At 72.5% G+C, this 54,736-nt stretch carries 54 protein-coding genes and 1 pseudogene (1 of these 55 cut by a window edge); 30 read left to right on the top strand and 25 right to left on the bottom strand.

Annotated features, from left to right (window positions below):
* Positions 1-138: 138 nt before the first annotated feature.
* Both htpG and ACZ4VL_RS22920 read right to left on the bottom strand, forming a co-directional pair.
* Positions 139-2,121 carry a molecular chaperone HtpG gene (gene htpG / locus ACZ4VL_RS22915; protein ID WP_468202859.1) on the bottom strand — a complete coding sequence of 661 codons (1,983 nt, stop codon included), beginning with the start codon at positions 2,119-2,121 and terminating at the stop codon, positions 139-141.
* A gap of 156 nt (positions 2,122-2,277) precedes the next feature.
* Positions 2,278-2,997, bottom strand: coding sequence for a hypothetical protein (locus ACZ4VL_RS22920; protein ID WP_468202862.1), 720 nt, complete (start codon positions 2,995-2,997; stop codon positions 2,278-2,280).
* A 582-nt stretch (positions 2,998-3,579) separates the two neighbouring features.
* Here ACZ4VL_RS22920 and ACZ4VL_RS22925 point away from each other — a divergent pair.
* From ACZ4VL_RS22925 to ACZ4VL_RS22945, 5 genes are all read left to right on the top strand, one after another.
* On the top strand, positions 3,580-4,317 hold the full coding sequence (locus ACZ4VL_RS22925) for an ATP-binding cassette domain-containing protein (RefSeq protein ID WP_468202867.1): 738 nt from the start codon (positions 3,580-3,582) through the stop codon (positions 4,315-4,317).
* 3 nt (positions 4,318-4,320) lie between these two features.
* Positions 4,321-5,583 (top strand): DUF7224 domain-containing protein, encoded by a 1,263-nt coding sequence (locus tag ACZ4VL_RS22930; RefSeq protein WP_468202871.1) that lies wholly within the window; start codon positions 4,321-4,323, stop codon positions 5,581-5,583.
* Positions 5,584-5,690: 107 nt separating this feature from the next.
* Positions 5,691-6,209: a hypothetical protein gene (locus ACZ4VL_RS22935; RefSeq protein WP_468202874.1), complete on the top strand. Its 519-nt coding sequence runs from the start codon at positions 5,691-5,693 to the stop codon at positions 6,207-6,209.
* Between the two features lie 34 nt (positions 6,210-6,243).
* Positions 6,244-6,840, top strand: coding sequence for a hypothetical protein (locus ACZ4VL_RS22940; protein WP_468202877.1), 597 nt, complete (start codon positions 6,244-6,246; stop codon positions 6,838-6,840).
* 274 nt (positions 6,841-7,114) lie between these two features.
* Positions 7,115-7,585 carry a hypothetical protein gene (locus ACZ4VL_RS22945; protein ID WP_468202880.1) on the top strand — a complete coding sequence of 157 codons (471 nt, stop codon included), beginning with the start codon at positions 7,115-7,117 and terminating at the stop codon, positions 7,583-7,585.
* Between the two features lie 14 nt (positions 7,586-7,599).
* On the opposite strand, the gene ACZ4VL_RS22950 is transcribed toward ACZ4VL_RS22945, so the two are convergent.
* On the bottom strand, positions 7,600-8,184 hold the full coding sequence (locus ACZ4VL_RS22950) for a maleylpyruvate isomerase N-terminal domain-containing protein (RefSeq protein WP_468202883.1): 585 nt from the start codon (positions 8,182-8,184) through the stop codon (positions 7,600-7,602).
* Between the two features lie 219 nt (positions 8,185-8,403).
* On the opposite strand from ACZ4VL_RS22950, the pseudogene ACZ4VL_RS22955 reads away from it, so the two are divergent.
* Positions 8,404-9,228 (top strand): annotated as a pseudogene (locus ACZ4VL_RS22955) (IS5 family transposase).
* A 123-nt stretch (positions 9,229-9,351) separates the two neighbouring features.
* On the top strand, positions 9,352-9,858 hold the full coding sequence (locus ACZ4VL_RS22960; RefSeq protein WP_468202886.1) for a DUF6624 domain-containing protein: 507 nt from the start codon (positions 9,352-9,354) through the stop codon (positions 9,856-9,858).
* A 92-nt stretch (positions 9,859-9,950) separates the two neighbouring features.
* Here ACZ4VL_RS22960 and ACZ4VL_RS22965 read toward each other — a convergent pair whose 3' ends face one another.
* Positions 9,951-10,571: a TetR/AcrR family transcriptional regulator gene (locus ACZ4VL_RS22965; protein WP_468202888.1), complete on the bottom strand. Its 621-nt coding sequence runs from the start codon at positions 10,569-10,571 to the stop codon at positions 9,951-9,953.
* Between the two features lie 63 nt (positions 10,572-10,634).
* Between ACZ4VL_RS22965 and ACZ4VL_RS22970 the strand changes: the two genes are divergently transcribed.
* The gene (locus tag ACZ4VL_RS22970) at positions 10,635-11,618 is read left to right on the top strand and encodes a hypothetical protein (protein WP_468202891.1); all 984 of its coding nucleotides are present in this window, start codon (positions 10,635-10,637) and stop codon (positions 11,616-11,618) included.
* Between the two features lie 42 nt (positions 11,619-11,660).
* Here ACZ4VL_RS22970 and ACZ4VL_RS22975 read toward each other — a convergent pair whose 3' ends face one another.
* The 5 genes from ACZ4VL_RS22975 to ACZ4VL_RS22995 all read right to left on the bottom strand — a co-directional run bounded on the left by ACZ4VL_RS22975 (position 11,661) and on the right by ACZ4VL_RS22995 (position 17,029).
* Positions 11,661-12,881 (bottom strand): esterase/lipase family protein, encoded by a 1,221-nt coding sequence (locus ACZ4VL_RS22975; protein WP_468202894.1) that lies wholly within the window; start codon positions 12,879-12,881, stop codon positions 11,661-11,663.
* A 145-nt stretch (positions 12,882-13,026) separates the two neighbouring features.
* Positions 13,027-14,451: an FAD-binding oxidoreductase gene (locus tag ACZ4VL_RS22980; protein ID WP_468202897.1), complete on the bottom strand. Its 1,425-nt coding sequence runs from the start codon at positions 14,449-14,451 to the stop codon at positions 13,027-13,029.
* Positions 14,452-14,600: 149 nt separating this feature from the next.
* Entirely contained in the window at positions 14,601-15,026 is a 426-nt protein-coding gene (locus ACZ4VL_RS22985) for a hypothetical protein (RefSeq protein ID WP_468202900.1), read from the bottom strand.
* A gap of 325 nt (positions 15,027-15,351) precedes the next feature.
* Positions 15,352-15,792, bottom strand: a complete 441-nt coding sequence (locus tag ACZ4VL_RS22990; RefSeq protein ID WP_468202902.1) for a hypothetical protein — start codon at positions 15,790-15,792, stop codon at positions 15,352-15,354.
* A 181-nt stretch (positions 15,793-15,973) separates the two neighbouring features.
* A complete protein-coding gene (locus ACZ4VL_RS22995) occupies positions 15,974-17,029 on the bottom strand; it encodes a PucR family transcriptional regulator (RefSeq protein ID WP_468202905.1) in 1,056 nt (351 codons plus the stop codon).
* 118 nt (positions 17,030-17,147) lie between these two features.
* Between ACZ4VL_RS22995 and ACZ4VL_RS23000 the strand changes: the two genes are divergently transcribed.
* Both ACZ4VL_RS23000 and ACZ4VL_RS23005 read left to right on the top strand, forming a co-directional pair.
* The gene (locus ACZ4VL_RS23000) at positions 17,148-18,089 is read left to right on the top strand and encodes an alpha/beta hydrolase (RefSeq protein WP_468202908.1); all 942 of its coding nucleotides are present in this window, start codon (positions 17,148-17,150) and stop codon (positions 18,087-18,089) included.
* Between the two features lie 86 nt (positions 18,090-18,175).
* A complete protein-coding gene (locus tag ACZ4VL_RS23005) occupies positions 18,176-19,432 on the top strand; it encodes a serine hydrolase domain-containing protein (protein ID WP_468202911.1) in 1,257 nt (418 codons plus the stop codon).
* Between the two features lie 186 nt (positions 19,433-19,618).
* Here ACZ4VL_RS23005 and ACZ4VL_RS23010 read toward each other — a convergent pair whose 3' ends face one another.
* Positions 19,619-20,359 (bottom strand): hypothetical protein, encoded by a 741-nt coding sequence (locus tag ACZ4VL_RS23010; RefSeq protein WP_468202914.1) that lies wholly within the window; start codon positions 20,357-20,359, stop codon positions 19,619-19,621.
* A gap of 1,193 nt (positions 20,360-21,552) precedes the next feature.
* Positions 21,553-21,906 (bottom strand): hypothetical protein, encoded by a 354-nt coding sequence (locus ACZ4VL_RS23015; RefSeq protein WP_468202916.1) that lies wholly within the window; start codon positions 21,904-21,906, stop codon positions 21,553-21,555.
* Between the two features lie 408 nt (positions 21,907-22,314).
* Here ACZ4VL_RS23015 and ACZ4VL_RS23020 point away from each other — a divergent pair, with 408 nt between their 5' ends.
* Together ACZ4VL_RS23020 and ACZ4VL_RS23025 are read left to right on the top strand one after the other, a co-directional pair.
* Positions 22,315-23,544, top strand: coding sequence for a pentapeptide repeat-containing protein (locus ACZ4VL_RS23020; protein ID WP_468202919.1), 1,230 nt, complete (start codon positions 22,315-22,317; stop codon positions 23,542-23,544).
* Positions 23,545-24,164: 620 nt separating this feature from the next.
* Complete coding sequence (locus ACZ4VL_RS23025; RefSeq protein ID WP_468202921.1) at positions 24,165-24,380, top strand: hypothetical protein; 216 nt, start codon at positions 24,165-24,167, stop codon at positions 24,378-24,380.
* A gap of 330 nt (positions 24,381-24,710) precedes the next feature.
* Here ACZ4VL_RS23025 and ACZ4VL_RS23030 read toward each other — a convergent pair whose 3' ends face one another.
* The 6 genes from ACZ4VL_RS23030 to ACZ4VL_RS23055 all read right to left on the bottom strand — a co-directional run bounded on the left by ACZ4VL_RS23030 (position 24,711) and on the right by ACZ4VL_RS23055 (position 30,077).
* A complete protein-coding gene (locus ACZ4VL_RS23030) occupies positions 24,711-25,340 on the bottom strand; it encodes a DUF6000 family protein (protein ID WP_468202924.1) in 630 nt (209 codons plus the stop codon).
* Between the two features lie 249 nt (positions 25,341-25,589).
* Positions 25,590-26,048: an NUDIX domain-containing protein gene (locus ACZ4VL_RS23035; RefSeq protein WP_468202927.1), complete on the bottom strand. Its 459-nt coding sequence runs from the start codon at positions 26,046-26,048 to the stop codon at positions 25,590-25,592.
* A 194-nt stretch (positions 26,049-26,242) separates the two neighbouring features.
* Positions 26,243-28,309 (bottom strand): ATP-binding cassette domain-containing protein, encoded by a 2,067-nt coding sequence (locus ACZ4VL_RS23040; RefSeq protein ID WP_468202929.1) that lies wholly within the window; start codon positions 28,307-28,309, stop codon positions 26,243-26,245.
* 405 nt (positions 28,310-28,714) lie between these two features.
* Complete coding sequence (locus ACZ4VL_RS23045; protein ID WP_468202932.1) at positions 28,715-29,056, bottom strand: avidin-fold protein; 342 nt, start codon at positions 29,054-29,056, stop codon at positions 28,715-28,717.
* 151 nt (positions 29,057-29,207) lie between these two features.
* Positions 29,208-29,549, bottom strand: a complete 342-nt coding sequence (locus ACZ4VL_RS23050) for a hypothetical protein (RefSeq protein ID WP_468202935.1) — start codon at positions 29,547-29,549, stop codon at positions 29,208-29,210.
* 123 nt (positions 29,550-29,672) lie between these two features.
* Complete coding sequence (locus ACZ4VL_RS23055; RefSeq protein ID WP_468202937.1) at positions 29,673-30,077, bottom strand: hypothetical protein; 405 nt, start codon at positions 30,075-30,077, stop codon at positions 29,673-29,675.
* 444 nt (positions 30,078-30,521) lie between these two features.
* Here ACZ4VL_RS23055 and ACZ4VL_RS23060 point away from each other — a divergent pair, with 444 nt between their 5' ends.
* Positions 30,522-31,799, top strand: coding sequence for an amidase family protein (locus tag ACZ4VL_RS23060; RefSeq protein ID WP_468202940.1), 1,278 nt, complete (start codon positions 30,522-30,524; stop codon positions 31,797-31,799).
* A gap of 5 nt (positions 31,800-31,804) precedes the next feature.
* On the opposite strand, the gene ACZ4VL_RS23065 is transcribed toward ACZ4VL_RS23060, so the two are convergent.
* Positions 31,805-32,734, bottom strand: a complete 930-nt coding sequence (locus ACZ4VL_RS23065) for a DUF2690 domain-containing protein (RefSeq protein ID WP_468202943.1) — start codon at positions 32,732-32,734, stop codon at positions 31,805-31,807.
* 241 nt (positions 32,735-32,975) lie between these two features.
* Here ACZ4VL_RS23065 and ACZ4VL_RS23070 point away from each other — a divergent pair, with 241 nt between their 5' ends.
* From ACZ4VL_RS23070 to ACZ4VL_RS23085, 4 genes are all read left to right on the top strand, one after another.
* Positions 32,976-33,665 (top strand): L,D-transpeptidase family protein, encoded by a 690-nt coding sequence (locus tag ACZ4VL_RS23070; protein WP_468202946.1) that lies wholly within the window; start codon positions 32,976-32,978, stop codon positions 33,663-33,665.
* A 98-nt stretch (positions 33,666-33,763) separates the two neighbouring features.
* A complete protein-coding gene (locus tag ACZ4VL_RS23075; RefSeq protein WP_468202949.1) occupies positions 33,764-34,900 on the top strand; it encodes a UDP-N-acetylglucosamine--N-acetylmuramyl-(pentapeptide) pyrophosphoryl-undecaprenol N-acetylglucosamine transferase in 1,137 nt (378 codons plus the stop codon).
* Between the two features lie 208 nt (positions 34,901-35,108).
* Positions 35,109-36,155: a sensor histidine kinase gene (locus tag ACZ4VL_RS23080; protein WP_468202952.1), complete on the top strand. Its 1,047-nt coding sequence runs from the start codon at positions 35,109-35,111 to the stop codon at positions 36,153-36,155.
* Between the two features lie 10 nt (positions 36,156-36,165).
* The gene (locus tag ACZ4VL_RS23085; protein WP_468202955.1) at positions 36,166-36,807 is read left to right on the top strand and encodes a response regulator; all 642 of its coding nucleotides are present in this window, start codon (positions 36,166-36,168) and stop codon (positions 36,805-36,807) included.
* 318 nt (positions 36,808-37,125) lie between these two features.
* On the opposite strand, the gene ACZ4VL_RS23090 is transcribed toward ACZ4VL_RS23085, so the two are convergent.
* The 3 genes from ACZ4VL_RS23090 to ACZ4VL_RS23100 form a co-directional block, all read right to left on the bottom strand.
* Positions 37,126-37,524: an NUDIX domain-containing protein gene (locus ACZ4VL_RS23090; RefSeq protein ID WP_468202958.1), complete on the bottom strand. Its 399-nt coding sequence runs from the start codon at positions 37,522-37,524 to the stop codon at positions 37,126-37,128.
* A 51-nt stretch (positions 37,525-37,575) separates the two neighbouring features.
* Positions 37,576-38,613 carry a D-alanine--D-alanine ligase family protein gene (locus ACZ4VL_RS23095; RefSeq protein WP_468202961.1) on the bottom strand — a complete coding sequence of 346 codons (1,038 nt, stop codon included), beginning with the start codon at positions 38,611-38,613 and terminating at the stop codon, positions 37,576-37,578.
* A 119-nt stretch (positions 38,614-38,732) separates the two neighbouring features.
* A complete protein-coding gene (locus ACZ4VL_RS23100) occupies positions 38,733-39,569 on the bottom strand; it encodes an SCO4651 family lipoprotein (RefSeq protein WP_468202964.1) in 837 nt (278 codons plus the stop codon).
* Positions 39,570-39,928: 359 nt separating this feature from the next.
* Between ACZ4VL_RS23100 and ACZ4VL_RS23105 the strand changes: the two genes are divergently transcribed.
* A complete protein-coding gene (locus ACZ4VL_RS23105) occupies positions 39,929-42,160 on the top strand; it encodes a PIG-L family deacetylase (protein ID WP_468202966.1) in 2,232 nt (743 codons plus the stop codon).
* A 229-nt stretch (positions 42,161-42,389) separates the two neighbouring features.
* Entirely contained in the window at positions 42,390-42,902 is a 513-nt protein-coding gene (locus ACZ4VL_RS23110; RefSeq protein ID WP_468202969.1) for a hypothetical protein, read from the top strand.
* Between the two features lie 104 nt (positions 42,903-43,006).
* On the opposite strand, the gene ACZ4VL_RS23115 is transcribed toward ACZ4VL_RS23110, so the two are convergent.
* Positions 43,007-44,503, bottom strand: coding sequence for a glycoside hydrolase family 15 protein (locus ACZ4VL_RS23115; protein WP_468202971.1), 1,497 nt, complete (start codon positions 44,501-44,503; stop codon positions 43,007-43,009).
* A gap of 249 nt (positions 44,504-44,752) precedes the next feature.
* On the opposite strand from ACZ4VL_RS23115, the gene ACZ4VL_RS23120 reads away from it, so the two are divergent.
* On the top strand, positions 44,753-46,399 hold the full coding sequence (locus tag ACZ4VL_RS23120) for a hypothetical protein (RefSeq protein ID WP_468202973.1): 1,647 nt from the start codon (positions 44,753-44,755) through the stop codon (positions 46,397-46,399).
* A 205-nt stretch (positions 46,400-46,604) separates the two neighbouring features.
* Positions 46,605-47,813: an acyltransferase family protein gene (locus tag ACZ4VL_RS23125; protein ID WP_468202975.1), complete on the top strand. Its 1,209-nt coding sequence runs from the start codon at positions 46,605-46,607 to the stop codon at positions 47,811-47,813.
* Between the two features lie 117 nt (positions 47,814-47,930).
* Here the strand turns inward: ACZ4VL_RS23125 and ACZ4VL_RS23130 are convergent, their stop codons facing one another.
* A complete protein-coding gene (locus ACZ4VL_RS23130; protein ID WP_404240146.1) occupies positions 47,931-48,167 on the bottom strand; it encodes a hypothetical protein in 237 nt (78 codons plus the stop codon).
* 268 nt (positions 48,168-48,435) lie between these two features.
* Here ACZ4VL_RS23130 and ACZ4VL_RS23135 point away from each other — a divergent pair, with 268 nt between their 5' ends.
* From ACZ4VL_RS23135 to ACZ4VL_RS23145, 3 genes are all read left to right on the top strand, one after another.
* Positions 48,436-48,909, top strand: coding sequence for a carboxymuconolactone decarboxylase family protein (locus ACZ4VL_RS23135; protein ID WP_468202980.1), 474 nt, complete (start codon positions 48,436-48,438; stop codon positions 48,907-48,909).
* Between the two features lie 21 nt (positions 48,910-48,930).
* A complete protein-coding gene (locus ACZ4VL_RS23140; protein WP_468202982.1) occupies positions 48,931-49,914 on the top strand; it encodes an RNA polymerase sigma-70 factor in 984 nt (327 codons plus the stop codon).
* A gap of 137 nt (positions 49,915-50,051) precedes the next feature.
* Positions 50,052-50,585 (top strand): pyridoxamine 5'-phosphate oxidase family protein, encoded by a 534-nt coding sequence (locus ACZ4VL_RS23145; protein WP_468202985.1) that lies wholly within the window; start codon positions 50,052-50,054, stop codon positions 50,583-50,585.
* An 85-nt stretch (positions 50,586-50,670) separates the two neighbouring features.
* Here the strand turns inward: ACZ4VL_RS23145 and ACZ4VL_RS23150 are convergent, their stop codons facing one another.
* Positions 50,671-51,060: a peptidase inhibitor family I36 protein gene (locus ACZ4VL_RS23150; protein WP_468202988.1), complete on the bottom strand. Its 390-nt coding sequence runs from the start codon at positions 51,058-51,060 to the stop codon at positions 50,671-50,673.
* A 351-nt stretch (positions 51,061-51,411) separates the two neighbouring features.
* Between ACZ4VL_RS23150 and ACZ4VL_RS23155 the strand changes: the two genes are divergently transcribed.
* From ACZ4VL_RS23155 to ACZ4VL_RS23175, 5 genes are all read left to right on the top strand, one after another.
* Complete coding sequence (locus ACZ4VL_RS23155; protein WP_468202991.1) at positions 51,412-52,038, top strand: hypothetical protein; 627 nt, start codon at positions 51,412-51,414, stop codon at positions 52,036-52,038.
* A 45-nt stretch (positions 52,039-52,083) separates the two neighbouring features.
* Positions 52,084-52,404: a hypothetical protein gene (locus ACZ4VL_RS23160; RefSeq protein ID WP_468202994.1), complete on the top strand. Its 321-nt coding sequence runs from the start codon at positions 52,084-52,086 to the stop codon at positions 52,402-52,404.
* A gap of 154 nt (positions 52,405-52,558) precedes the next feature.
* Positions 52,559-52,792 carry a hypothetical protein gene (locus ACZ4VL_RS23165; protein ID WP_468202997.1) on the top strand — a complete coding sequence of 78 codons (234 nt, stop codon included), beginning with the start codon at positions 52,559-52,561 and terminating at the stop codon, positions 52,790-52,792.
* On the top strand, positions 52,792-53,067 hold the full coding sequence (locus ACZ4VL_RS23170; protein WP_468203000.1) for a hypothetical protein: 276 nt from the start codon (positions 52,792-52,794) through the stop codon (positions 53,065-53,067). Before ACZ4VL_RS23165 ends, ACZ4VL_RS23170 begins: the two co-directional genes overlap by 1 nt.
* 437 nt (positions 53,068-53,504) lie before the next feature.
* Entirely contained in the window at positions 53,505-53,915 is a 411-nt protein-coding gene (locus tag ACZ4VL_RS23175; protein WP_468203002.1) for a hypothetical protein, read from the top strand.
* A gap of 124 nt (positions 53,916-54,039) precedes the next feature.
* Here the strand turns inward: ACZ4VL_RS23175 and ACZ4VL_RS23180 are convergent, their stop codons facing one another.
* Positions 54,040-54,600: a TetR/AcrR family transcriptional regulator gene (locus ACZ4VL_RS23180; protein ID WP_404240164.1), complete on the bottom strand. Its 561-nt coding sequence runs from the start codon at positions 54,598-54,600 to the stop codon at positions 54,040-54,042.
* A 96-nt stretch (positions 54,601-54,696) separates the two neighbouring features.
* On the opposite strand from ACZ4VL_RS23180, the gene ACZ4VL_RS23185 reads away from it, so the two are divergent.
* A protein-coding gene (locus ACZ4VL_RS23185) for a DUF2867 domain-containing protein (protein WP_468203007.1) crosses the window boundary here: on the top strand, positions 54,697-54,736 show its 5' portion. It continues 563 nt past the right edge of the window; the window shows 40 of its 603 coding nt (coding positions 1-40); its start codon is at positions 54,697-54,699; its stop codon lies beyond the right edge, outside the window.

Consider the following 54,736-nt stretch of genomic DNA (forward strand, 5'->3'; position numbering starts at 1 on the left):
TGTGTTTTTTTGTTTTTTTTCTCTTTTTCCTCTCTCCCTCCCCTCTTTCTCCTCCCCCCCCCCCCCCCCCCCCCCCCCCCCCCCCCCCCCCCCCCCGGCGGCCGAGCGGCCGACCAGCCGGCGCCCGGTGGCCGGCGTCTACAGCGTGTGCGTCAGGCGGCTCGTGAGCAGCCGCGTGAAGCGGGCCGGGTCGGGCAGGTCGCCGCCTTCGGCGAGCAGCGCGCTGCCGTACACGAGCTCGGTGATCTCCGTGAGGGCCGGGTCCTCCGCGTTGGCCTCGTGGGCCGTACGCAGGGCGGTGACCAGCGGGTGGGCGGGGTTGAGCTCCAGGATCCGCTTGACGGGCGGCATCTGCTGGCCCATGGCCCGGTACATCTTCTCCAGGGTCGGCGTCATGTCGTGGGCGTCGCCCACGATGCACGCCGCCGACGTCGTCAGCCGCGACGACAGCCGGACCTGCTTCACGTGCTCGGACAGTGTCGTCGTCATCCACGGCAACAGGGCGGCGAAGTCCTTCTCGCGCTTGGCCTTGGCGGAGGCGGCTTCCTGGCCGTCGCTGTCGCCGGCGCCGTCGGCGTCGGCATCGGCGTCCTCGTCCAGGTCGACCTGGCCCTTGGCGATCGACTGGAACCGGTGACCGTCGAAGCCCGGGACCTGCTCGACCCAGACCTCGTCGATCGGGTCGGTGAGGATCAGGACCTCGTACCCCTTGGCGGCGAAGGCCTCCATGTGCGGGGAGTTCTCCACCGTCGCGCGGGTCTCGCCGGTCAGGTAGTAGATCGCGTCCTGGCCGTCCTTCATGCGCTCGACGTACTCGCGCAGGCTGGTCGTCTTCTCCGCGTCGTGCGTCGACTCGGCCGACACCAGCGCCAACAGCGCCTCGGTGTTGTCGGCGTCCTCGAGGAGGCCTTCCTTGAGGACCCGGCCGAACTGCCCCCACAGCTTCGCGTAGCGCTCGGCGTCGTCGCCCGCCTGGACGCTCTTGAGCGCGCCGAGGACCTTCTTCACCAGGCGTCGGCGCACGCCCTGGATCTGCCGGTCGTGCTGGAGGATCTCGCGGGAGATGTTCAGGGACAGGTCGTGGGCGTCCACGACCCCCTTGACGAAGCGCAGGTAGTTCGGCATCAGCGCTTCGCAGTCGTCCATGATGAACACCCGCTTGACGTACAGCTGCACGCCGCGCTTGGTCTCGCGGGAGAACAGGTCGAACGGCGCCTGCGACGGGATGAACAGCAGCGCCTCGTACTCGAAGGTGCCCTCGGCGCGCATGTGGATGGTCTCGGCCGGGTCGAGCCAGTCGTGGCTGATCTGCTTGTAGAACTCGTTGTACTCGGACTCGGACACCTCGCTGCGCTGGCGGGCCCACAGCGCCTTCATGGAGTTGAGGGTGTCCATGTGGGGGGCGGTTTCGGCGTGGGTGTTGCCGTCGGTGTCGCCGGTTTCGGAGTCGGCGTCTGTGCTCGGCTCCGCGGCCATCTTGATCGGCCAGCGGATGAAGTCCGAGTACTGCTTGACGATCTGGCGGATCTTCCAGGCGGCCAGGTAGTCGGCCAGCCCGTCCTCGCTGTCGACGGGCTTGAGGTGGAGCGTGACCGAAGTGCCGACCGGCAGGTCGTCCACGGCCTGGATGGTGTACGTGCCCTCGCCGTCGGACTCCCACTGCGTGCCCTCGGCGGTGCCGGCCCGCCGGGTGCGCAGGGTGACCTTGTCGGCGACCATGAACGCCGAGTAGAACCCCACGCCGAACTGGCCGATCAGGCTCTGCGCCGCGGCGGCGTCCTTGGCGTCCTTGATCTTCTCCAGCAGGCGCGCGGTGCCGGACTTGGCGATCGTGCCGATCAGTTCCACGATCTCGTCCCGGCTCATGCCGATGCCGTTGTCGCGGACGGTGAGCGTACGGGCGTCCTTGTCGACGTCGAGGGTGATGTGCAGGTCGGCGGTGTCGACGTCGAGGGTGGAGTCGGTCAGCGACTCCAGGCGGAGCTTGTCCAGTGCATCGGAGGCGTTGGAGATCAGCTCGCGCAGGAAGATGTCCTTGTTCGAGTAGATCGAGTGGATCACCAGCTGCAGCAACTGACGGGTCTCGGCCTGGAACTCCAGCGTCTCGGTACTGCTACCCACGTGGGTCTCTCCTTCGAGAACGAAAAACGGTGATGGTGGTGATGTTGGTCGGGTGGGGCCACGTCGTGCGCCGCCGGCTGGGCGGGCGTACGTCTGGGCGTTCGGGTGTGGGCGTCCGGGCGCGCTGGCTGCTGAGCTACAAGCGCTGAGCTGCCGTCAGGGCGTGTGCCGGACGCCGAGCTGCCGGTCGGTGCGATGGTCCGCGCGCAGGCGGGCCGTGCGTGACGCGAGCCGGTCCAGGCGGTCGGCGATCGCCGGGTGGCCGGCCGCGAGGTGCGGGCGCGTCGCGGCGAGCGGGGCGAGGAGCCGGGCGGGGTCGCCGTCCCCGAGGGCGTCCAGAAGGCGGGCTATGGCGGGGGAAGCACCGGCGGCGAGGTCGTCCAGGGCGCCGATCTGCCCGGCCAGCCGGCGCAGGTCGGCCGCGTTGTCGCGGGCCCAGGCGGTGACGGCGCGGTCCGCGGCGCGCTGGTCGCGGGCAGCCCGGACGCGCTGCTCGCCGGTGCTGCCGGCGGTGGTCCCGGCGGCGGCGTCGGGCCGCAGGCGCAGGTACCGCCGCTCGGCGGCCTGACGGCTGGCCACCCCGAGGGGCCCGGCGAGATCCGCCCAGGTGGCGCCGGCGGTGCGGGCGGTCTCGATCAACCCGGTCTCCCAGCCGGCGAGTTCCTCGCGCACGCGACGCAGGAGCAGCAGCGCGGCCAGGGCTTGTTGCCGGTCGCCCCGGTCGCCCCGGTCGCCCCGGTCGCCCCGGTCGGCGCCGTCGGGCGGTGCGAGGCGGGCGGTACGGGCGGCGGAGTCCATCATGCCGAGGGCCGCGGCGGCGGCCAGGAACGAGGCCGGCCCCGCCCCCGAGTCCGGGGTGTCCTGCGCTTGGGGCATCGGCGTCACCTTTTTGTTGACGTCAGGAATGTCATCCAGAGGGTGACATGCTAGCGGCCGCGCCGAGCGCACCGCACCGGCGAATCTGCGACAAGTGTCCGGAACGGGACGGGTGTCGGGCGGGGTCGGGAGTGTGTTCGGGGGCTTCCCGGCAGCCCATTGTCCTTCCGGCGCGGGCCGGCCGGTCAAGGGCGCTCCTCCTTCGTCGTCGCGTCGCTGCGCGATGGCCTCCGGCCACCCTTGACTGCCCGGCCCGCCCCGGAATGCCAAAGAGCTGCCGGGAAGCCCCCGAAGGACGGCCAGGGGGTACGAGGGGCAGGAACGGCCCTCGCCAGAGCAGCAGGCCCGCGGCTGTGTGCGGTGGTTGTGGGCACGGCAGATTTCGGCCAAACCGGTTGCCATTGCGGTGGAGTGGGATCTTCCGGCGTTAGCGTTCGAAACGTTCTTGCGGCCTCTGGGGGGAGGGCCCGTGTGCCTCTGCCTCCGTGCGCCGCCTCGGGGGAAAGGGGACGGGATCGTGGACAGTGAGCGGCAGGGCCGTGGGCGGTGCCGAGTTGCAGGGCGGTGGTAGCGGGTAGCGCCATGGCTCTCGTTCTCGAAGGGGTCTCCTTCCGGTACGGCCGGCAGGTTGTGTTCTCCGACTTCGGGCTGGTTCTCGATGCTCCGGCCGCTGTTCTTCTCGGGCCCAACGGCGCCGGGAAGTCGACGCTCCTGGGGATCGCGGCCTCACAGCTCCGCCCCGGCTCCGGCACGGTCGGGCTCGGCCGGATCCGGGCCGAGCGCCGGTCGCTCGCCGCCTATCGGCGCAAGGTGGCGTGGATCCCGCAGCAGGTCACCCCCGTACCGGGGCTGACCGTGCGCGAACAGGTCGCGTACGCGGGCTGGCTCAAGGGCCTCAGGCGCTCCGAGGCGTGGGAGGCGTCCGCAGCCGCCGTCGACCGGGTCGGTCTGAGCGCGCTCGCCGACCGCAAGAGCCACCGGGTCAGCGGGGGCCAGCTGCGCCGCATCGGCATCGCCGGGGCGCTCGTCCACCGCAGCGAGCTGATCCTGATGGACGAGCCGACCGCCGGTCTCGACCCCACGCAGCGGCAGATGTTCCGCGAACTCGTGGCCGAGTTGTCCGCCACCGTGCAGATCGTGGTCTCCACCCACCAGACGGAGGACCTCGCCGATCTGTACCAGCAGGTCGTCGTCCTCGACAGGGGCACCGTCCGCTTCCGGGGGAGTCCGCAGGAGTTCCACGCCATCGCCCCCGGCTCTCCCTCCGGGGTCGCCCGGGCCGAGGCCGCGTACGCCCGGCTCGTCGAGCGGGAGGTGTGAGCAGTGCGCCTGCGTACCCTGCTGCGGACCTCGTCGGCCGTGGCGTTGCTGCCGTTCCTGCTCTTTCACGTCGTCGTGCTCCTCGGTGATGGAATGGCCGCTTCTGTTGTGGCGGGTTACGGGCCCTCGGTGGTCGGGCCCGCCTCGTACGCCCTGGCACCCGCAGCAGCGGCCTGCTCGGCGGCCGGCGCCTGGGAGGCCGCACGTCTGCTCCGCGGACGCGTCCTGGACCAGGCGCCCGTCCGCTCGCCGCTCGCGATCGCGCTCGGCGTGCTCCTGCCCGTGTGGGGCATGGGTGTGGTGGGACTCGCCGCCGCACTGATCGTCACCTCCCGGGCGGCCGGAGCGCTGCCCGCGCCCGCGCACGCGGGCATGGTGGGCGCGTACGCAGCCGTGCTGGCCGCGGCGAGCCTGCTCGGGTATCTGCTCGGGCGGGTCCTGCCGGGTCTGGCCGCCGCACCGGTCGCGATGGTCGTCGGGTTCTGCGCGGTTGCGTATCCCGGCTCTTTCGACCCGCCCTGGCCGCGCCACCTCGTCGCCCAGGCGTACGAATCCTGTTGTGACCCGGGCCAGGTGATCGATCCGGCGGCCGTATGGGCGCCGTTCGTCCTTGCCGGAGGACTGTGTGTGGCGGCAGGTTTGGTGGTGCACCCGTTTTTCAAGGCGGCGCGGGTACTTGCCGTTGCCGCTGCTGCGGTTGCTGCTGCGGTGGCCGTCTGGCTCGTGCACGACCTCGACTACAACCCCGTGCTGGCCCGCGACCCTTCGGACCTCGTCTGCGACACCGACGGGCGTCCCACCGTGTGCCTGTGGCCCGAGACCCCCGACCGCGGCGGGGTGGTGCGCCTCGTCCGCAGCCACACGGCCCGCCTCGCGGAGGCCGGGGTTCCGGTCGCCGACACGCTGAGCGCCGCACCCCGGGAGGGGCAGGCCGCGTTCGGCACGAACGGCGTCGTGAGGGGTACGGACACGGGGCACAGGCTGGCGGGCGTGCTGATGCCGCCCGTGCCCGACTGTGCGCGGACCACGCGCCAGTACCCCGCCATACGGGATCGGTCGACGCTCCAGGTGTGGCTCACCGCCAAGGCGACCGGCGTCCTGCCCGACGCGGAGCCCGACCGCTCCACCGCCGAGGACGTGGACCTCGTCCGGCAGGTCCTCGCCCAGCCGCACGCCGTGCAACTGGCCTGGTACGAGCAGTACCGGCAGGCCCTGTCCGGCTGTACAGGACGCCCGGACCGCAAGATCCCGGGAGCTGCCCGGTGATCTGGTGGCTCAAGTCCCGCAATGCTGGTGTGATCGTTTCGGCGACGGTCCTCAGTGCTCTTCTCGGGATCGCCCTTGGGCGTACCGCGCTGCCGCTTCCTGTTCTTGTGGGTATCGGCGGTCAATTCCTGCTCGGTGCGCTCGTGGCGGTGGTGCCCGCCGTGCTCTGGCTGAACGGCACCGGAAGGACTGACGTGGGAGTCGAGGCCGCCGCCCTCCGGCCCGTCCACCGCTGGGACACCGCCCTGGCCGCGGGCCTTGCCGGGACCGCCCTGGTGGTCAGCGGCAGCGCCTATCTGCTGGCCGATGACGACATCGCCCTCGTCGTCGGCCGGAACATCACCTTCTACCTCGCGGCGGCCGTGCTCCTGGGGGCGTGCGTCGGACCGCGCGTCGCCGGGCCCTGTATGAGCGGGATGCCGATCGTCGTGGGGGTCGCCGGCTGGAACGGGCGCTTTCCCGAACCGTGGGCCGTGATCCTGCACCCCGGGCGGTCCCGTGCTGCACTCGCGGCGATGTTCGTCCTGATGGCGGTCGCGTGCGTGGTGGGGGCGGTCGGCTCCCGGGGGTGGGTCCCCGCCGCCGCCCGACGGTGGGGGCGGTCCGTTGTCGGAGGGAGCCGTTAGGGTCGGCTGAACCGTCGATCAGTGAAGAGGGGACATGTTCGAAGAGCGGCTCGCAGAGTTCTCCCGCGAGCGTCTGGGGGGCCGTCCGATCCCCGACGACCTGCAGACCATGCTGGTGGCGCAGTGGGAGGACCGCGCCGACTTCCGCGAACTCCTCGACATCACCTTCCTCGAGGCGGGCCGGCTCCAGCCGCTCCTGGACACCGGCTACCTCAGCGAAGCCGAACTCGCCGACCCCGAGATGCAGGCCGTCAACGCCGCGCTCGTGGTGCTGGCCGAGTACGTGCAGATCGTCGCGGAGCGGGACGAGGGCTGGATCGGCTACTGGGTGCACCCCGACGAACCGGCGGACCGCCCTTTCGTCGTCGTCGGGCTCGACACCGAGTTCACGCTGTCGGGCATGGCCGGCAGCAGCCTGGCCGAGGCCTGTGCCGCCGACCAGGTCCGATATGCCGGCGAGCCCGACCCGCGCACCGGGTTCGCCTTGTTGGCCGGTCGGCTCGCCGAGTTGGGCGTGCGCCTCGGCGCGGACGACTACGACGACCTCTCGGAGCCCGAGTTCACCGTGGATCCGGAGGCGCTCACCGAGCAACTCATCGACGCCGAGCGCGCGCGGCGCGGTCTCGCCTGAGCGGGTGCGTTCGCCGCGGTCAGGCCGTCGGCTCGATGGCGAGTGGTGAGTACGGTCGTTCGGATGCCGTATGCTTGATCTTGAGCTCGCGGCCATGACAAGTGGCGGTGGGACTGGCGTTGGTGGTCCAAGGAAAGGCACCCCACTTCCTGTGGGGGGATGCAGGTGCAAGGCCTGCCCAGCGCTCGACTAAGGCCCCGTCCTCCTCAGGGAGGCCGGGGCCTGTTTGCTGTGCGGCTGCCTAGGATCGCCTCGAAGAGGGGGCGTGTTGAACGTGAAATTCTTTGACGAACGTCTGGTCGGGGCCTGGTTCGGGTCCGCGGTGGGTGTGATGGAGGCGAGCGGCGTCGTCTTCCTCGGGGACGGCCGCGGCTGGAGCCGGTTCGACAGCGTCAGCGGTGAGCTGGCCGTCGCCCGGTTCCGCTGGCACTGTCCGGAGGCCGGGGTGCTGAAGCTCCAGTACACCTGGCAGGTCGGCGGCGAGTGGGGCGGCGACGGCGACGGGTTCGCCGTCGTCCGCCACAGCAGGCCGTTCGACGAGGTCATCGAGACGGGATACCGGGTCGCTCAGCACCGGCCGCCGATGGGTGAGGCTGCCCGGACCGCCCTGTTGCTGGAGCGGGACGTCGAGTTCGAGAACGTCTTCTACCGGAGCGCGGCCACCGTCGGCTGCGCGGACGATCCGTCGGCCGTGATCGTGCCCTACCCGGAACCGCCCCTGCCCGGCGGGCCTACCCGGGGCTGACGGCAGGGCTGCCGTCAGCCGGGTACGGCCGCCCGCCAGCTCCACGAGGTGAGGCGGGGCCTGCCTTCGAGTTCGCCCCGCCCCGTGCACCACAGCAGGACCCGGGCCGGGTCGCCCGGCGGCGCGTCCGGGAAGAGGCGTTGCAGGACCGCGGTGCTCAGCCGGGCCGGCGGTAGCCACGAAATCCCCAGGCCCTGGGTGATGTCGTGGGTGTGCAGCAGGATCTCGGCGACGCCCATCGCGGCGAAGCCCGTCGTGTCGCACGGCCCCCAGTGCCAGGCCCGCATCCGCGGGTCGGCCGCCGCCAGGGCGGTGGCGAGCAGGCCGGCGCAGGCGCGGACCACGCCCAGCACCGCGCGCGGCTCCGCTTCCGCGTGGACGACCAGGTCGAAGGGGAGGTATGCGTCCGCGGGTCGGGCCGCCACCTGCCCCGCGTACGCCAGCAGATCGTGGGCCACGTGGGCGGCGGTCGCCCGGCAGTCCCACTCCAAGGGCCCCGCCCGCACCGACCAGTCCGCGTCGACGTGCGGGGCGAGCACCCCGCACATGACGGAGACCGCCCGTTCCAGGTCCCTGAAGTCCACGCTGCCCGTGCCCATGCCACGAGCATAGGAGTCCGCTGAAGATCTTGCTCTGACCGCCCGGCTCACCCTGGATTGCCAGCAAATGTCGATCGTCCTAAAGCGGCGCAAGTCGGGCGCGATTTCAAGATCTTCAGGACACTCCTAGGTCCTGTCCGGCGCATCATGTGACCGCTCCGGCTTCGGCTCGTTGGCATGGGCATGGGCATGGGCATGGGCATGGGCATGGGCATGGGCATGGGGCGGGGGGATCTGACATTCGGAATGGGCGCCGCTGTGCCCCTATCTGCCGATGTCCGGTCAGCGAGGCGGACGTTGGGTCAGTCATCGCAGGGTGATAAACGGGATACTTTTCCGGCAACGCACCGGGGGGCCGTGGCGGGATCTGCCTGCGCGTTTCGGCAAGTGGAAGACCGTGTACGAGAGGCATAGACGCTGGTCGGCGGATGGCACGTGGGACAAGGTCTTCGCGGCCGTCGTGGCCGACGCGGACGCGGAGGGCCGTAGCGGCCGGAGCGCGCAGGAGATCCTCGCGGGTGCCGGGAAAAGACAAACGCCCCGGCGGCACCGCCCCGACGAGGGGCTGGGAGGTTCCCGGGGCGGCCTGGCATGCAAGATCCACCTAGCGGGTGAAGACGGACGCCGGCCGCTGGCGCTGCTGATCACCCCGGGCCAGTGGGGCGATGCCCCGCAGCTCATCCCCGTCATGGAACGCATCCGGGTCGGCCGAATCGGCGGAGGACGCCCGCGCACCCGGCCGGACCATCTCGGCGGCGATAAGGCGTACTCCTCCCGCCGTAACCGCCGCTACCTGCGGCGACGGCAGAGCGAGCACACCATCCTCGAGCCGAAGAGTCAGCGGGCCAACCGCAAGCGCCGCGGGAGCCATGGCGGGCGACCCACCGGCTTCGACGGACGGTCTACAGGCGCAGGAACGAAGTGGAGCGGGCGATCAACGCCCTCAAGAACTTCCGGGCTGTGGCCACGAGATTCGACAAGCGTGCCTACGTCTTCCGGGGCACCGTGACCCTCGCAGCGATCCGGCTCTGGCTCCGGGCATAGATCCATTATCCGGGTGCGAAGAGGTTCCTGTCACCGTTCTCCGGAATGATCTTTACGCCCGATTTACGCCTTTAGGGTTGCCATCGACGAGCACAACGCACCGACGTAACCAGGGAGTCGAGAGTGGCGCACGACGTTACCGCGCTGGCGGTGGAACTCACCGACATGGCCGTGGCAGATCACCAGTCCGCAGTCCGCGCGAACAGCGAGGACCCGGCCGAGCAGTTGGCGTGGCGCTGGCTGACCGCACGGCACGGCGACCGACTCGGCGAAATCATGGATCAATACGGCTGGCCGACTGCAGAACTGGTCGGCGAGGAAGCCGCCCGCGCGGCGTGGCTGATCGCCCAGCACGCCGACCGGCAGCTCGACGTCCAGCGGCGCGCCCTCCAGATGATGGAGCAGGCAGTGTCGGCCGGCTCGGCCAGCCCACGCCAGCTGGCCTTTCTGCGCGACCGCACGCTGGTCAATGAGGGCCGCAAGCAGGTCTACGGCACTCAGATCGCCGGCGTGAAGGACGGGTCACCGGTTCCGTGGCCTTGCGAAGAGCCCGAGCGCATGAACGAACTCCGTGCGGAAGTCGGCATCGAGCCCTTCGACGAGTACGTTGCCAAGTTCACGATGACCTGACGACCAGTCGCCAGTTGTGTGCCGGCGGATCCTTGCCCAAGGCTCACCTACCGTGGGGCAATGATCCGCCGGACACCCCTGGTGCCGCGAGCCTAGCCCGCGTGCAGGCCGTGGCAGAGGGCGGTGAAGGCGCTGTGGGCCGCCGGGGTGATCGTGTCGCGTACGTGGGCCGGGGACTCACCGGACATGACGGCCCGTCGGATCTCGCGCAGGGCCGCCCGGTACGTGCCGGCGACGGCGCCCGCCAGGAGCGCTGCGGGGACCGGGGCGACGGCCGGGGGCGGCGGGTGTTCGGTCAGGGCCGTGGCCAGCGCCGCCTCGGCGTTCTCGCCGATCTCCCGTTCACGGGCGCGCAGCGCGGGGCTGTCCAGGACGACCCGCCAGAACCCGGCCGCGCCCGGTTGGAGTCCGAGCATCGGCTCGCTGTCCTCCAGGGCGGCCAGCAGGGCGTCGCGGACGGTCTCCACCGGGCAGGTGCCCGGGGCGCGGTCGCGTACCAGCGCGGCGAGATGGCCTTCGGCCTCGGCCTGGCGGTCGAAGAAGAGGTCTTCCTTGGCGGGGAAGTAGTTGAACACGGTGTTCGTGGACACCCCCGCGTGCCGTGCCACGTCGGCGACCGTGACCCGGTCGAAGCCGTGTTCCAGGAACAGTCCCAGTGCCGCATCGGCGATCGCCGTGCGGGTCTGCTGCTTCTTGATCTCTCTGAGGCCCACACCTGAATGATAGTGTCACCGCAAAGTTGGAGTGACACCAAGATTTTTGGAGGTGGGACGGCCATGGCTCTGGCCTTCGGCATCTACCCCGGCGCGGTCCTCGGCGACGACCAGGGCATCGTTCACCCGGTCCGCCCGGACGAGCCGCACCGCATCACCGACGCACTCGACGCGCTGCAGGGCGACGCGGCTGCGCTCACCGTCCGCGCCTACCACTCCTTCGCGGCCACCGTGGACCTGCCGGAGCCCGCGGCGCCCGTCGAACCGCAGCGCTACCTGCGGCGCGGGCGCAAGCTGGACCTCGTCCTGCAGTTCCGTGAGCCGACCGGGCGGCTGGACGAGTGGCTGGAGTTCGTCCGCGAGACCGTCCGGACGCGCGGACCGCAGCTGGCGTCCCTCCAGATATGCGAGGAGCCCAACGCCGACCTCCCGACCCTCGACGGCAGCACCCCGGGCGTCCTCGACGCGCTCGTCGAAGGGGTCGTCGCGGCCAAGGAGGAGGCCCGGGCCCTGGGGTACCCCGTGGCGGTCGGCTTCAACGCCGTACCGACCTTCGACCCCGGTAACACCTTCTGGTCCGAGCTGGGCGCCCGCGCCGACGCACGCTTCCTGGCCTGCCTGGACTACGTCGGCCTGGACTTCTTCCCCGACGTCTTCCGGCCCATCGCCGCCGACCAGCTGGCGGACGCGGTCGCCGGGGTCCTCACCGCCTTCCGGCGCACCCACCTGCCCGCGGCCGGCATCCCGGACACCGTCCCGATCCGCATCTGCGAGAACGGCTGGCCCACCGGCCCCGACCGGCCCGAACAGCGGCAGGCCGCCGTCCTGGAGACCGTCGTACGGACCGTCGCCGCCCTCGCCGACGCACTCACCGTCGACGGCTACGCGTTCTTCGCCCTGCGCGACGCCGACAGCAGCGGTGAGGGCCTCTTCCACCGCTTCGGACTCCTGCGCGACGACTACGGCCCCAAGCCGGCGTTCGAGACCTACCGCCGGCTCATCGCCGAACTGGCCGGGCCCGCCGCCGGCCCGGCCGGATCCGTGTGACGGACCCGGCCCGGCCTGCGGCGCTGCCGTACGTACGGTCGCTCAGTCGGGCAGCCGGTCGAGGACCCACTCGCCGAGCTCGGGCGTCATGAGGGCGTGCGGGTCGTTCGCCTCGGAGAGCATGAAGTCGTCCAGCTCGGACTCGTCCGGGGGCAGGTTGTCGATGTTCACGTACAGGTCGTCCTGCCGGTCCAGGTCGCGGACGGCGACGGCGCTGACGGACGGTACGAAGCACACGGACCGGTGGGCCATCTCGATGGACTCGCCGATCCCCTTGAGCGCGTCACCGACGATGCCGAACGACTCCAGCATCCCGCCCGGCGCCCCGTCCAGCTCGGGGAAGCCGTGCGTCGTGATCGTGTGCGGCCCGCCGAGGATGCCGTCCAGTACGGCCACCTCGGCCGGGTCGCCCTGCGACTGGGCCAGGAAGTACGTGCCGTCGAAGACCGGCCCGGAACAGCTCAGCGTCTTCTCCCCGGCCCGGACGCCGTTGCCCCGGCCGTCGCCGCGCCCGCTCGACACGCCGAGCAGGCGCGGGATGCGGGGCCACCCGCCGACCTTCTGGAGCTGCTCCTTGAACTCCTTGCGCAGCGGGCTCTCCTTCGGCGTGGCGTCCACACCGTCCATGGAGCGCCAGAGCATCTGCTGCGCGGCCGGGCTGCCGATCTGCCGCAGGTACGTGTCGTCGACCTGGGCGAGGTAGTGCGCGAACGCCTGGAGCCCGATCGGCACCCACGCCCCCCGGTGCGGGGTGTCGAACGACAGGTAGACGCCGACCCGGTGGTCCATGCGCTGCATTTCCATCTTCGCCAGCGCGTACCGCATGACCATGCCGCCCATGCTGAACCCGCCGGCGAGCAGCCGGGCGTCGCCCAGCTGCTCGGCGATCGTCCGCATGATCGCGGCGGTCGCCGTCTCGGCGTTGCGGAGGATCGACTCGCTGCGCTCGTCGAAGCCGACGAGGACCAGCGTGCGACCCCGGGCCCGGAGCTGGCTGATGAACGGGAACCGGCCGTTCTCCAGTTGGTCCCACAGCCAGTCGAAGTCGGTCGGCCCGAGGTTGAACCCGTCGGCCAGGACGACCGGCCGGACCACGCCCTGCTGGCCCTGCCCGTAGTACACGCGCGCGCTGCCGCCCGGCAGCTGCCACACCTCGTCGGCCGGGGGCGCCACCTCCGGGGCGGCGGCCGCCTTGCCGATCGGGGTCACGAGCCCCATCGACGCGGCGGCCTTCTTGGCCTTGTCGGCCTTGCTGTCGGCCATGAACGTCCCTTCCCATGCTGCTGACACCAACAACTCCAGGGACATGCTGGTGGGGCGAACCCTCACCTACCCACCCGATTCCGGGTGTTTCACCGCTTTGGCGCGATAGGTTCTGTTTTCACCTGAAACGAGAAGTCCTTCATCATCACGCCGGCGGCTGCCCGGTAGCCCGGCTGCTGGGCTGCCCGGTGGCCCGGCCGTCCGGCCGGCGTGCCGCCGATGGGATGCTCTGCTCGTACGTGAACACGTTGTGCGGGTCGTACCGCGCCTTGACCTCGCGCAGCCGGCCGACGTGGGGTCCCCAGTAGGCGGTTTCCCAGTTCTGCATGCCGATGTTCGGGACGTTGGCGTACGCGCCGCTCACGTACGGCCGCAGTGCCTGGCCGAACTCGGCGATCCACGCCTGGGCCCGCGCGGTGAGCGCATCGCCGCTGCCCGCCTGCCCGCGGGTTCCCCAGCCGGCGCCGGGCTCGGCGTAGAACAGCGCGTCACGGTGCGGGAAGGCCGAGCCGCCGCGGGGGACCCTCCGGACCGCGCCGCCGAAGGCCTGGGTGAAGAAGTTGCTGGTCTGCGTGGGCGCGCTCCGCATGAACGAGGCGATCAGGTCGAAGGCCTCCGCGGGGAACGGCTCGACGGCGAACTGCGAGACGAACTTCCAGTTCGCGGGATCGTCCTCGGTCGGGACCTGGAACCCGGCGTAGATGTCGCCCCAGTTGCCGACCTGCGCCGAGACCGCGGGCCGGCCGACCGACAGGACCGGGGCCAGCAACTCCCCTGCCTCCTGCGGAGTGCCCTCCACGAGCACGGCGAAGAGCAGGATCTCGTCCCGGTGGATCTCGATCTGCGTACCGAGGCGGTCGTCGGCGAACGGCGCCGTACGCTGCCACGTGTCGAAGACCCCGGGCAGGTCGTCGAGCCCCCGCCACCTGGCCTGTACGTGGGCGACGCCCGCCAGCGGGGCCACCGCGTAGGTCAGGGACGTGACGATCCCGAAGTTGCCGTTCCCCGCCCCGCGCAGCGCCCACAGCAGGTCCGGGTTCTCTGCCTCGTCCGCCCGGACCACCTCGGCGCGGTCGGTGCCGGACGCGACGACGACGTCGGCACCCACCAGACTGTCGCAGGCCATGCCGAGGTAGCGGGTGAGGAAGCCGAAGCCGCCGCCGAGCGTCGCACCGGCCAGGCCGACGCTGCCCTCCGTGCCCGTCGTCACGGCGAGACCCTGCGCGGCGAGCAGGGTCACCGCTTCCAGCTGGGAGAGCCCGGCGCCGACGGTCGCGATGCGGGTGGCGGTGTCGACGTGGACGGACGTGAGCTCGCTGACGTCGATCACGATGCCGTTGTCCACGTTCGACCAGCCCTCCAGACTGTGGCCGCCGCTGCGCACGCGTACCGCGACGTCGTGCTGGCGCGCCCACGTGAGGGCGTTGACCACGTCCTGCGTGTCCTGGGCGTAGACGATGACCAGGGGGTAGCGGACGAAGAGGTGGTCCCAGCCCAGGCTCGCGCGCGCGTACCCGGGATCGTCGGGGCGGATGATGCGGCCGGTCAGCCGTGCCGGAGGGCAGTTCATACGGCGGATCCTTTGCTCGCCGCAGCGTAACAAGACGGACCCGGGGCGGCGGTGCCCAACACGCTCGCGCACCGCGCCCGGGCATGCGGATGCCGGAGAGGCGGTGGTCCTCTCCGGCATCCGGTGTGGCGGGTGGTGGCCGTCGGCCCTCACTTGCCGAGCTTCGCCTTCAGCTCCTCCTTGAGCTGCTTCTTCAGCACCTGCTTGGACACCGTGCCGCCGGTGCCGCTGGCGTCGCCGGTCACCGCGGTCGCGTCGCCCTGGTTGATGGCGTCGGCGCTGGCGTTGCCGCTCTGGGCGTTGCCGGTCACGATCGTGCACTTGCCCTTGCAGCTGCCGACGCCGGAGTTGGCGGCGCCGGTGGTGGCCGTACCGCCGACGGTGGTGTTCTCGGCGGTCGCGCTACCGCTGGTGCCGATGCCGTCCGCGCTGTCGTCCTGGAGGAAGGTGACGGCGTGCTGCGGGGTGGTGGTGGGGGCGGCCATGGCGGTGGCGGGCAGTGCGATGCCGCCGCCCAGCAGGGCCGCGGAGGCGCCGGCCAGAACGATACGACGGGTCCAGGAACGCTCGAACATCGGAATTCTCCAGTCGGTACGGGAAGAGTAATGGGAAAGGGGTTATGGGGAGAGGGTTATGGGTAGGGCTTCTGATAATTCCGCCCCTTTTCCGGGGGTCCCGGTGGGGCGTACTTCAAATAAACCCTGTGGGTGGACGTGCGTCACGCCACTGGAACGCGTGGCTTGACGGCGGTCATTTTTTTTGGTAGCGCCGGTGTGGGGGATTTGGTGCGTGGCCTTGAGTAGCCCCCGGGACGGGGTCCCGGGGTCCCGGGGGCCCCGGGACGGGGTCCCGGGGGCTGGCGCAGGGCGCTCAAGGCTGGGGGCGGAGGGGCGTCGGCCGTTACTTGCCGAGCTTCGCCTTCAGCTGTTCCTTCAGGTTTTCCTTGATCTCCTGCTTCGTGATCTCCTGCTTCGTGACCGTGCCGCCGGTGCCGCTGGCGTCGCCGGTCACCGCGGTCGAGTCGCCCTGGTTGACGGCATCAGCGCTGGCGTTGCCGCTCTGGGCGTTGCCGGTGCGGATGTCGCAGCCGCCGTCGCAGTTGCCGACGCCGGAGTTGGCGGCGCCGGTGGTGGCCGTACCGCCGACGGTGGTGTTCTCGGCGGTGGCGTCACCGCTGGTGCCGATGCCGTCCGCGCTGTCGTCCTGGAGGAAGGTGACGGCGTGCTGCGGGGTGGTGGTGGGGGCGGCCATGGCGGTGGCGGGCAGTGCGATGCCGCCGCCCAGCAGGGCCGCGGAGGCGCCGGCCAGAACGATACGACGGGTCCAGGAACGCTCGAACATGGGAATTCTCCACTCGGTGTGCAAAAGGGTTATTTGTATCTGCCTCTTCCGGGCTTTCCCGGTGGGGCGTACTTCAAATAAACCTTGTGAGCGGAAGTGCGTCACGACACTGGAAAACGTGTCTTGACGCCCGCAATCCGTCCTGATAGAGGTCGCCGCGGCCGCGTCGCCCGGCCGATTCTCAGTCGGTGAGGAGCCGCCACGTCGTGAGGGCGATTCTGGCCCGGGTCAGGCCCGTCGGGTCCGTGAGCTCGATGCCGAGGCTCTTCGCGATCTGGTCCAGGCGGCGGGCGACGCTGCTGTGGTGCAGGTGGAGGACGTCGGCGGCCTGGCGCAGCGAGCCCGCCGTGCAGTACGCGTCCAGGGTCTCCAGGTCCTCCGGGGCGCCGGCCAGCCGGGCGATCGCGGCGACGTCCGCGTTCTCCCGCGCCGCCTCCTCCGGGATCCGGGCGAGCAGGGCCAGGGCGCCCAGCTCGTCGTAGTGGACGACCGGCCGCCGCGCCGTGGTGAACCGCAGGGCGGTCCGGGCCTCGCACCAGGACCGGTCCGGGCTGTCCGCGGCGCCGATCCCCGCCCGTACGCCCTCCGGGAACCGGGCCGGGTCCACCCCCGCGGCCAGGACGACCCCCACCTCGCCCAGCGGCGCCGCCTTCACCGGGCGGGTCGGGCAGACGAGCCCGCCGATCCGGTCGAGCGGCAGCTCCGACGACCGCACGGCGACCGCCCGGACCGGCGGGCCGGCGGCCGCGAACCCCAGCAGCCGCAACGCCCGCGCCCGGGCGGCCTCGTCGCTGTCGGGGCTGATCACGAGCTCGACGAGGGCGGGGTCGGCCATGGTGGTGCCGGCGGGCCCGTACCGTTCGGCCGCGGCAGCGGCGGCGAGGGCGAGCCGGTCCAGGAGCACCTCGTCGAGGGGGCCGGGCGGGCCGGGGCGCTCCAGCCAGACGGTGCCGATCTCCTCCTCGTCGAGCGTGATCGGGGCCGTGGTGGAGGCGGGTGGCTGCGGAGAACCGGGCGGCGGTGCTGCCGCCGGGCGGCCGTCGGGCGCGATGCGGATCGCACGCCCCGTGCCGTGCAGCCGGATCCCGGTCACGCACTCGGCGAGGCCCGCCGAGGACCGGGCGAGCGCCGGCAGGTCGACGCGTCGACGCATCAGGGTGTCGTAGAACGCGACGATGCGCATCGCGCCGTCGACGTACGGATCCAGTCCAGACAGCCGTACGGCCAGTGCCTCCATGGCAGAACCATAGGAGGCCGGGACACCGGGGCGGGGCGCCGATCGGTGCGCGATCGACGCCGGACGCGCGACGGTTGGCGGATGACCGCCCCGGGGCGCGGCCGCGAGGATCGTCGGCATGGACCCCGAACTCGAAGCATTCATCCCGTTCCTGCCGCAGACCGACCTGAACGACCCCGTGGCCACCCGAAAGACGGTCGCGGCCCTGGTCGCCGCGAGTGCGGCGCCGGACACCTCGCGCATGGACGTCGAGGACCGTACGGTGCCGGCGGAGCCCGACGTGGCGGTACGGATCTACCGTCCGCACACGGCTCCGCAGGGCGCGGGGGCCGGGGCGGGGGCGGGCGCGGGGGCCGGGGCGGGGGCCATCGTCTGGCTGCACGGCGGCGGCTTCGTCTTCGGCGACCTGGACACCGAGCACCCGTGGGCCGCCCGGCTCGCGGACGGCTCCGGCGCGGTCGTCGTCTCCGTGGACTACCGCCGGTCACCCGAGAACCGGTTCCCGGCCGCCCTGGACGACGCGTACGCCGTACTGGACTGGACCGCCGGGCACGCCGCCGAACTCGGCATCGACCCGGCGCGCATCGCGGTCGGCGGCCACAGTGCGGGCGGCGGGCTCGCGGCTGCGCTGGCACTGCGGGCGCGCGACGAGGGGGGGCCGGCCATCTGCTTCCAACTGCTCAACCAGCCCGGGCTCGACGACCGGCAGCAGACCTGGTCGGCGCGGAACTTCACCGACACGCCCTGGTTCACCCGCGACAAGACCACCGCCGCCTGGCGGCACTACCTGGGCCCGCAGCCCGCCACCGCGTACGCCGCGCCGGCCCGGGCGACCGACCTTGCGGGCCTGCCGCCCGCGTACATCGCCACGGCGGAGTTCTGCCCGAACCGCGACGAGGACATCGAGTACGCGCTGCGGCTGCTGCGGGCGGGCGTACCGGTCGAACTGCACCAGTGGGCCGGCACCTTCCACGGGTCGCAGGCGATCCTCTCCGCCGACGTCTCGCAACGGCAGAACGCCGAACTGGCCGGGGCCCTGCGCCGGGCGCTGGCCGCATGACCACGGAAACCGGCAGGCGAAGCCCGAACGCCCTGCCCACCCACCCACTCACTCACTCACTCACTCACGACGAAAGGACGCATGAGATGAAGATCCGACTGGCTGTGTGCGCGAGCGCGGCCGCGCTCAGCATGTGCGCGGGCACGGTGGCGGCCGCCGCCCCTGCCCCCGCAGCTCCCACGAGCCCGGCCGACGCCGCCGACGCCCGCATCGACCCCGCGGTACTGCGGTCCGCCCTGAACGGCGTCCACCGGGCCGGGATGCCGGGGGTGTTCGCCGAGGTGCGCGACTCCGGCCGGACCTGGCGCGGCGCCTCCGGGGTCGCCGACGTGACGACCGGCCGCCCCGTCAACGCGGACCTGCGGCACCGCGTCGGCAGCGTCAGCAAGACCTTCACCGCCGCAGCGGTCATGCAGCAGGTCGAGCAGGGCCGCATCCGGCTCGACGCGCCGATCGGCGACTACCTGCCGGACCTGGTGCCGGGAGAACGCGGCCGGAAGATCACGGTCCGGATGCTGCTCAACCACACCAGCGGCATCCCGGACTACATCATGTACGCGTTCCCGTCGCTCCAGGGCTTCCCGTCCCTGCCGGACATGTCGTCGAAGAGCCTGGACGAGAACCGCTTCCGCGAGTTCACCCCCGCCGAGCTGATCGAACTGGGACTCTCGGCGCCGCCCACCGGCGAGCCCGGCGGCCCGACCGGCGTGTACTCCAACACCAACTACATCCTCCTCGGCCAGCTCCTGGAGCGGGTCACCGGCACCGGGGCCGAGGAGTACATCGCCCGCGACGTCATCGCGCGCGCCGGCCTGCGCCACACCGGGTTCCCGCGCGGCCCGCGCATCCAGGGTCCGCACTCCCGCATGTACGAGTCCTTCTTCGGCCTCCTCGACCCGCCGCGCGACTACAGCGTCTACACCAACTCCTGGGTGGGGCCGAGCGCCGGGCTGGTGTCCACCATGGAGGACCTGAACCGCTTCTACGCCGCGCTGCTGGAAGGCCGGATCGTCAGCCGGTCGTCGCTGGAGCAGATGCAGCAGACGCTCCCGGTCCGCGCCCTGGACGGAACGACGATCCAGTACGGGCTCGGGCTGCACAGGGTCAGCGTCCCGGGCTGCGGGCTCTTCTGGGGGCACGACGGCTCGGCCTGGGGAGCCGGGACGCTGTCCCTGACCCGGGCCGACGGCAAGCGGCAGATGTCGGTGGCGATCAACATGATGAGGTGGAACGAGCTGGACGCCTCCGGCAACCCGCGCCCCCACCCCATCGACGAGGCCCTGAAGTCCCTCTACGGCCAGGCCATGTGCGGCGACCCCACCGCCACCCCCGCCCACCCCTGACACCGCCCGCCGCCCACCCCTCGTCGGTCGGCGACGTCGACGTGGTGCGTGTCGAGTCGGGCGTCGATGCGCGGAGCTCCTCGACGGCGGCCGGGCCGAGCCCGTACTCGGTGAACTCCTCGTCGTCGTAGCAGGCGGCGCCCACCAGCCGGTCGCGGAGGTCGTCCGGGCGGAACCGGCCCGCTCTCAGCCCCTGGCGGGAGGGACGTACGCGGGCGGCGCGATCCGCCGCTCGGGTGTCACACCGTGCGCCTCCGGGTGCCGGTACCTGCCCCGCTCCTCCCCGTCCTTGGCGCTCTCCACGACCAGCGGGTTCGCGCGGGCGTACGCGTCCTGGCGGACCCCGGTCACCTGCCAGCACACGCGCGTGCCGGGGTCGCCGCCGGCGATGGTGAAGCGGTTGTCCGCCAGCTCCCGCGCCACGTGGAGGCCCGGGGCCGGGCGCCCGACGGCCGTGAGCTGGTAGCGGAAGCGCTCGTTGAGCGCCTGGAACCAGTCCGGCAGGACGACCTCGGCGCCGCCGGAGCCGTCCAGGACGGTCTCCCCGTCGTAGACGTTCTTCATCTCGTCGCTCTCGACGGTGGCATGGCTGAGGTACTTGTCCTCCGGCTCCAGCGGATGGTCGATGACGAACTCGAGGCTGCTCTTGGTCAGCTTTCCGTCCACCATGACGTCGCCGCGGAACCAGGCGGCCTTGAAACCGCCGCTGGCCACCACCCCGTACGTCGTCGCGCTGGTCGCGTCGACGGCGACGCCCGTCTTCGAGAACGCGTTCACGGCATGGCTGTTGTTCGCGCCGCCCTCCGTGCTGTTGCTCACCTCCAACTGGGCGGCGAACGGCACCCAGTTCGGGTCGAACCTGCCGATGGTCACCTTGTTGCGCAGCACTGCGATGCCGTCGACATCCAGTTCGGGGTCGTCGGGCACGGTTCCCTCCTCGCTCGGTGGTCCCGGAGAACTCCACGCAGGCCAGCCGTGGGCACGGGCATCGTCGCAGTGCCCGCCCCCACGGCCCGGCTGCAGGGACCGGAGTCGTACGGTCGCTCACCCGGCCGGGGGAAGCGGGATCGGCCGGGCGGTCGATGCCGTGGCGACGGGTCGCCGCGACGCTCGCGGTACGACCGATGACGTACGGACACCCAGGCCCAGCCGCCCGGGGAGTGCGGCCCCGGCTGCCCGCCGCGCTCGACTGGGGGGTGGTGGTGCTGGGCGCACTGGCGGCACTCGTCTGCGGGACGGTGGCCCGGTACGGCAGGCGACCGCTGCTGCGGCTGCTGCTCCGGGTGCTGTGCGGGCTGGCTGCCGCCGCCGCGTTCGGCCTGCTCATGGACGTGATCGCGCTGATGCTCGGGGGAAGGGTGGACAGTTGGGCAGCCGCCGCGCACCACGCGCTGGCCGCCGCCGGGGCCCTCCTGCTCGCCGCGACCGCGCCCGCTCCCACCGTGACCGTCCGCCCGGCGTCGCGGCCACCGCCCCTCCGCCGCCCCCCGCCGCCGTCCCGTGCGCCCGCGCGCGTCCAACGCACGGCCTGGGCGGGGACGGTCGCCTTCCTGCCGTACGCCGCGATGAAGTCGTACTGGGCCTGGGGAGGCACATTCGCCGGGACCAGGAAGGACGGGACCAGGAAGGAGGAGATGCTCGCGGTCTCCGCGCGCCACGGCGCCTCGGAGGCCCGGCTCACCCTGCAGTCCTGGGGCGCGGACGCCACGGCACTGCTCGCCGCCCTCGGCGTCTTCCCCCTCCGGGGCCTGGTCCGCCCGTGGGGCCAGGTCTTCCCGCGCTGGGTGCCGTTCCTGCACGGTCGACGGGTTCCCCGCTGGCTCCCGCTGACCCCGGCCCTGCTCGGCGCGGCCACCCTGGCCCCGTACGGGGTGCTCGGGCTCGCCTACTGCGCCCTGGCCACCGCCGGCGTGGTGACGGTACCCAGCGGCGACGTCGACACCCCGGCGGACGTACTGCTGGTCGCGTGGCCCGGCGTGATCGCCTTCGCCGGCTACGGGGTCGCACTGGCCGCGGCAGCCCGCTCGTACTGGCTCCGCACGAGCCCGCACCCCACCGCAGAGGGACACGGAAGCCGGGCGCGGGGCGAGCGGCGCGGCCGCTCACCGCACCCCGAGCGGTCAGCGGAACTCGTGGACGACCTCGATCCTGCCGACGATGTGGGAGTTGAACTCGTCGAGCTCCTCGGCCGGCACCCACAGCTCGAGGATCGTGCGCCCGCCGGCCTGCTGCACGGGATACCGGCTCAGGAAATCCGACTCGACCTCGAAACGCGTCACGAACCCGGCACCGTCGTGCTTCACGTTCCAGTCCCTCGCGATCCGCACCGCGTAGTCCTCGTTGAGAACGGGGTAGAAGATCGGCTGCTCCGGCAGCCGGGGCGGCCAGGCACGCCAGTCGAGCTCCCGGACCAGCTCCAGCTCCGCCGGGCCGGTGGGCCGCCACAGGGTAGTCGTCGCTCGCTGGTTGGTCATGGGACCGCTCTCCGTACTCGGTATGCCGGCACCACTGCCGACGGAACCCAGACCGTACGCGACCGCATCCCGCACCCACCACGCACTTTCCGCCCCCGCCCCGGTGCCTGCCCCTGCCCCGCGGCCGGTTGACGACGTGTTCGTGCTCCGGCGCGAGGGCTTACATGCGGTCGTCGACACCGTTGAGTCCCTCGACGCGACGGTGGAGCCCGACAACACCGACAGACGGAGGCACCTCCGATTCACCGCACCCATGGCGATCTTCGCTGATGGCACACGAGGGCGGGCGTCGTCCATGGCCTCCAGCATCTTCGTAGCAGGTCAGGGCGCCAGGTCGGGCTCATACTCCGACTCATCACTCACGTCGCCGAGTGGCAGGCTCCCCGGGCGTGAAGTGCCATGGGAGAGATGGCCAGGAACGCAGGGTCCCGACGGCTCCGCCGTGTCGCCCATCGGCGCTCCGCCCAGCTGCGTCGACGCCGCCGCGACCGCCGGCTCCGAACGGCTGGCCCCACAGGTACGGGGCAAATCCAGAGGGTCCATTGGATTGGGCTGGTTGCTGCCAGCCTGCCCGGACTGGCAGCCCTGATCGCCCTGCTGTTCACCTGGATGCAGGTCACACAGACCAACAAGGAGTTGGCGATCACCGAGCGGGGGCAGATCACCAGCCGGTTCAATGCTGCGGTCAGCAATCTGGGGTCAGCTTCCCTGGATGTACGACTCGGGGGCATCTACGCGCTGGAACAGATCATGCGCGACTCCCCGACCAATCAGCTCACCGTGGTCTCGATCCTGACCGCGTATGCACGTCAGCACGCCCCTTTTCGGGCCGTCGACGCCAAGAAGAAGCCCGTGCTTTCCGCTTACGAGCAGCCCCCACCACCCGCCGACGTCCAAGCAGTGGTGACCGTGCTAGGAAATCGCCGCTCCGACCGCGACCAGGGACTGCGCATCGATCTCAGCCGCTCCGCTCTGGCCGGAATGGAGCTCTTCGGCTACCCAAACCTGATTCCCTTCCGTTCGGCAATCCTGCGTGAGGCGGATCTCAGGGGCGCTGACTTCTATTGGGTGGATCTGGAGGATGCGGTATTCGACGGCGCAAAACTCTCGGGAGCTTCACTGCTCGGATCTCGACTCGACGGTGCGGGCTTCGAGAAGGCGGACCTCACAAAGGCGAATCTGGCGAGCACATCCCTCGACAGAGTGAACATGTCCGGAGCAAACCTCACCGGCACGGTCTTCTGTGAAGAGATATCGGTGGTAGGAAGAGGGATCCCTGAAGGTAGTCACAAGCGGACTTGCGCCGACATGTCCCGCATGATCCTGACTGACTCAAACCTGGCTGGGGCGGATCTGGCAGGCGTGGACCTCTCCGGTACGGGCTTCTGTCCCGACCCGGTCTTTTCCTGGACGGGCAGGAAAGAGAAATGCACGAGTCTGGCTGGCGCGAAGCTCAGTGGGGCCAACCTCAAAGACACTTTCCTGTTTGGAGCAGATCTCAGGGGCGCGGACCTGACCGGTGCCAACCTGGCGGGGGCGGACCTTACGAACGCTGACCTCACCGGAGCCAAGGTCAGCGGAGCAACGTTCGACGGGGCCAAGTTGAAGGGTGTTCGTGGACTTTCGCCGTCCAGGTGACACCATCGCCGGTGCACGGGCCGGGTCGCCGCTGCCTCATCATTTCGGAGGACGATGAGCCGGCTCCGGGCGTGCATCCTCAGAGCTCGTAACAGGATCTTGCTGAAGTGGCCTGGTCGGCCGTGACCGGTGTGACGAGCCGGACCGGTTGTGCCTGCAGGGGATCCTTTACGTGCTCTGCAACGACCTCGCCCGGCAACTGCTCCGGCTGGAGCTGGGGTGGTGGCTCCGGACAGACGTGCTGGAGGCGACTGGAGCGGTGGCAGAAGGCCGGCGTCCTCGACCGGCTCCACCGCATCCTGCTCGCCGAGCTCAATGCAGCCGGCCAGCTCGACTGGTCCCGGGCCTGCGTGGATGGCTCCCACATCCGCGCGAAAAAAGGGGGGCGCCGACACCGGTCCGTCGCCGGTCGACCGGCGGAAGACGGGCAGCAAACACCATGCGAGCACGGCCCTCAAGGCCTCTCCGGCGGGTTGCGGCACCGGCCATCCGTCCCTGCGTCGCCGGTGGCCCACTCCCGGCAGGTGTCACTCGAATGGAGTAACCAAACGCGCCACCCACATGGGTGAAGATCAAGCTGAGTAGTGCCCCAACCGAGGCAATCCGTGAAGGGAAACCACATGCGCATTCGACGAACTTTCGCCGCCGTCATCGCCACGGCAGCCCTCGCCGGACTCGGCCTCACAGGTGCCGTCACTGCCACGGCCGCCACCCACAACGCCACCGCCACCGCCCACACCGAAAGCCTCACCCCGGGTGAGTGCGTGGACGGCGGCGGAAAGGTGGTCGGGATGAAGTGCGTCGGCGGTACGGGCGACGGGCAGATGGTTGACTAACGCCCACTGGGCGCCCCGCAGCCACGCGCCGCGGGGCGCTCCCGCGCGAGCATGCTGCAACATCACGTTTACACCGAGATACGTACGCAGCGGACGGCGAGTCGTTTGAACTGGTGGAGCAGGCGAAGGTCTGCTCGACGACGTAGCGGAGCTTGCCCATGTCTTTGATGTTCGGGCAGCCCTTGCGGGAGATGACGGGCAGGATCCGGCGTTTGCGCAACTCATCGCGGTTCGGGTTCGAGTCGTAGCCCTTGTCGCCGAGCAGGGCTTCTCGTACGTGCTGTTACCTGGTGGGGAAGCGGGGGCCTGGGTCAGTGGATGCGCCTTTAGTTACTGGCGTCGCCAGCGGTCGGTGAATTCGCAGTGGAGGGTCGTCCAGTGGTGCAACTCGGCTGACGTGTAGCTGGGGTAGCCGAGGCGCCGCACGCCCTTGACCCAGTGGTCCCAGAGGCCGTCGGGCTCCGTGAAGCGGTCGGCGTGGTGGGTGCCGAGGCGGGCATCGAGGTGGAGGAGGGCGCCGAGGGCGTCTGGCTGGTCGTAGTGCAGGTCGGTGTGGGGGAGGTAGAGGTCGAGGTAGGCGGTGAGGACCTCGGCGTCCGCCTGTGTGCCGCAGCGGGCCAGGGCGAAGCAGTAGCCGCCGCCGGCGTACGGGGCGTCGCTGGCCAGGAGCAGGTCGCCGACGCGCTCGCGGAACGAGGAGCGGCGGTCGACGCCGATCAGCCAGGCGGCGGTGAGACGCGAGCGCCATCCGTGAGCGAGGAGGGCTTCCAGTTCGGCGTCGGTGATGGTGGCGGCGTCATCGATCAGGCGGCGGGCGAAGCGTTTGGCATGCGGCCACCCCGGCCGCAGGACGCGCGCGCTGTTCAGTTCGCCGTAGCGGGGATGGTCCGAGTCCTTCCTCGTCACGTACCGCTTGATCAGGTAGCCGTGGCTGGTTTCCTCGGGGCACCGGGACGGCATCGGTCACCTCTCCGGGTACAGGTCGGTATGGTCGATCCAGGTGGGGGCGACGAAGACGTTGTCGCCGACGGGGGCTTCGGAGGCTTCCAGCAGCGACCACGTGCGGGACTCTTCGACGAGATCGCCCCAGAGCGCGGCCCAGTCGAGTTCCCGGTCCAGGGCGGTGCCGGAGATTTCCGTACGGGCGGTGCGCCGGGGATTTCTCGGCTTCGCCCTCCGACAGCGGTCGGTGAGGTGGGGGCGCCGGGACTACAGGGCGAGTTCGAGGTAGGCGGGTTGCTGGTCCTCGCGGGCCTGTAGGGCGCGGTGCCACAGCGAGAGGGCGAACGGGGGGACCATGTCGGGGGTGATGTCCTGCGGCAGGCAGAAGCGGATCTCGCCGATCTCCGACTCCTGGAGGGTGATGGACTGCTGCTGCTCCGGGGTCAGTCGGGGGCCGTCGAAGACGTAGAAGACGTGGGAGCTGCCTGCCCGCGTGACCCATGCCGTGACCAGCAGGTTGCCGATCTCCACGTCGAGGCCGAGTTCCTCGAGGACCTCGCGGCGGGCCGCCGCGCTCGGGAGTTCGCCCTTGTCCAGGTGGCCGCCCGGCAGGTTCCACCGCTCCTTGTAGACCGGGTTGACGATGAGCACCCTGCCCTGCTCGTCCGTGATGACGGCCGCGGCGGATGCCGTTGCCCTGGCGTGGTCCGGGGATGCGCCGGTCATGAGGTACTACTCCTGGGGTGCGGGTGAACTCGTCGGGTCCGGTGCTGCGTCCGGATCGCGCCCGGGATTCGCGTGCCGGGTGCAGTCATATGATCCGGCACGTCGTAGCGGCCCGGCCCCGCCCCCCGGGCCCCTGCCGCGCCGGGCAGCGGGCAGCGCAGCCGGCGCGGTGGGGGTGGAGGGTGGGGTGGGGTTCAGCGGTCCTGGGAGAGGCGGACCAGTTCCGCGAAGGAGCCGTTCAGGCCGACGAGTTCCTCGTACGTCCCCTGCTCCGTGATCCGGCCCGCGTCGAGGACGACGATGCGGTCGGCCAGGCGGCAGTTCTCCATGCGGTGGGTGACGATCACCGTGATGCGGTCGTCCTTCATCTCCCGCAGCCCCGTGAACACCATGTGCTCGCCCCGCGGGTCCATGGCCGACGTCGGCTCGTCCATGACCAGCAGGCCGGGCCTGCGGTGGAAGGCGCGTGCGCAGGCGATGCGCTGCCACTGGCCGCCGGAGGGTTCGTGGCCGCCCCAGAGGGAGCGGGCGAGGAGGGTGTCGACGCCGCTGGGGTACGCCGCCACCGTCTCCTTCATGCCGACGGCGGCGAGCGCGTCCCAGACGGCGTCCTCGCCGCGCGGGGAGGGCTGGCCGAGGGTGATGTTCTCGCGGGCGGTGAAGGGCCAGTACCCGTACGACTGGGTGACGAGGCCGACGTGCCGCCACGCCGAGCGCTGGTCGGCGTCCGCGGTCGGTACGCCGTCCCAGGAGACGGTGCCGGTGGTGGGGGCGGTGAGGCTGGTGAGGAGGCGGATGAAGGTGGACTTGCCGGCCCCGTTCTCGCCGACCAGGGCGATGACCTCGCCGCGGCTGAGGGTCAGGTCGACCGGGCCGAGGGCGGGGGTGTCCTTGCCCGGGTAGGTGTACGTGGCCGCCTCCAGGCGGATCCGCTCCGGGGCTCCGAGCTCCCGCGGGCCGCGCGGACCGGACTGCTCGGCGGCCTGCCGGATGAACGTGGCGTAGTCCCCGAGGTAGAGGGCGTGCTGGAACATCGCGGCCCCGTAGACGACGAGTTGGGAGAGGGCGGCGGTGGAGGTGCGCATGGCGACGATGGCGGTGCCGGCGGCGCCGATGGCCATGAACCCGCCGATCACCAGGCCGCCGAGGCTCGCCCAGGTCATGACGGTGAACAGGCCGGAGACCACGGCGGCGGTGAGGTGGACGGCCAGGTAGCGGGGTGCGGAGCCGACCATCTTGGAGTCGATGCGGGAGCAGACGGCGGCGTACCAGTGGTGGGCGTACGGGCGCATGCTGTTGCCGCGCAGCTCGTCCGCGAGCTTGGGGGTGGTGAGGTGCCAGCGCATCATGTGGCGGATGTTGCGGGAGGCGATCGTCTCGTTGTGGAGGCGGTAGTCGAGGCGGGCGGCGAGTACGGAGCCCAGGCCGCGCGGGATGACGGACAGCAGGAGCAGCGGCAGCAGGACGGGGTGGACCACGGACAGGACGGACGCGACGGCGACCATGTCGATCAGGCCGCTCGTGAAGCCGAGCGCGTCCTGCAGCAGCATCCCGGAACGGGCGGAACCGGTTTCGGCGGCCTCGGAGCGCTCGGTGAAGTCGGGGGCGTCGTAGGCGGACAGTTCGACGTCCATGTGGGCGTCGACCATGGCGAGGTCGGCGATCGTGGACATGCCGGGGTTCAGGCGTCGGGCGGCGCTACCGGCGGTGATCGAGGCGAGCGCGCCCACGGCGGTCATCGCGGCCGCGGCGGCCAGGGGCCATGCGGCGCCGCCGACGCGCTGCCCGACGGTGCCGTCGGCGAGGAGGGGGCCCATGGCGCGGGACACGGCCGCGAGGGCGGCCGCGGTGCAGATGCCGCCGAGGAGCTGGGCGCAGACGAGCCAGGTGAACGCGGTCCGGTTCACCGCCCAGGCCAGGCGCGCCGTCTGGGCGAGCGCGGCCGGGACGCGGCGGGTCATCTGCGCGAGCGAGAGCTCCTCCATGGTCTTGTTGTGCTGGCCCCAGGTGTACGTGAACTCCGGGGGCGCGGGGAGCCCGGGGGCGGCCACGGCCGCTGGCTCCGGTTCCTGGGGGTGGGGCCGTGCGCTGTTCTGCCGGTGCCGCTCGGCCTGCTGCTCGTCCTGATGCCCGTCCTGCTGCTCGTCCTTCGGCTGGGCCTGGGCCGGCACGTGTGCATGGGCCTGGGCATGAGCATGAGGTTGGGCCTGGGGTGGGGCGGCCTGTTCCTGCTGCTGCGCCTCGTCCTGTTCCCGGGACATGGGTTCCTCCTCCAACTCGGCCAACTCGTCGATGAGGGAAGTCGGTTGCTCCCACCGGCAACGGCATGACGAGGAAGCCCACGACCCCCGTTGCGGGGGCGGGGCGGGGTGCTGCCCGGGGAGCGGAGGAGTGAGTACACAGGACGCCGGAGGGCGGAGCAGCGCGATCCGGCCGACCTGACGGTCGCGCCGCCGCCGGTGCCCCGACGCCCCGGGACGGGCTCCGGCGGTAGCTCTGGGCGGGCGATTGGCCGGAACCGGTCGGTGGAGGGGGCGGCCTTCGCAATTCGCTTGCGGGGGTGCGGCGGGGGCGGCTCCGGTCCGCGCTGCGGCCGGTTTGGGGCCTGGGGGACGGGTGGGGCGGGCGGTGGCTCCTGGTGGGAGCGCCTCGTTGCGTCCGGGCCCTCAGCCGAGCGGCTGCTCGACCACGCTGGTGCCGCTGCCCTCCTGGGACTCCCAGGTCCACGTCTCCTCCAGGCGCAGGCGGCCGTCGGGGAGCTCGGTCACGAGCGAGGTGCAGCGCCCGGACGCGGTGGTGCCGTCGAGGCGGAGCTGGACGTAGCGGAAGTCGATGCTGTCGCCCGCCCGGGTCCCGACCAGGTGTCCCCGGACCACGTCTCCGCCCGCGTACTCGGCCCAGACCCGGCCGTCCTGCTCGTGGTAGTCGAACCGGGTCTGCCGGCCGACCTGGCCCGGCGCCTGGTCGGCCACGGGGACGAAGACGAGGCCGTCGAGCGAACGCGTCATGCGTGACTCCTGGAAGTGAAGTGAGGAGGGGTGGGGTGATTCGGTTTATGGATTGTGCATGACAGCCTGGGGGCCGTGCAGAGGTGTGTCGGCCGTCGCTGCGGAGCGGAAGGACCGGGCACCTGCCCTCCTGCCGCCCTCCCGTCGCCGCTCACGCGTCGAAGGGCGTGTCGCTCCACCGGAACCACGCCTCGCCGCCCTGGATGTGCAGCAAGAACTCGGCGACCGGGCCTGCGGGGGAGACGAGGCTGAGGCTGCGCGTCATCGACTCGTACACCTCGTCGAACCGTTCGAAGTCCTCTTCCTCCAGTGCTGCGTGGGCCTCGTCGAACCACGGCCTGAACTCGGCGAACGCCCGCCGCGGGGTGAAGCGACCGCGCAGCCACGGGAAGTCGGACTCCACGATCTCGATCTCGCCCAGCAGTTCCCGCTCGCCCTGGTCCTGATGCGGCTGCTGCCGCTCCAGCCGCCACACTTCGCCTCGGAATCCCATTCCGCCCCGTCCTCGTCCCTCTCCGGAGCCTCTCGTCGCATGGGCCCCGGCCGCTCTGTCCGCAGACTAGAGCGAGTTCGTAAACGAATGCTGACCGAGTAGGGCACGCCCGCCCGTCCCGGCTCAGGTGGAGTGCACGATGATCTGGGAGATCACCCACAACGCCCAGGCCAGCGGGATGAGCGCCACGTAGGCGAGCGGCCGCCGGAGCACCTGCGGGCCCGTGTCGAGGTGCGTGCGGCCCGGGGCGGGCGTCGACGGCGGGAGCTTGCTGTACTTCAGATAGACGAACAGGTTCCACACGAGGGTGAACGGGTTGAAGACGACCAGGGAGAGCGGGCCCCACCAGCCCAGGCACAGCGCCCTGGTGGTCATCTGCCGGACGACGGCTATGCCGCAGGCCCGGCAGAACGGGCCGTCCAGGTGCTCGAACCGCATGAGGACGAGCACGCCCACATGGGCCCGGACCTTGTGGTTCGCCGCCGCCCGGCCGCCGCAGGCACGGCACACGAGCGGCACATGGCCCATGGGGGGCGGGCCGGCGTAACCGCCGGGGGCGGTTGCGGGGGCGTGGGCATGGGCGTAGCTCCCCGGTGCCGGTGCCGGTGCCGGTGCCGGTGCCGGTGCCGGTGCCGATGCGGGTGCCGGTGCCGATGCGGGGGCGTACCCGCCGGGCGTGCTGTAGGGGTTGCCCGGCACGGGTCCGTGGCCGGCCGGCTGGTGCGGTGTTGCCATGATGAACGGATCTCCAGACTGCAATACGTGCTGACCCCGACCGCGAACGGCCGGACGCATCACGGGACGGGAAGGGACGGGAAGGTCACATCACCGGACGAGCGCACCGACCACGGCGGCTGAGAGTACGTCAGCGAAGACGCCCCGACCGACACCCGCGGTTCCATGACCTGCGCGTTCATCGCCACTGCGCCGCCGGTCGGCGGCCCACCACCACTTCGACAGCGGGAGGTTGCCGTGAGCACCCCGGAGCACTTCGTATCGCCTGCCCCAGGCAGCGCTGCCGCCGACGACCACGCCGCCCTCTCCGCCTGCGAGATCGCCGCAGCGGTCAACGCGGGCCGGCTGTCGGCCCGCGAGCTGGCGGCGGCCGCCCTGGAGCGGATCGCCCGCATCGACGTCGAGCTGAGGGCCTTCACCGCGCTGTGGCCGCAGCAGGCCGCCGCGCACGCCGAGCTGATCGACCGTCGGATCCGGGACGGGGACGGGGACGGTGCCCCGCTGCCGCTCGCCGGGGTGCCCCTGGCGGTGAAGGGAACCGAGGGGCTGGCGTCACTCCAGACGAAACGGCTGGTGGCGGCGGGCTGCGTACCCGTCGGCGCCACGTCCACCCCCGGCCCCGGGACCCGCTGGCAGACCTGGGGCGCCACCGCCCGCGGCGTGACCCTCAACCCCCTCGGAAGGCAATGGAGTCCGGGCGGGTCGAGCGCGGGCTCGGCCGTGGCCGTCGCCGCGGGGATGGTGCCGCTGGCCACCGGCAGCGACGGGGCCGGATCCGTACGCATCCCCGCGGCCTGGTGCGGGGTCATCGGGCTCAAGCCGACCAACGGACTGGTGCCCGCGCGGGACCGGGCCGGCCTGAACGTCGCCGGGCCCCTCGCCCGCTGCGCCCGGGACGCCGCCGCGTACCTGGGCGCGCTCGCCGGCACGCCCGGGCCGCACCCCTGCGCCCCGGCGCGGCCGCTGCGCGCGGCCTGGTCGCCGACGCTCGGCTTCGCCGCGACGGATCCTGCCGTCGCGGGCACGGCGTACGCCCGCCTCGAAGCGCTGCGCCGGGCAGGGGCCGTGGACACCGTGGACGTTCCGGTACGCCTTCCCGATCCCGCCCGGTGCTGGGAGGTCCTGCGAGGCCGGCCGGACTCCGCGACCGCTGCCGCGGAACGCGCCGCCGCAACAGCCGCCGCAGCACGAACCAAGGCCGCCCTCGACGCGGCCCTCGACGCCGTCTTCGCCGAGGTGGACCTCCTGGTCTCGCCGACGACCCCCCACGCCCCGCACGGCCACGACGGGCCCGGCGACACCCTGAGCGTGGCGCTGACCTGGGCGTTCAACATCAGCGGCCACCCGGCCATCAGCCTCCCGGCCGGCCGCACCCCCGCAGGCGAGCCCGTCGGACTGCACCTGGTCGCCCGCCACGGCCGGGAGGCCGACCTGCTCGCCGTCGCCGCAGCAGCCGAAGCCGAAGCCGAAGCCGAAGCGGAAGCGGAAGCGGAAGCCGCCACGGAACACCCGTAGACCGCCTACGAACCGCCCGCCGTTGGTGTCGGCAGTGACGCCGGTGCCGTCGGGGGCTCGGTGGCGCACACGGTGCCGCGGCCGTCGACGAGCGCGCAGGCCCGGGCGTCGCCGGGGGAGAGCGCCGGGACCATCTTGGTGTGGGCGTCGTGCCCGTACTGCTGGCGGTACTCCTGGGCGGCGCCCTGCTCGGGCGTGACCATGACCCGGTCCCCGGCGGTGGTTCCGCTCATCTTGGCCCAGGCGGCCCGGCAGCGGGCGCTGTGGCGGAGTTCGATGCGGATGCCGTAGTCGTGGCCGACGAGGGCGGTGGCGGCGTCGTTCGCGCAGGTCGTGGCGGCCGGCTCCAGCGCCGCGCACGAGTCGCCCGTGCACGTGGTGGTGGGCGCCGGCCCGGCCCCGCCCGGTGGCGACGACGGGGCGGCGACCGCGGGCGCGGGCGGCGGCGCGACCCCGGCCGCCGTCCCGGCGTACCGGGCGCCGGCCCATGCCACCGCGGCTGCCAGGAGTACGACGGCCCCCGCGACGGCGGCGAGCGCCCCCGGCCGGGTCCTCCGGGCCGACGGATCGGCCCGTGGAGGGTGCGGCACCGCGGCCGGCTGACGCGGGCCGGGGGTCCGTTCCTCCCGCACCTGCTGGTGGAGGGCGAGGGCGTGGTCCAGTTCCGGATCATCAGCGGGCCCGGATCCCGAAGCCGCCTTGGTACAGATCCGCCGGAACGCGCGAATCGTCTCGGGAGCGGGCAGGGTGCTTCCGGATTCCCACCGGGAAACGGTCGGCTGGTTCGTATGGAGCTGTCTCGCGACCCATGACTGGCTGCGGTTGTTCGCCTCGCGCCAGCTCCGCAGGATCCGGGCCAGCCGAACGCGCGCGGAAACGTCCGGATGCGGCCCGTCCACAGCATCCACAGCATCCGCATTCGACTGGGCATCCATGGCACGCTCCTTCATCCGGTCCGTGGAACCGCAGGTCAGACCCCCATACGCAGAGCCGCGTATATGCGCGTATGGCCCGGTGGTCCGGGAAGCGTAGAACGCACGGGGAATGCGGGGCAAAGTTGCGACCAGCCGGTGCGAAGTTCCCGGCCATTCCCCCCGCCTCCGAATCCCGTGGGAAAGCCGTGCCCCGATGCGGACCCCGGATTTCTTCGGCGGAAAGACAGAAAAGGATGACGATATGAACATCGCAGTGCGTTTCCCCTTCCGTGGCGTCACCACCGCGGCGGTCTCCCTCGCGACGCTTTCCGCACTCGCCCTGGGAACGGCCCCCGGCGTCGCCGCCGCCGAGGCGGCCCGCGACTCGGCGGTGCGGGCACACCCCGCGCAGCCGGCGGACCGGGACCGCAACGAGGGCTCCACCCGCCCCGGCTCGCGGCCGTCGACCGGCGCCGAGCACGGTCCCCGCGGGTACGCCCTGAAGTTCACCAAGAACCGGAACCACCCGGACCGTTCGACGCTGTCCCTCGTCCACGACGGCATCCCCGTCAAGACCTACCGGGCCGGATCCGGGCTGGGATCCACCGACGAGTGCGCGAGCATGAAGGGGTGGCTGCCCAACGGCACGTACCAGGTCAAGGGGCACCAGACCCACCGCGACAGCGACATCAAGGGCTACGCCATCCAGCTCTCCGACAAGGCGTGCCGCCCCGGGCGCGGGCAGCGGGCCGTCACGCGCGACTCCCTGTTCATCCACAGCGAGATGACCAGGAACGGCGGCCAGGGCTCCACCGAGCCCACGCGCTGGAACGGCGACGGCGACTACAAGTCGTACGGCTGCATCAAGCTGCACCCGGACCACATCAAGGACCTGTTCTCCCGCCTGGAGCAGGCCCACTGGCCGAAGAACCTGGCCCTCCAGGTCGGCTGACGCACACGGCCGGTGACGCCGGGGCGCGGGGGGTCCGTGGTGGGGGTTAGGGTTGCCGCGTGAATGCTCCTTTGCTCCCTCGGTCCTTCCGGTTGCTCGTGACGGGAGGAGGTACCGGTGGTCACACCTATCCCGCCCTGACGGCGATCCGGACGCTGCAAGGCCGGCTCGCGGCTGATGGCGGAACCCTCGACGTGCTGTGGATCGGCGCCGCCGACGGCCTCGAAGCGCGGATCGCGCCCGCCGAGGGCATTCCGTTCAAGACGGTCGCCACCGGCAAGATCCGGCGGGCCGCGAACCCGCTGAAGATGCTCTCCGCGGCGAACATGAAGGACATGGCGCGGGTTCCGCTCGGCGTCGCCCAGGCCCGGTCCATCGTCTCGGAGTTCCAGCCCGACGTCGTCCTCGCCACGGGCGGGTACGTGGCCGTCCCGGCCGGCCTGGCGGCCCGCCTGTGCCGGCGTCCGCTCGTGCTGCACGAGCAGACCGTCCGCCTGGGCCTGGCCAACCGCAAGCTGGCGGGCTCGGCCACCCGGATCGCCCTGTCCTCCGAGTCCTCGCTCGAACTCCTCGCGCCCGAACTGCGCGGCCACGCGGTCGTCACCGGCAACCCGATCCGGCCCGAGGTGCTGACCGGCCACGGCGACAAGGCCGTCCACGCGCTGAACCTCGTCGGCTTCGACCGCCGCCTGCCGACCGTGTACGTCACCGGCGGCGCGCAGGGCGCCCAGCAGATCAACGGGGTCGTCCGGGACGTGCTCCCGTGGCTGCTCAGCCACGCCAACGTGATCCACCAGTGCGGGCCGGCGAACGTCGACGAACTCCGCGCGGCGGCCGCGACCCTGGACCCGGTCCTGGCCGGCCGGTACCACCTGACCGGCTTCGTCGGGCCGGAGCTGCCGGACGTACTGGCGCTCGCCGACATCGTGATCTCCCGGTCCGGCGCGGGGACGCTGGCCGAGCTCACGGCGCTGGGCAAGCCGGCCGTGTTCGTGCCGCTCGCCACCTCGGCCGGCAACGAGCAGGTCCACAACGCCCGGCACCTCGCCGACGCGGGGGCCGCCGTCGCCCTGGTCGGCGAAGTCACCGGGCAGGTCCTCCAGACCGCCGTCGGCCCCCTGCTCACCGACCCCGCCCGGCGGGCCGCGATGGCGGAGCGCGCCAGGGCCTACGGGCGCCCGGACGCCGCGGACCGGCTCGTGGACGTACTCCTGTCGGCCGCCGCGAGCAGCTGACCTGCGCTTCGCTCCCCGCCCGCCCGCCCGGGCGGGCGGGCGCGTGCGGGTTCGGGGGGGGGGGGGGGGGGGGGGCCCCCGCCCCCCCCCCCCCCCCGCCCGTCCCCGTGCCTGCCCTCCGCTTCCCTCCCTACCCGTCCGGCGGGGCAACGCTCCTCTGCCGAACGGCGGATGCCGTGGACCGCACGGACGTCCATAGGGTCGGCCCATGCCCATACCCCTGCCTCCGCGCTCCCTCTACGCCCCGGCGCTCGCCGGCGCCGCCGTGGCGTCCACGGCCGCCTCGCTCGCCCGGGTCCCCGCCCTGTGGTCGCTCGCCGGGCTCGTCGTGCTCCTCCCGCTGCTCGGGCTGGTCGCGAGGTGGTCGCCCGTACGGTCCGGGAGCCTCGCGGCCGCCCTCGGGATCGTCGCGGCGGGGCTGTGGCCGGCACCGCTGGTGCGCGACGACGGGGCATCGTGGCTGGAGGCCTTCGGGGCGGCGGCCTTCTGGGCGCTGCCCGGCCTGGCTGCGGCCGCCGTCGGCGCCCACCTGCGGCGGAACGCCTCCCGCACCCGCCGGGCCGTCCGGGACGCCCAGCGCGACCAGCAGCTGGAACTGGCCCGTGACCTCCACGACTTCGTCGCGCACGACGTCAGTGCCATCGTCGTCCAGGCCCAGGCCGCCCGGTTCGTCGCCGACACCGATCCGCAACAGGCCGTACGCGCTCTGGAGCGCATCGAGGCGGCGGGGCTGAGCGCGCTCGCCTCGCTGGACCGGACCGTCCACGCCCTGCGGGAAGCGGGCGGCGGGCCCGGCACCTCCGCGCCTGCCCCGGCGTCCGCCCCCGGACTCGCCGAACTGGAGGGGCTCGTCGGCCGGTTCGAGGGGCGGACGGTCGTCCTGGAAGCCGAGCAGGATGCGCTGACCGGCCTCTCGCGGGAGGCGGACACCGCCGCGTACCGGGTTGCGGTGGAAGCGCTGACGAACGTACGGCGGCACGCGCCCGGCGCCGACACCGTACGCGTGACCGTACGCCGCAGCCGGCAACCGGACGGCATCGAACTGGCCGTCACCAACTCCCCGCCCCCGATCACCCCGCGCACGTCCTTCTCCCGGCGCCGATCCGCGGCGGGCTGCGGCGGCACGGGGCTCGCGGGGCTGCGGGAGCGGGTGGAGGCGGTGGGAGGCGCGTTCGCCGCCGGGCCGACCGGTACCGACACCGGCGGCTGGCGGGTTTCGGCGGTTTTCCCCGCGCGGGCCACCTCCCCGGGGTGATCATGATGTGGTGACCACGAGCATTCTCATAGCCGACGACCAAGAGGACGTCCGCAGCGGATTCCGCCTGATCCTCGACTCCCAGCCGGACATGACGGTGGTGGGGGAGGCCGCCGACGGACAAAGCGCGGTGGCCCTCGCCCGGGAACTGCGCCCGGACGTCGTGCTCACCGACATCCGCATGCCCCGCCTGGACGGGCTGGAGGTGACCCGGCAGCTCGCCCGGCAGACCCGGGTCGTGGTCGTGACCACCTTCGACCTGGACGAATACGTGCACACGGCGCTGCGGGCCGGAGCCTGCGGATTCCTGCTGAAACGATCCGGCCCCGCCCTGCTGATCGAGGGGGTCCGGGCGGCGATGGCCGGCGACACCCTGATCAGCCCGCAGATCACGGTGCGGCTGCTCAGCAGCCTGTCACAGCCGGGGGCGAAGCCGCCCTCGACGGCGGCGCGGATGCTGACGGGCCGGGAGCTGGAGATCGTACGGCTGGTGGCCCGGGGGCACACCAACGCGGAGATCGGGACGGAGCTGTTCATCAGCGCGGGCACGGCGAAGACGCACCTCGCGAACGTGCAGGCCAAGCTCGGGGCCCGGAACCGCGTCGGCATCGCAGCCTGGGCCTGGGAACACGGCGTCGTCGGACCGGAGTAGCGGCGGGCGGGGCCGGCCGGCGGGTACGCGGCCGCCCGACCACCACACCGGCCGTCAACCCGACGCGGCCCGGTCCTGACCCGAGGAGAGCAGGGCCGCATGCCGGCGCATCCGGTCCCGGTCGCCGCGGAAACAGCTGTCCCAGTCCCAGTCCCGGTCCCGGTCCCAGTCCCGGTCCCGGTGCCGGTCCCGGTCCCGATTCGGGTACCCGCCCCTTTTCCCGCCCCCGTGTCCGTCGCCGCCTTCCAGGTTCCGCCACGCGGCCGGCTGCCCGGCCTCCGCGTCGAGCGGCTGCTCGGCATCGGCGACGGCGACGTACTACAGCCCGAACGTCACCGCGGCACCGGGCCGGTAGGAGCGTACGGTCGCCAGAGCCGGCGCCCGGAACAGCTCCGCCCGGAGCCCGGTCTCCTCGAGCAACTCCCGCGCCGCGGCCTGCCGGGGAGTCTCACCCGGCTCCACGCGCCCGCCGGGCGGGACCAGCCCGCGCCACCGGTGCCGTACCAGCAGGACCCGGGACAGGGGCCGGTCGAACACCCACACCTCGGCCGCGAGCGGCCCCTCCAGCTGCGGCCCGGCCGCCGCCAGCCACCGGCGCGCGTCGTCGAGCTCGACGACGGCCGAGCGCGCGTCTGCCAGAGCCGCGTCGAAGACACGCTGCCCGATACCGATACCGATACCGATACCGACACCGATCCTGATTCCGTTCCCGGTCATCCGATCACCGTACGGAACACGACCGACATCGCCGCGGCGGCGCCGGCCGGGTCAGTGCGCGGCGAGGGCCACGATGCGCTCGATCAGGTCGGCGTACGTCCATCCGGCCCCGGAGGCCGCGAGCGGCAGCAGGCTCGTCCCGGTCAGTCCGGGGAGCGCGTTGACCTCCAGGCACATGGGTTCGCCCGCGGCGTCGCAGCGGAAGTCGGCGCGGGAGTAGGTGTGTGCGTCGAAGCCGAGGGCTTCGTGCGCGCGCCGGGCCAGCTCCTGGAGCCGGGACGCGAACTCCGCCGGGATCCGGGCCGGACACACCTCGCTGACCGCGCCCGGCTGGTACTTGGCCGCGTAGTCGAACAGCGGCGTACTCAGCTCGATCTCGACCACCGGGAGCACGTGGTCGCCCACCACCCCCACGGTGAACTCCCGGCCCGGCAGGAACGGTTCCACCAGGAGCTCGCCGTCACCGGCCCGCATCCCCGCGGCGAGTTGCTCCAGCTCCGCGAGGGAGTCGGCCCGGTGCACCGACACGCTCGACCCGTCCGCGACGGGCTTGGCCACCACCGGCCCGGCGGCCAGCAGCCGCTGCACGTCCTGCGGGACCTCGTCGGTGCCGGGCTGCCACAGCGCGCGCTCGGTCACGGGCACCCCCGCGACGGCCAGCACCGCCTGCGCCCGCTCCTTGTGCCAGGCCGCCGTGCAGGCCGTACTGCTCGCGCCGGTGAAGCGGATGCCCGCCTCCCGCAACCGGCCCTGCACCCAGCCGTCCTCGCCCCAACCGCCGTGCAGGGCCACGAAGACGAGGTCGGCCTCGCGCAGCAGCCCCAGAACCGGCCCGCCCGCCAGGGCGGCGTCCATGCGCTGCTGCAGCAGCCGCCGGCCCTGGCCGGACGGCGGCTCCTTGCCGACCGCGAACCCGTCCACCACATCACCCGGGCGCAGGGGACCGGCCAGAACCGGCGCCTCGGCGGCCGGATCGACCAACACCACCTCATGGCCCCGCTCCAGCAACGCCCGGGCGACCGAGCCGCCCGAGGCCAGGGAGACGTCTCGCTCCGGACTCTCTCCACCACACAAGATCACGATTCGCATGCCGGGATTCTGTCCCCTCCCCCGCCCACCCGCCCACGCCGACAGGCCGAAACCGGCCGACCGCCGACGCCGACGGCCCGCGCACGCCGACGGCCCGCGCACGCCGGCGGATCGGTGCGTCAGCCCGTCTTGCCCTTCTTGACCGCCTCGGAGACGTCCGCGACTTCGTCCGCCGGGGGAGCGACGATGTCCGCGGCCGCGCCGAAGGACAGGAAGTCCATCGTCATGTTGGTGGCACCACCGTTCTGGGCGAGCCGGGCCGGCATGCCCTTGTCGTCCACCCACACGTCGACGACGACCTCGCTGCTGGTCGCGCCCAGGGCCTTCCACGTCTCCGTGGTGCCCTTGTCCAGCTTCTCCAGCGGGACGGTCGCCTTGTAGTGGACGGCGGACCTGCCGTTCACGTCCTCGGTGCCGACCTTCTCGACGCCCTTCGACCACTTGAGGGCCTTCAGGCCGGAGGTCGGGTCGGCGGCCGGCCCGCTGAGCTGCGCCGCGCCCGCCTCACCGAGCAGGGCCGAGGCCTCGACCTTCAGCCAGCGCTTGCCCTTGAACTCGCCGGACGGCAGCGGGTCCACCTCGTAGTAGTACGAGCCCTGCACCAGCCGCATGGTGACGGTGCCGTCCTTGGCCAGCTCCTGCATCTGCGCCTGCGCGGCCGGTATCTCGGCCTGCATGGCGTACCCGTTGCCCCACGAGTAGGTGCCCGTCATGTCCACCGGCCGGCCACCCGTGTCCGGGGAGGTCACCCTCATCCTGACCTCGGCCGATCCCGCCTTCGTCGCGGAGTCCGACGCGCTGTTGAGCGCGGCGATCATCGACTCGACCGAGTCGGCTGCCTTCTTGACCGTCCCGGCGGTCTCCGCCGCCTTCGGCGCCGCGAGGGAGCACCCCGTCATTCCCGCGCCCGCGAACGCCAGTGCCACGGCAGCGCGGACGGCATGTCCTGTCCTCAAAGTCCCACCCCTGTTCGTGCGTCGTACAGCGCGTCAATCTATCGACCACCTCACAGGGGTTTGTCATGGCCCCGATCGATTCCGCCCCGGTCCGCCGATGTGATGTGCGTCATCCCGTTGGCGTCCGTCGTGTTGGTGGCGGGCGTCACATTCCGCCCGTGTGAGTTCTGATAAATCGGACAACTCGGTCATATAGCCCATTCAATCTAGTTTTCGGCATATACCCCTTGATGGTGTGTCAGTCGAAATCGCGCGGGGCATAATCGGGCCCGGTCGTCTCCGGCAGTGGTGGAACCATCGGGGCACCGGCCGCCTCCTCGGCGGAGTTCCGCACCGGACCGATCCTCAAGGCGTTGTTCATGTCCCTCGTCACCCGCACCCGCCTCGCGGGCCTCCTCGCCGCGCTCTCCGTCGGCGTCGCCGGCGTGACGACCTGGGCCTACGGGTACGGGTACGGGGCCGACGGCCAGGAGCCGGCCGTCCCCCAGGCGGTCGCCCGCCCAAGTGTGACCGAGGGCACAGTCCTTCACGTCGTCGCCCACCCCGACGACGACCTGTTCTTCATGAACCCCGACCTGAGCCGCTCCATATCCGCGGGCGTCAGGGTCACCACCGTCTACCTGACCTCCGGCGAGTCCGACGGCCGCAACGAGGCCCACAGCCCGCACCTGAACGACCCCGAGCTCCCCGCCGACCGCGCCGCCTACGCCGAAGCCCGCCAGAACGGCATACGCGCCGCCTACGCGCAGATGGCCACCGGCGACCGCACCAGCCCCTGGGAGCGCAGCTCCGTCCCCACCGCCGGCGGCGGGAGCGCGGAGGTCGACGTCCTGGTCGCCCACCCCGAGGTCAACCTGGTGTGGATGCAGCTGCGCGAGGCCCGCAGCATCTCCGGCGACAACCCGGACAGCCTCCGCGGCCTGTGGGACGACCGCGTCCCCGCCCTGGGTGCCCAGCTGACCTCCGGGACACCGGTCCAGCCCTCGTTCTCGTACACCAAGGACCAGGCGATAGACGCCATCGCGGGCGTCTTCGCGCGGTACAGGCCGACGACGATACGGACGCAGGACCCGACGCCCGGCCGCTCGGCCGGCGGCGGCGCCTTCCTCGACCACCAGGACCACATGTACGGCGCCCGCTTCGTGCAGGCCGCCGCCGAGCGCTACGCGAAGTCCGGGGACCGGCCGCACTTCTCCCTCCAGAACTACGTGGGCTACCCCAACACCGCGCTGCCCCCCACGCTCGACCCGCAGACGGCCGAGGAGAAGCTCGGCTACCTCAAGACCTACGCCTGGATGGACCACGAGGACTGGTGCGGCAGCCCGGCCGGCTGCGGTGACCGCAAGACCGCGACCCGGCCCACCGGCGCCGGCTGGAACCAGACCCTCCGCTACGCCCGCGGCGACGGCACCTCCTGGATGGCCGAGGGGCGTGCCGGCCGGCTGTGGGCCTTCGCCGTCCTCGACGGGCAGATGGCGTACTGGTCGCGCAGCGGCGCCCAGGCCCCCTGGCAGGGCCCCCGCTTCCTCCCCGGTACCGGCATCGACACCGGCGCGACCGCGGCCCGCCTCCCCGACGGGCGGATCGCGGTGTTCGGTACCCGCACCACCCTGGGCGCGGCGCACGAGGCGTACGGCCGCGAGGTCGTGTACGCCGTCCAGGCCGCGCCCGACGGCGCCTTCGGCCCGTGGCAGTCGCTGGGCACACCCGACGTCTCGGACGTGTCCGCGACCTCGGCGATCAGTGCACCGGCCGTCTCCGTGGACGGAACGGGCCGCATGACGGTGTACGTACGCGACTCCCGGCGCACCCTGCGCGCCCGTACCCAGCCGACCCCGGACGGTGACTTCGGCGCCTGGCAGAACCTGGGCGGCAGCGGCCTGCTGGGCGACCCGGTCACCGCGACCGACGGATCCGGGCGGCGCCACGTGTACGCGGCGACCGCCGGGACCGTGCTGGCCTGGGTCCAGCCGGCCCGGACCCCGGACACCCCGTACAGCGGCCCCCTCCCGACCGGGCTGCCGGCGACCACCGGCCCGCTCTCGGTCAGCCCGCAGGAGGACGGCGGCATCCGCCTGTACTTCCGCCGCCCCGGCACCGGCGCGGTGGGCACGGGCCTGGCCGTCGCGGGCACGGGCACGGGTGCGGGCGAGGGAGCGCGCGCGGGTGAGGGCACGGGCGCGGGCGCGTCCGCGGGCACCCCGGCGGAGGCGGAGTCCTCCCCGGTCACCGAGGCGGGTGGCGACGGCGGCTACGGCGCCGTCAGCGTCGCCGGCCGCCTGCTCGCGGGGCGCGCGGGCGCGGGCACGGTCAGCGTGTCCGGCACGGACGGCCCGCCGTCCTGGCACGAGTCCCAGATGCTCTACACGGGCGCCCCGGCGGCCGTGGCCGAGCCGGACGGCAGCGCCGTCGCGGCGGCGGTCGGCCTCGACGGCGGCCTGCACATCATGGCGGCCGCCCCCGCGGCCGAGTCCGCGCCGCCCGGCAGCGGCGCTCCCGCCCCGTGGCACCGGGCGGTCCAGCCCTGGATGGCCGCGCTGGCCGGACGCCCGGGCTCGGGACCGGGCACGGGCGCGGCCCCGCTGCCGTAGGGCGCGTCGGACCGGCGCCTTCCGGTGGCAGCGCCGATCGGCGGGGGCGAGGATGGCCGCCAGACCCCGTCGCGGGCAGGTCGCCGAGGGCGCGGCCGGCGGCGGTCGGTTGCGACGTACGCAACGCGCGCGTGTGTGTGCGTGTGCGTGGCGTACGTGATGTGCACACGGCGTACGTAAGACGTCCTGAGGCTCCTGAGGCTCCTGACCGACTGCGATTGGGGCTCCCATGACCCCTTGCTTCCCACGCTCCGCTGCGCACGGGCGCACGGCGGCCCCGGGCGGGACGCTGCGCGCCGCGGCCTCCCTCGCCTCCGTCGCCGTCCTGGCGGCCTTCGCCACCGGGTGCAGGAACGACACGGCGCCGGCCTGGGGCTACCCGGACCTCAAGGCGACCCTGGGCTCGCTCTCCCGCGCCCTCGACCAGGGCTGCGCCGAGGCGGCCCCCGAGCAGTGCACGGACGACCTCGACCGGCTCGGCGCGCTGGCGGACCGCGCCTTCGGCCTGGCCCTGGAGCACGGCCTCCTCGACGCCGAATACGTCGACTCCGTGCAGGACCTGGACCGGGCCAGGGAACTCCGGATCACCGCCGCCGCGGACGCCCGGGCCCGACGTGACCCGCAGTACGCGCCGTTCCGGCAGGCAGTGGCCGCCGAGAGGCTCGCGTACCGGCGCCTGCTGGCCGCGCTGGAGAGCGTCCGTACCGCTCCGCCACCGGGCGACGGGACAGCGCCCCTCTGAGCCCTCTGCGCCCCTGAGCCTCCTGCGCCCCCTGGGCCTCCTGGGCCTCCTGGGTCCGTCCGGTCGGGCAGCCCCTCCCGCCCGAGACACGCGGGCCTGCGGGCCTACGGCCGCAGCGGCGGGGTCGGAAGCCCCTTCCCGTCGAGCGCCACCAGGGACAGGACGGTGATCGCGCCCGTCCACGCGAGCGGGGCGATCGACACGGGCCGCCCCTCCCGGTCCACCTTCTCCGGCAGCTCGCCGAGCGGGTTGCGCTTGGACAGGACCCAGGCCAGCACCCGCTCGGCCTTGGCCGGCTGCCCCGTACCGGCCCAGGCGAGCGCGAAGAAGGCCGTACTGGGCGTCCAGGCGTTCCCGCCCCACGGCGCGGTCGGGTCGTTCCCGGGGGTCAGTCCCCCGTTCGGCAGGAGCAGCGCCCGGTACGTGGAGTCGAGCGCCCGCGGCAGGTCGGCCGGGGCCGCGTTGAAGGGGGGCGCCATGAAGGCCACCGCGCTGTCGCGACCGTGCCGCCCGTCGACGGTGCGCTGGTACCCCAGCGGAGCGAACCGCGCCGCGATACCGGCGGAGAGCCGTCCCGCCGCGCGGGCCCAGCGCGCCGCGTCGCCCGGCCGGTCCGCCTCCCGGGCGAGGTCCGCGGAGGCGTTGAGCCCGGCGAGGAGGGGCGCGGCCGTGCCGATGTTCGGCGTGGTCGTCATCAGCTCCCAGTAGTCCGGGGACGCGGGCGGCAGCCCGTCCGCCCGCAGGGACGCCGCCGCACGGTCGGCCGCCTTGCGGATCATCGGGTAGAGGGTCGCCAGCCGGGCGCGGCGGGTGTCCCGCGGGGCCGCCTGGTACCACTGCCAGGCGGCCCAGGGCACCCAGCCGTTGGCGTCCAGCTGCCACCGCCTGCCGTCCGGCGGGCCGGAGCCGTCGAGCTTCGTCCGCGCCTCCCAGGTGCCGTCCCCGCGCTGGGTCGCGGCGCTGTAGCGCAGGATCCGGAACGCCTCGGCGTCGTGGCCGGTGTGCGCGAACGCGGCCGAGGCGAAGCCCGCGTCACGCGGCCAGGAGTACTTCCAGCCGTCGGTCCAGCCCGCCGCCACGGCGCCGTTCGGCCGGAGCAGGGCCCGCATGGACAGCAGGGCCCGTTCGGCCGCCGCACGCTGCACCGGTGTCCTGCCCGGGACCCGGCCCGCGGCCAGCCAGGCCCGGCTCTGCGCGATCTGCCGCCGTGCCGCCGGGTCGTCGCGGGGGACCACGGCCGACGCCGTCCTGCCCGCGGGGAGGTACGCCCACCAGCCCGACGGCAGCTGCAGCACGTTGCTCTGCCCGACGTACCGCGCGCCCCCGGCCATGGCCGGGGGGACGCCGACCGCGGCGGTCGTGTGGGCGAGGAGCCCCACGGTCGGGGCGGCCGACACCGACAGGGGCGCGTAGCTGCCGACGGCGTCGCCGTGGCCGCCCCCGTGCCCGCCGGGTCCGACGAGGAACCCGGGCCGCGGCGCCGTCGGGTCGGGTCGCCCGGCATGCTGCCCCGCCGTACACACGGGAAGGGCGACGCCGGACAGGCACACGCCGAGGACCACCCACCGGAAGAGCCGGGCACCTCGCCGCACACCGGGCATCGCCACTCCCTCCGCCGGGCCGTCGGCCTCCCCCTCATTGGCCTCCCCCTCATCGTGGGAGACCCGGACGGGGGCCGCTACGCCGTACCCGCCGCCCGGGTGAGCAGCCGTTCCGGCAGGCGGCGCCACCCGCTAACCCGTCCCGACCGCCCGGGATGCCGCGGCCCGCGAACCGTGCACAGGATGGGTGCCCGACGGCAGGCCGAGCGCTGCCGCGCAAAGGGAACGCACAAGGGCAAAGGGTGGTGAATGGGCACCGCTTCGATGACGGGCACCGGCAAGGGCGAGGGCGAGGGCGAGGGCGAAGGCACCGGTACGGGTACGGGTACGGGTACGCGTACGGGCGCCGGCGTCGGCGCCGGCCGGCATTCTGCCGATCCGGGCCGGGCGACGACCGGCCGCCGCCCGTTCCCGCGCGGGCTCGTCCTGCCGGGGGTCTGCGCGACCGTCGTCGCGGCGGCCGGGGCCCTGATCGCAGTCGGGTGCTTCCTCGGGCTCTACGTACGGCCCACGTCCGACGACTGGTGCGCCGCCTGGAAGGCCCGCGACCTGGGGGTGCTCGGCATCACCTCCGACTTCTACACGACCCAGAACGGCAGGGTCACCAACGCCTTCCTCAGCGGTCTCGTCTACGCCGACGGACTCACCGGCATCAAGATCCTCCCGACCGTCCTCGCGGTCGCCTTCACGGCGGGCCTGGTCCTCCTCGGACGGGAGTTCGTCCGCCAGCTCGGCGGAATACCCCGGGTGCTGCCCCTGACCGCCTGCGCCCTGGTCGTCCAGGCGCTGCTCTACTACGCCGGCACCCGCAGCTACCAGGTCCTGCTGTGGGCCCCCGCCACGATCTCCCACACCCTCCCGAGCGTCATCGGCGTGTGGGCGCTGCTGCTGGCCGTCCGGACCGTCCGGCACCGCAGTGCCGCCGTCCGCGCGGCCGGCTTCGCCGCGGCGTTCCTGCTCGGCTTCGCGATCGGCACCCTGAGCGAGCCGTTCGCCCTCGTCAGCGGCCTCCTCGCCGCCGCGGTCGGCCTGCTGGTGCTGCTGCGCCCCGGACCCCCGGCGCGCATCCGCCGCCGCCCCTTCGTCTGGTGCCTGCTGTGGTGCGCCGGCCTCGTCTGCGGTCTCGTCGCGCTCTACACCTCGCCGGGCGCCCGGTGGCGCCGCGCCCAGCAGCCGGAGCGGGCGTCGATGCTCTCCGCGGACGAGCTCGGGGCCACTTTCGAGGACTGGCTCCACATGTGGGGCACGGTCACCGCCCAGTGGGCCTACCTCGGGGCCGCCGCCGTCGGCGTCCTCCTGGGCCTCGGCAGCCGGATCGGGGGCCGGCACCCCGCACCCGGGGCGCGGCGGCTGCCGCTCACCGTGCTGCTGCTCCCCGTGCCCGTGGTGCTGCTGGGGTCGTTCGCGGTGGTGGTGGGCCTGCGCAGCGGCTACGGGCCGAGCGGATGGACGTACGCCCGTACCTGGACGAGCTTCCTCGTACCCATGGAACTGGCCCTCTGCGGCTACGGCGCCCTCCTAGGAGCCGCAGCCGCAGCGTGGGCTGGGTCCGGGGCCGCCGGCCGCCCGGCAGCCCGCGGCGGAGCCCGTACGCCGCCCACCGCCACGGCCGTCACCGGCACCGTGGCGACGGGCTGCCTGGTCCTCGCCTCGACGGCCGTCCTCGTCCCGAACGTCCAGCAGCTCACCACCGCCACGGTCACCCGCGCCGAGGCCTGGGACGCCCAGAACGCCCGCATCCGCACCGAGGCCGCGCGCGGCGCCACCGACATCGGCTACACGCCCCTGCACATCGGGAACCTCGCCGAACCCTTCTTCACGCGCGCCCACGACCGGGACTGGGTCGCCGCATGCACGTCCCGCTGGTACCGCATCCCCCGCATCCACCCCCGCTGACCGGCGCCCCGCCCCACACGGCAGACAAGCGGGGCGTGTCCAGGATCACGCCCGAAGAACGCCGGGTTCCGACCACCGGTCGAGGAAGCGGCCTTAATTTGGTGATCCAGCCGGGGCGCGTACATGCGGCCTCGCTGTGATCGCGGGGCGCCACATCCCCGAACGTAGGGGTGTCGCGGGACACCCCACGGCTTCCAGAGGTTCCATGTCCGACAGGCTCGTCCGTGCCGAAGACCGCGTCCCGGCGCCCGCCGGGGCGCCGCAACCGGCCCCCGATCCGTTGCGCAGCCGCCGGCGGAGCGTGTGGCCGAGGCGCGGCGGGGCCGTCGCGGCCGGGCGGGCGCCCCGATTGGCGGTACTGGACGCCCTGCGGCTGTCCGCGGCGCTGTCGGTGGTCCTGTTCCACTACCTGGCCGGGTCGGGGACGATCCCCTGGCAGCGGACGGCGGTCGAACTGTTCCCCACGCTGCACCGGGTCGCCGAGTTCGGCTGGCTGGGCGTGGTCTTCTTCTTCATGATCAGCGGATTCGTCATCTGCCTGTCCGGCTGGGGCAAGTCGCTCCAGCAGTTCTGGCGGGGCCGGATCCTGCGGCTGTTCCCGCTCTACTGGGCGGCGGTCGTGCTCGCCTCGGCGGCGGCCCGACTGGGCCCGCGGACACCGGGCGAGCCGAGGGTCACGGTCGGCCAGATGCTGACCAACCTGACGATGCTGCAGTCGCCCCTGGGCGTACCGAGCGTGGACAACGTGTACTGGACGCTCTGGGTCGAGCTCTGCTTCTACCTGATCTTCTCGCTGGTCGTCCTGGTGGGCGCCACCCACCGCCGGGTCGCGAACTTCTGCTGGCTGTGGGCGCTGGGCTCGGTCCTGGCCCCGGCGTCGGGCATCGCGCTGCTGGACCAGCTCCTGCAGCCCCGGTGGGCGCCCTTCTTCATCGCCGGCATCGCCTTCTACCTGGTCCGCCGGGCGGGCCGGTTCGAGGGGGAGACCCTCGGCATCCTCGCGCTGTCCTGGCTGCTGATGCAGCACCGGCTCCCGGCGATCATGGAGGGTGAGGGGCACGGCATCAACTGGAAGGTCTGCCTGGCCGCGATCTCCGCGATGTACCTGCTGATGGGCCTCATCGCGCTCGGGAAGCTGGACGGGATCCAGTGGCGCTGGCTGCCCGTCGCGGGCGCGATCTCGTACCCGCTCTACCTCGTGCACCAGTCGCTGGGCGTACGGGTGATCTGGCGGTGGAACGAGCAGTGGGGCGCCTGGCCGACCCTGCTCGGGGTGATCGCGGGCGCGGTGCTGACCGCCTGGCTGCTGCACCGCCTGGTGGAGCGGCCGCTCACGCGGCTGCTGCGCCGCCTGATGGACGTACAGGGCGTACAGGGCGAACGGCCGCAGCAGCGGGCGGCCGTCGGGCGATGAGGGCGCTCCGCGCCGCCCCGCCCGCCATCGGCCGGGGCCCCCGGCGGTGCGGGCGGCAGCGACCACCTGGACCGGACCGGCCCACCCCCACCGTGGACACCACCGGCAGCCACGCCGCTAGTGCACGTGCCAGGTGAACTTTCCGCCGCCCACCCATCGGACGGTGTCCAGGTCATCGAGGTCGTGGATGCTGACCCCCGCCTCCGCGGCGATCAGGATCACGTCGGTCATGGACGTCGCCGTACCGACGACCTCCCCATCGACCTCCACGATCCGGAACGGCGGATCGCCGGGCTGCACCGTCAGGACGGTCACCCTCGGGGAGGAGATGTACGGGCTCGCGCTCTCAGTCATACAGAAATCTTCCACGCCGACCCCCGAGTCCGCCCGACCAGCACGCCGCGCCCCGGGGACTGCGGAGGACGACCGGCCCGGCCGTCCGGCTCCGACCGGGTGAAGGCGCGGTGTCCGCGCGGACCCGGATGGCGACCCCTGTGCCGTCCGGGCGGTGCCCATCCGACCCGGGTGACGCAGGTCACGTCCGCCCGTGTCACAGGGGATCGGGCTGTCTCGTCTCGGGTGTGTACGCACTCACACCGACACCGCACCGAGGGAGCACACCATGGACGCGCGACTGAACCTCCTCACCAGCCCGACCGTCGGCAAGGCCGTCAAGCACCTCATGGCGGCGGGCAAGGCGGTCAAGGAATCGCCGCTGCCGACCACGACGCAGGAGCTGGTCGCGCTGCGCGTGAGCCAGATCAACGGCTGCGCCTTCTGCATCGACATGCACACCAAGGACGCCGCCGCGGCCGGCGAGACGCCGGTCCGCCTGCACCTGGTCGCGGCCTGGCGCGAGGCCACGGTGTTCACCGAGGCCGAGCGCGCCGCGCTGGAGCTGGCCGAGGAGGGGACCCGGCTCGTGGGCGCGGCCGGCGGGGTCGGCGACGAGGTGTGGGCGCGCGCCGCCCGGCACTACGACGAGGAGCAGCTCACCGCTCTCGTCCTCCTGGTGTCTTTCATGAACATGGCGAACCGGTTGAACGTCATCACCCGGCAGCCGGCCGGGGACTACGTGCCCGGGCAGTTCCACTGATTCCGGGGGAGAGGAACCAGCATGACCAAGGCCGATGCCGATGCCGATGCCTATACCGACGGTGACGTCCACGTCCACGTCGACGCCGGCGTCCGCGACTTCGAGGAACTGCGGCCCCTGCTGTTCTCGATCGCCTACCGGATCCTGGGCAGCGTCAGTGAGGCAGAGGACGCGGTGCAGGAGACCTGGCTGCGCTTCGCCGCCTCGTCGACGGTCCCCACGTCCACCAAGGCCTTCCTGTCGGCCACGGTGACCCGCATCTCCATCGACGTCCTGCGTTCCGCGCGGGTGCGGCGCGAGGAGTACGTCGGCCCCTGGTTCCCCGAGCCGCTGCTGAGCGACCCGTACCAGGACCCGGCCCGCTCGGCGGAGCTGGCCGACTCGGTGTCCATGGCGGCACTGCTGCTGCTCGAGCGGCTCAGCCCGCTGGAGCGGGCGGTGTTCCTGCTGCGGGACGTGTTCGGGTTCGGCTTCGACGAGGTCGCCGAGGCCGTGGGCCGGTCCGAGGCGGCCTGCCGACAACTGCTCGTACGGGCACGACGGCACGTGCAGCAGGGACGACCACGGTTCGCAGCGGACCGCCAGGAACGACAGGAACTGGCCACCCGCTTCTTCGACGCCCTGCAGAACGGCGACGTGCACGGGCTGCAGGCCCTCCTGGCGGCCGACGTCCAACTCGTCGGGGACGGCGGCGGCAAGGCCCCGCAGCTCGCCCGGACCATCCTGGGCCCGGGGAACGTGGCCAGGCTGCTCGCCGCGGTCTTCCCCCGGCTGGCCCGGATCGACGTGACGCTCGAACGGCACGAGATCAACGGCCAGCCCGGCGCGATCCTCCGCGACCGGGACGGCAAGGTCCTGCAGGCCACGGTGCTGGAGGTGCTCGACGGCCGGATCCAGACGGTCCGCACGGTGGTCAACCCCGACAAGCTGGGCCACCTCGGGCCGGTCGCCGACGCCTGGGCCGTCGGCCGCGAGCTGAAGCAGGTGCGGCGGCACACGAGCTGACCCGTTCGACCCCGCACCACAGAAAGCCACTTCTCCACGGCGAGCACGGGCCCGCAGCGGCCGACGGCGCCCCGCCCGAGCGGCGGGGCACCGCAAGCCCGCGTGGTCACCTGTGGTTGCCTGGCTACAGTGAGGCGATGCGCGAAACGCCAGAAGACCTCAAAGAGCTCCAGGCCCTCCTCGACGCTTCACTGTCCCGTTCCGGCTCGCACCTCCGCTCCGTCATCAACGCCGAACGCACCCTGACCGCGGAGCAGCTCACCCGCGTACTCACCGGCATGTGCACCCTCGCCCTGTCCACGGTGACGGCGAAGGGCGAACCGCGGGTCAGTGGTGTGGACGGGCACTTCCTGCGCGGAAAGTGGCACTTCGGCACGGCGCGCGACGCCGTCAAGGCCCGCCACCTGGCCGCCCGGCCCGCCGTCAGCGCCGCGCACATGCGCGCTGAGGACCTCGGCGTGTTCACACACGGCACGGTCGAGGTCCTCAACCCCCAGGACGGGGAGCCGGCCGCGGACTGGCCGGAACTCCTCGCCTACTTCAAGGACTTCTACGGCGAGGACCTCTTCGACTGGGACAACGAGGTGGTCTACTACCGGCTGCGTCCGCACTGGATGACCGTCTATGCCGCCGACTTCGCGAAGCTCACCGCGCCGCCGCCCCGGGCCTGACCGCCCCGGGCCTGACCGCCCCGGGCCGGGATCGACCGACGCCCGCCCCTCTCCGGGGGCGGGCGCGGGCGATCGGGCGGTGTTCCTAGCAGCGGACGGAAGAGGCCATGTCGTTCTCGGACGGCAGCACGTTGACGCGGTAGCGGTTCTTCATGTCGTGGCCCTCGCCCCCGCTGTAGGCGTCGGTCCACCAGAAGCAGGTCGTGCCGCTGTCGTTGGACCAGGAGGACATCGTGTCGTTGAAGCCGTAGGCGCCCAGCCACGGCAGGTGGTCGCCCGCCTGCAGGGCGATCCCGCCGCCGCTGAAGTTGACGTCCCGGTACAGGCACAGGCTGTGGGACGGACAGTTCGATCCGTCGAACGTGGACACCGACGCCGGGGCCGCGGTGGCCGCGGCGGGCTCAGCTGCTGCGGGGGCGGCGGCCAGGCAGGCCGCGGTGAAGGTGGCGCAGAGCAAAGGGATGAGACGACGCATCAGTTCCTCCAGAACGGATTCGTAAGGTGATCGGGCGGCGGGTGCGACGGCCGCCGCCGGCTCCCCTGAGGGGCAAGATCAACGTAGAAAGCAAGAACGTTTACGCCCCAGCCCCAGGTACGTGGGCTCACCCGAACGGACGCGGCGCACCCGGTGCACGGACGAGCGCATGCCGGGGCACAGCGGTCGCCGGCCGGGTGACCGTCCTGAGGGTGGGACGGGATCGTCCTCCTCCCCCGAGGGAGGGAGACGGATCCCGTCCGCAGGGCGATCCGCCCGTGGTGCGGGAGCTGCGATCGTCGATGCGGGGCGGGCTTGCGGTGCCCGCCGGACCGGATCGAGGAGGCACGGATGTCCCGCAGAGCCATGGGCGCGCCGACGGGTGTCGGACGGCTCCGAACCGCGTGGCGGGCCGCGCACCGGCCGGTGCCCGGGGTCCCGGTGTGGACGCGGCGGCTCGCGTACGCCGTTCCGTTGGTCGTGCTGCCGTCCGGCATCTGGCGGTTGCCGGCGGTGTTCGACAGCGGGTTGAGTGTGGGCGAGCGGTTGTACGTCCCGATGCTGTCGGTGGTGTCCGAGCTGCTGGCGTTCACGGCGGTCGGGTTGGTCGCGCGGTGGGGCGAGGTGTTCCCGGGCCGACTGCCCGGGCTGGGTGGCCGCCGTGTCCCGGTGGGGCTGGCGGTCGTGCCGGCGGCGGTGGGGGCGACGGTGCTGACGGCGGTGTTCTCGTTGTGGGCTCCCCTCACGACGGCCATGGGGACCACCATCCGCGGCGACGCACTCCCTCCCGACGCCCCCGGCCAGGCCACCGGGCTCGCGAGCGCGTGGTTCTACGCCTGCTACGTGCCGCTGATGCTGTGGGGACCGCTGCTGGCGGTGCTGACGGCGGCGTACTGGCGGCGGCGCCGGCGCCAGCACCAGGGCGGCGGCGGTGGCGGTGGTGGTGGAGGCGGTGTGCGCGTGGCCGCCGCCCGCTGATGTCCGGGGACGGGCGTTGACAGTGGCGTCCGTTAGCGTCCTGCCATGACGACCGAGAACCCCGACCCCCGCCGTGATCTCGCCGCCATATGCCGGGCCGCGGACCGCGGTTACCTCCTGCAGGTGGTCCGCGAGGGCAGCGGCGAGCCCCTCGCCGAGAAGGACCTTTCGCACTGGCCCGACTGGCCGGTGTTCCCGGCCGACGCCGCCCATGCGGCGGGCTGCGAACTCGTCATGCTCGGCTACATGATCTGGCCCGACACCCTCACTCCCGACACGCTCATGGGATGGCGCCCGCTACCGGACCAGAAGGCGTGGTCGGCGCAGGTCGGCAGCTTCGCCCAACTGCACGCCGCCGGAATCTGACACCGGCCGCCTTCGGGTTCCGCAGAAGCCGGCCCGGGCGGGGGGATCGGGTGCGGCCCGCGCGTGGGCCGGCTTTCCCGGAGCGGCCCCCGCCCGCAAGGTCCGGCGATACCGTGGGAGGCGTACCAGTTCCGCGCCGCCCCACGGAGCCCCGATGAGCGAACAGCAGGCCACCGCCGACGCCGCTCGGCAGCAGTTGGACCCCGCGGCCGCCGCCGCGGTGCGCGCGTACGCCGCCCGTACCCGCGCCGATGCCGACCGGTTCGCCGCTGCCATGGAGGACATCGCCACCAACGGCCTGCCGTCGGCGGAGGAGTGCACCCCCTGGGAGGAACTGCGCGAACAACACCTCGCCCGCCTCGCCGCCCAGCGTCCCGCCGTCGCCTGATGGCCGCACGGTACGGCCCGCGCCGCGCCCGGATCGCGTTCTCCGACTCGGCGGCGAAGCAACTGGAGAACATCACCAGCGAGGCCGAGGTCCATGCCCTGGACCGGGCCCTGGTCGTCATCTCCGTCGACCCGGAGGTCGGCGAGCCGATCCCCGGCGGCAGCACCGCCGACCCCCGGCTTCGCCGGTACACCGACGAAATCGAGTCCGTCCGGATCCTGTACTTCGTGACCGCGCTCAGGACCGTGGTCGTCGTCGCCTACATCGAGGTCTAGGCCGTCTCCTCCGGATCTTGCTCCCCCCAGTTTCCGCTGGGACGGGCTCCAGAGGGCGATTGCCCCTTCCGGCTCGCGGGGTGGACCACTCGGTGGCGCGGTGGGTGGGGTCTACAGGGTCGAGCCGTTGGCCGCTGACCGGGGTGTTCCGCAGGGGCTGCCAGCAGGCAGGCGGGCAGCAGGCAGGCGGGCAGCAGCTCCTCGCTGAGGGCGGGAGCCGGATCTTGCGGGTCGGCGACGGACGGTGTTGGCTCTCTTTTGATCATGCCCGGCGACCGTGCTGGGCGTATCGACCAGGGGGGAACCCACATGCGTACGCACCGATTCAGCGCACTCGTGGCAGCTGTCGCCGTGGCCGGATTAGTTGCCGGCCTCGCTCTCGCAACCGGCACGGCCCAGGCCTCGTCCACGACGGCGGCTCCGACGCCGAGCCCCACATGCACGCCGACTCCGACGTCCGGCCCCACGTATTCGCCGGTCCCGACCGCCGCGCCGACCTCGACGTCTGGTCCGACGTATTCGCCGGTGCCGACTTCCGCGCCGACCTCGACGTCTGGTCCGACGTACTCGCCGACTCCGACCTCCGCGCCGGCTCCGACGTCCGGCCGCACGTACACACCGACCCCGACGTCCACGCCGACTGCGACCCGCACGCCAGCCCCGACCCTCGTGCCGGTTCCGACGTCGAGTCCCACATGTACGCCGGTCCCGACCGCCGCGCCGACCCCTACCCGCGCGCCGGTTCCGACGTCGAGCCCCAGCTCCACGCCGCTCCCGACCTCCGCGCCGGTTCCGACGTCGAGCCCGACGGGGGACGGCCGGCTTCCGCGGACTTGACAGGGGAGTAAAGGGGGCGCAGCCCCGGGCGAATGCGCCCGGGGTTCCCTTGCTCACGGGTGCACCGGTGCGTGCGCGGGTGTGGGGGCACCATTCCAGCGGTAGCCGGTGAGCAGAGCAGGGTCTGGAAGAGGTCTAGCGCAGGAGCCACTGCCTCGTCAGGTCCATCACCTCGTCGCGGGTGTGGGCGCCGTGGTCGGCGGCAACGACGTAGCTACCGAGCCGCACCGAGAAGGTGAGCATGCAGCGGACCTCGACGTCGTCCTCGTCGGGGCAGAACTCGCGGAACAGCGAACGCAGGTAGTCCATGCGACGGTTGTCGACGCGGCGCAGCCGTTCGGCGACGCCCTTCTCGCGCCGGGCCCAATCGCGGATCGCGAGGTCGAGCGCCACGCCCGTCGCCGGCTCGTCGCCGATCGAGGCGACGAGCGTGAACAACCGGTCCAGCCTGGCCCGCGCGTCTCCGCCGCCGTTCTCGACCTGCTCGATCACCGCCTCGGTCACCGCGCGCTCCCAGGTGTCGAGCATTTCGTCGAGCAGAGCGCCCCGGTTGCGGAAGTACCCGTAGAAGCCGCCCTTGCTGACGCCGAGGGCCTGTGCCAGCGCCTCGATCCGGACGGCCTCGGGGCCGCCGGCGGCGAGCGCCCGGAGCCCCTCCTCGATCCACTTGCCGCGTGGTGTGCGGGTGGCGCCCACGGTGTGTCTCCCCTCACGTCCCACCGATCTATACGGTCCCGTATGGATCGGTGCTAGCCTTCTTCCATACGGCATCGTATAGATAGGGGCTTGCTCGTGAGACTCCCGAAAACCGCGCACACCTCCCGCCCCTGGC

This window comes from Streptomyces sp. NPDC029014 (genome assembly GCF_055564695.1).

What these genes read in the sequence shown, in the direction of transcription:
- ACZ4VL_RS22920 (WP_468202862.1), bottom strand. Translation starts at nt 2,997, where the DNA reads ATGCCCCAAGCGCAGGACACCCCGGACTCGGGGGCGGGGCCGGCCTCG.
- ACZ4VL_RS22925 (WP_468202867.1), top strand. Translation starts at nt 3,580, where the DNA reads ATGGCTCTCGTTCTCGAAGGGGTCTCCTTCCGGTACGGCCGGCAGGTT.
- ACZ4VL_RS22940 (WP_468202877.1), top strand. Translation starts at nt 6,244, where the DNA reads ATGTTCGAAGAGCGGCTCGCAGAGTTCTCCCGCGAGCGTCTGGGGGGC.
- ACZ4VL_RS22950 (WP_468202883.1), bottom strand. Translation starts at nt 8,184, where the DNA reads ATGGGCACGGGCAGCGTGGACTTCAGGGACCTGGAACGGGCGGTCTCC.
- ACZ4VL_RS22970 (WP_468202891.1), top strand. Translation starts at nt 10,635, where the DNA reads ATGGCTCTGGCCTTCGGCATCTACCCCGGCGCGGTCCTCGGCGACGAC.
- ACZ4VL_RS22975 (WP_468202894.1), bottom strand. Translation starts at nt 12,881, where the DNA reads ATGGCCGACAGCAAGGCCGACAAGGCCAAGAAGGCCGCCGCGTCGATG.
- ACZ4VL_RS22980 (WP_468202897.1), bottom strand. Translation starts at nt 14,451, where the DNA reads ATGAACTGCCCTCCGGCACGGCTGACCGGCCGCATCATCCGCCCCGAC.
- ACZ4VL_RS22985 (WP_468202900.1), bottom strand. Translation starts at nt 15,026, where the DNA reads ATGTTCGAGCGTTCCTGGACCCGTCGTATCGTTCTGGCCGGCGCCTCC.
- ACZ4VL_RS22990 (WP_468202902.1), bottom strand. Translation starts at nt 15,792, where the DNA reads ATGTTCGAGCGTTCCTGGACCCGTCGTATCGTTCTGGCCGGCGCCTCC.
- ACZ4VL_RS22995 (WP_468202905.1), bottom strand. Translation starts at nt 17,029, where the DNA reads ATGGAGGCACTGGCCGTACGGCTGTCTGGACTGGATCCGTACGTCGAC.
- ACZ4VL_RS23000 (WP_468202908.1), top strand. Translation starts at nt 17,148, where the DNA reads ATGGACCCCGAACTCGAAGCATTCATCCCGTTCCTGCCGCAGACCGAC.
- ACZ4VL_RS23005 (WP_468202911.1), top strand. Translation starts at nt 18,176, where the DNA reads ATGAAGATCCGACTGGCTGTGTGCGCGAGCGCGGCCGCGCTCAGCATG.
- ACZ4VL_RS23015 (WP_468202916.1), bottom strand. Translation starts at nt 21,906, where the DNA reads ATGACCAACCAGCGAGCGACGACTACCCTGTGGCGGCCCACCGGCCCG.
- ACZ4VL_RS23020 (WP_468202919.1), top strand. Translation starts at nt 22,315, where the DNA reads ATGGCCAGGAACGCAGGGTCCCGACGGCTCCGCCGTGTCGCCCATCGG.
- ACZ4VL_RS23025 (WP_468202921.1), top strand. Translation starts at nt 24,165, where the DNA reads ATGCGCATTCGACGAACTTTCGCCGCCGTCATCGCCACGGCAGCCCTC.
- ACZ4VL_RS23030 (WP_468202924.1), bottom strand. Translation starts at nt 25,340, where the DNA reads ATGCCGTCCCGGTGCCCCGAGGAAACCAGCCACGGCTACCTGATCAAG.
- ACZ4VL_RS23035 (WP_468202927.1), bottom strand. Translation starts at nt 26,048, where the DNA reads ATGACCGGCGCATCCCCGGACCACGCCAGGGCAACGGCATCCGCCGCG.
- ACZ4VL_RS23040 (WP_468202929.1), bottom strand. Translation starts at nt 28,309, where the DNA reads ATGTCCCGGGAACAGGACGAGGCGCAGCAGCAGGAACAGGCCGCCCCA.
- ACZ4VL_RS23045 (WP_468202932.1), bottom strand. Translation starts at nt 29,056, where the DNA reads ATGACGCGTTCGCTCGACGGCCTCGTCTTCGTCCCCGTGGCCGACCAG.
- ACZ4VL_RS23050 (WP_468202935.1), bottom strand. Translation starts at nt 29,549, where the DNA reads ATGGGATTCCGAGGCGAAGTGTGGCGGCTGGAGCGGCAGCAGCCGCAT.
- ACZ4VL_RS23055 (WP_468202937.1), bottom strand. Translation starts at nt 30,077, where the DNA reads ATGGGCCATGTGCCGCTCGTGTGCCGTGCCTGCGGCGGCCGGGCGGCG.
- ACZ4VL_RS23065 (WP_468202943.1), bottom strand. Translation starts at nt 32,734, where the DNA reads ATGGATGCCCAGTCGAATGCGGATGCTGTGGATGCTGTGGACGGGCCG.
- ACZ4VL_RS23070 (WP_468202946.1), top strand. Translation starts at nt 32,976, where the DNA reads ATGAACATCGCAGTGCGTTTCCCCTTCCGTGGCGTCACCACCGCGGCG.
- ACZ4VL_RS23080 (WP_468202952.1), top strand. Translation starts at nt 35,109, where the DNA reads ATGCCCATACCCCTGCCTCCGCGCTCCCTCTACGCCCCGGCGCTCGCC.
- ACZ4VL_RS23090 (WP_468202958.1), bottom strand. Translation starts at nt 37,524, where the DNA reads ATGACCGGGAACGGAATCAGGATCGGTGTCGGTATCGGTATCGGTATC.
- ACZ4VL_RS23095 (WP_468202961.1), bottom strand. Translation starts at nt 38,613, where the DNA reads ATGCGAATCGTGATCTTGTGTGGTGGAGAGAGTCCGGAGCGAGACGTC.
- ACZ4VL_RS23105 (WP_468202966.1), top strand. Translation starts at nt 39,929, where the DNA reads ATGTCCCTCGTCACCCGCACCCGCCTCGCGGGCCTCCTCGCCGCGCTC.
- ACZ4VL_RS23110 (WP_468202969.1), top strand. Translation starts at nt 42,390, where the DNA reads ATGACCCCTTGCTTCCCACGCTCCGCTGCGCACGGGCGCACGGCGGCC.
- ACZ4VL_RS23115 (WP_468202971.1), bottom strand. Translation starts at nt 44,503, where the DNA reads ATGCCCGGTGTGCGGCGAGGTGCCCGGCTCTTCCGGTGGGTGGTCCTC.
- ACZ4VL_RS23120 (WP_468202973.1), top strand. Translation starts at nt 44,753, where the DNA reads ATGGGCACCGCTTCGATGACGGGCACCGGCAAGGGCGAGGGCGAGGGC.
- ACZ4VL_RS23125 (WP_468202975.1), top strand. Translation starts at nt 46,605, where the DNA reads ATGTCCGACAGGCTCGTCCGTGCCGAAGACCGCGTCCCGGCGCCCGCC.
- ACZ4VL_RS23130 (WP_404240146.1), bottom strand. Translation starts at nt 48,167, where the DNA reads ATGACTGAGAGCGCGAGCCCGTACATCTCCTCCCCGAGGGTGACCGTC.
- ACZ4VL_RS23135 (WP_468202980.1), top strand. Translation starts at nt 48,436, where the DNA reads ATGGACGCGCGACTGAACCTCCTCACCAGCCCGACCGTCGGCAAGGCC.
- ACZ4VL_RS23140 (WP_468202982.1), top strand. Translation starts at nt 48,931, where the DNA reads ATGACCAAGGCCGATGCCGATGCCGATGCCTATACCGACGGTGACGTC.
- ACZ4VL_RS23145 (WP_468202985.1), top strand. Translation starts at nt 50,052, where the DNA reads ATGCGCGAAACGCCAGAAGACCTCAAAGAGCTCCAGGCCCTCCTCGAC.
- ACZ4VL_RS23150 (WP_468202988.1), bottom strand. Translation starts at nt 51,060, where the DNA reads ATGCGTCGTCTCATCCCTTTGCTCTGCGCCACCTTCACCGCGGCCTGC.
- ACZ4VL_RS23155 (WP_468202991.1), top strand. Translation starts at nt 51,412, where the DNA reads ATGTCCCGCAGAGCCATGGGCGCGCCGACGGGTGTCGGACGGCTCCGA.
- ACZ4VL_RS23160 (WP_468202994.1), top strand. Translation starts at nt 52,084, where the DNA reads ATGACGACCGAGAACCCCGACCCCCGCCGTGATCTCGCCGCCATATGC.
- ACZ4VL_RS23165 (WP_468202997.1), top strand. Translation starts at nt 52,559, where the DNA reads ATGAGCGAACAGCAGGCCACCGCCGACGCCGCTCGGCAGCAGTTGGAC.
- ACZ4VL_RS23170 (WP_468203000.1), top strand. Translation starts at nt 52,792, where the DNA reads ATGGCCGCACGGTACGGCCCGCGCCGCGCCCGGATCGCGTTCTCCGAC.
- ACZ4VL_RS23175 (WP_468203002.1), top strand. Translation starts at nt 53,505, where the DNA reads ATGCACGCCGACTCCGACGTCCGGCCCCACGTATTCGCCGGTCCCGAC.